The sequence below is a fragment of the Pseudooceanicola sp. HF7 genome (assembly GCF_011806405.1).
Taxonomy (GTDB): domain Bacteria; phylum Pseudomonadota; class Alphaproteobacteria; order Rhodobacterales; family Rhodobacteraceae; genus Pseudooceanicola.
Genome location: NZ_JAATOW010000013.1, coordinates 57,084 through 108,283 on the forward strand (window position 1 = coordinate 57,084; position 51,200 = coordinate 108,283).

Consider the following 51,200-nt stretch of genomic DNA (forward strand, 5'->3'; position numbering starts at 1 on the left):
CTGGCAGGCAAGATCGCGGCGGCGGCGGACTGACCGTCACGGGGCCGGGGGGCTGCGGGCCTCCTGCGCCCGCGCGCCGCAGCATCCCGGCCTTGCCTGACAGGGGTTTTGGGCTTAGATCGCCGGCCATGTTCACCGTTTGCGCGCTTTATCATTTCACCCGTTTCGAGGATCCTGCCGCCCTGCAGGGGCCGCTTCAGGCGCTCTGCGAGCGCGAGGGGATCTGCGGCTCCCTTCTGCTGGCACGGGAAGGGATCAACGGCACCATCGCCGGCCCGAAGGCCGGGATCGAGGCCGTGCTGGCCCATATCCGGTCCCTGCCCGGCTGCGCGGACCTGGAATGGAAACTCTCGAGCGCCGCGGAACGGCCCTTTATCCGGATGAAGGTGCGGCTGAAGAAAGAGATCGTGACCATGGGCCAGCCGGACGTGGATCCGCTGGCCAAGGTCGGTCACTACGTCACGCCCGAGGATTGGAACGACCTGATCCGCAGCCCCGACGTGGCCGTGATCGACACGCGCAACGATTACGAGGTGGCCATCGGCACCTTCGAGGGCGCCGTGGATCCGCAGACCGCCAGCTTCCGCGATTTCCCCGCCTGGTGGGAAGAGAACAAGGACCGCTTCCACAACAAGCGCATCGCCATGTTCTGCACCGGCGGTATCCGCTGCGAGAAATCCACGAACTACCTGATGAGCCAAGGAGTCGAAGAGGTCTACCACCTGAAGGGCGGCATCCTGAAATACCTGGAAGAGGTCCCGGCCGAGTACAGCTCCTGGCAGGGGGAGTGCTTTGTCTTCGATCGCCGCGTCTCCGTCGGGCATGGGCTGGTCGAGGGGCCGCATGAGCTCTGCCATGCCTGCCGCCGCCCGATCCTGCCCGAAGACCGCGCGCGCCCCGAGTACGAGGAAGGCGTCTCCTGCCATCATTGCGTGGAAGAGACCTCTGACGCGGACAAGGCCCGATTCCGGGAGCGGCAGAAGCAGATCGCCCTGGCGAAGGCGCGGGGCGAGCGCCACCTGGCCGATTTCGAGGACTGAGCAAGGGGGTGCGCCCTGGGGGCGCCCCTGCGCGGGTCAGAAGTAACTTCGCACCAGGGAGCTGGTGACCAGCGCCCAGCCATCCGCCACCACGAAGAAGGCCAGCTTGAACGGCAGCGACACGATCGCCGGCGGGACCATCATCATGCCCATGGACATCAGCACGGCGGCGACCACCAGGTCTATGATCAGGAAAGGCAGGTAAAGCAGGAAGCCGATCTGGAAGGCGCGCGCGATCTCCGACAGCATGAAGCTGGGCACCAGCACGGAGAGCGGCGCTTCGGGCCCGGTGGGGATGTCGTTGGAATCCGGGCGCAGGGCGGCCATGGCCTCGAATGTTTCGGGGTCCATGCGGGCGGCCATGAAGACCCGGAAGGGCTCGAGCGCCAGAGGGATCGCCTGATCCGCCTCGATCTGTTCATCGACGAAGGGCTGGATGCCCTGGGACCAGGCCTGCTGAAAGACCGGCTCCATTATGAAATAGGTCAGGAACATCGCCAGGCTGACGATCAGCATGTTGGGCGGGGATTGTTGCAGGCCAAGCGCCTGGCGCAGGATCGACAGGACCGTGACCATGAAGGGGAAACAGGTGATCGTGATCAGGATGCCCGGCGCCAGGCTGAGCACGGTGATCAGCAGGATCAGCTGGATGCCCCGCGCAGAGAGGGATCCGTCATCGCCGATATTGACCGAGACCTCCTGCGCCAGAAGCGGCGCCGGCAAGAGCAACACCAGCGCGAGCAGAAGCACCAGCCCCGCCGGCAAGGCGCGCCGCGTCCCCGTGACCCTGTGTTTTAGGGCCGGCTTCTGCCTGGCCAATGAAACCATGGTCAGAGCTCTCCGCTAAGGTCGCAGACCTCTGTCAGGCGCACGGCAAGCTGTCCGGCCTGCTCGCCCTCCATCTCTTCCAGCTCTCCGCGGGCGATCAGGCGATCGCCGACGTAAAGCTCTACCGGGTCTTCCACGCGACGGTCGAGCGGCAGCACCGAATCCCGGGTCAGCTTCAGAAGGTCGCGGATCAGCGGACGGGCCTTGCCGACAGAGATCGTGATCTCGATCGGGACGACGGTGAAGGGATTGCTGCGCCCGGCGGGTTCGCTCGACTGTTCATCCATTCTGAACTTTCCTTTCTTGTTCGGTGAAGAACCCCTCTACCGCCTGGCGGATTCCGTCGGTCACCGCGGCAAGGTCGATCTCTGTCTCTTCCTCTCCGAACCGCAGGAAGACCTGGCCTTCGGACAGCGTGTCATCGGCGGTGACCGACAGCGGGAAGCCGAAATCCTCTTCCAGCAGCGCTTCGATCACCGGCACGTGGTCCTGGACCACCACGATTTCCACGCGTTGCGCGGCCTTGCGGGTCGCCAGCTCTTCCAGCTGGTCCTTGACCCGCAGCGCCAGGGTTTCGCGGGCCAGTTCGGGCACCACCGTGTCGATCACGTCGTTCAGCAGCGGTCGGATCGCGGCCAGCACATGGGAGTGCGCCTCGTGGTAGGTGAAGGAGAGGTCCTGGAGGTTGCGGGCGAAATCGCTGGTGATATGCCCCTGTTCCTCCTTCATGGCCTTGGCGGCATCGTCCCAACCGGCCTTGTAGCCGTTCTCGAAGGCCTCAAGGCGGATCGTCTCAAGCTCTTCCTCGGACATGGCGGGGGTGGCGGCGGGCGCGCGGCGGGGCGCGCCGAAGTCCTCCAGGATCATGGCGATCTGTTTCACGCGTGCTCCTCCGGAGTGTCTTCAAGCCAGGAGCGCAGGATCTCGAGCGTCTCTTCCTTGCGTTCCTCGATCACGCCCTGGAGCTTGGCGACGGGATCGTCGCTGTCCATGCTGCCGCCCCCGTCGAAATCGGTGATCATCGGGAAGCCGCCGTCGGAATCGCCGCCGAAGCCGGAGCCCATGCCGATATCGGGCAGGGCAAAGGCATCGTCCTCTTCGATCTCGCCATCCAGCGCGGCATCGCCCCCCTCAAGCAGGGGCACATCGGCAGTGGCACTGCGGCCGGCCAGCACCGGGCGGACCACGAAGAGGCCCAGCACCAGCGCCACCAGGGCCAGCACCGCCATCTGGATGATCGACATCACGTTCAGGCCAAGCCCGGCGATCAGACCGGTTTCGGAACTGGTCCCAAGAGGCTCAAGCGGTTCGAATTCCATGGATTTTATGGTGATCCGGTCCCCCCGCTCCGCATCGAAGCCGACGGCCGATTCGACCAGCTCCCGCAGCGCGGCCAGCTCTTCTTCCGAGCGGGTTTCGAGCGCCTCCTGCCCCTCGGCGGTGGTTTCCAACCCGTTGACCAGAACGGCCACGGTCAGGCGACGAATCCCCCCGGCGGCGCGCGTGACCTCTCGATTGACCTCGGAGACCTCGTAGTTCACCCGCTCGCGGGTTTCGCTGTTCTGGGCGGAGGAGGTGCCGTTGCCCTCTGCCTCTCCGTCGGGGAGGTTCGAGGCCACGGTCACATCGCCGCCGTTCTGGTTGCGCGAGCTGTTGCTGGCCTCTTCGGTATCGGTGCTGACCGCCACGCGGCCCTCCGGATCGAAGCGGCGTTCCCGGATCGATTCGCTTTCCGTGACCGTGTCGACGCTGACCTCCACCACCGCGTTGCCGAAGCCCACGCGGGCCTCCAGCAGGCGCTGGACCTTTTCCTTGAGCTCCTGGGCGCGGTCCTGGGCGGTGCCGGCGCCCTCGTCCTCCGGTGCGCCGATCAGTTCGCCCGAATCATCGATCACCGCGACATCATCGGGGTTCAGCCCGGCCACGGCAGAGGCCACGAGGTAGCGCAGCGCCTTGGCCTGCGCCGGAGAGACCTCTCCGCTGGCGGTGAGGGCGATGGAGGCGGTGGGCCGCAGGTCGCGCTGGAAGGGCGAGGCCCCCTGGTGGGCGATATGCACCCGCGCGACGGAGATCTGCGGAGAGGCGGCAATGGTGCGCGCCAGCTCCCCTTCCTTGGCGCGCCAGTAGGCGGCATCGAACATCTGGCTGGTGGTGCCGAAGCCCGACAGCGAATCGAGCAGCTCATAGCCCTGGCTGGAGTTTCTGGGCAGCCCCTCGCTGGCCAGGGTCATGCGCAGCGCATCGCGTGCGCCGCCCTCCACGTAGATGGACCCGCCGCGCACCTCATAGGCCACGCCGCGCTGTTCCAGCGCGCGCACGATCTCACCGGCCTGGCCGTTTTCCAGCCCCGAATAGAGCAGGGACAAGGATGGCTGTGACGCCATGCGTGCCAGGCCAAGCACGGCCGCGAACATGGCAACCGCAGCCAGGATAACCGTGATCCGGCGTCGTGGTTCCAGGTTGGTCCACAGGGTCAAAAACTGTTGCAAACCGTCTCTCCCGTCAGGCCGGCTTCTGCCAGCGACTGTCCCCTTAATTCACCGAACGGGCTTAATAATCGGTTAGTCCATGACCGCTAAAAATGGCCCCATCGACAGAAAATGGTTGGGTCATGTCCGAAGAGCTCGAAGCAGATGAGGAAGCGCCGAAGAAGAAATCCAAGCTGCCCCTGATCCTCGCCCTGGTTGTGGCGCTGGCAGGCGGCGGCGGGGCCTTCTTCGCGATTTATTCCGGGATGATCCTGGGCGGCGACCCGGCAGAGCATGCCGAGGGCGAAGGCAGCGAGGCGCACGAGGAATTCGTGCCCCCCGACGTGGCCTACGTGGCGCTTGAGGGCATGACGATTTCCTTCGGCCCGCCCTCTCAGAACAAGCACCTGCGGTTCATGGCGAACCTGGAGGTGCCGGCCGGACAGGAAGGCAACGTGGAGGCCATCAAGCCTCGCGTGATGGACGTTTTGAACAATTACCTCCGCGCCCTGCGGATGGAGGATTTCGAGGATCCCGGCGCCCTGGTGCGGATTCGCGCGCAGATGCTGCGCCGCATCCAGGTCATCACCGGCCCGCAGGCCGTTCTGGACCTGCTGATCGTCGAATTCGTCGTGAGTTGAAGGGAGAATCTCATGGAACTCATCGCTGATGGATTGCTTGTCGCCGGCGCACTTGGCGCGGTTTTCTACTGTTTCGTGCTGGCCCGGCGGCTGGCGCGGTTCAACGACCTGGAAAACGGGGTGGGCGGCGCGGTTGCCGTGCTGTCCGGCCAGGTAAACGACCTGACGAAGACGCTGAAGCGGGCCCAGGCCACGGCCAGCGAATCAAGCGCCTCTCTGGAAAGCCTGACGGAGCGGGCGGAGGGCGTGGCCAAGCGGCTGGAGCTGCTTGTCGCCTCCATGCACGACCTTCCCGATCCGCAGCACCCCCCCGCGCCGGAGCAAGAGGCTCAGCCCGTCTTCACCCGCCGCACCGGCACGAAATAGGGGCAGATCATGGCCAAGCAGCCACGTGAAGAACGCAAACCCCGGGCAAAGCCGGGAGCGAAACCCGGGGCAAAACCCAACAGGCGCAGGGGCCTGCGCGCCCGGCGTCGCGGCAGCCTGCCGCTGATCGCCGGCTTGCTGCTGACCTCTGCCGTGCTGCGCATCGGACTGCATGGGTCAGAGGTGATGGCGCTCGATTCCGGGCAGGACTCCATGGAAGGCAAAACGGAGATGGCGCCGGCAGAGGCCGCGACCTGTGAACCCGATCCCGATGTCGCCGCCATGCTGGAGGCCTTCGATGCCAGAGAGGCCCGGCTGGCCCAGAGAGAGGCCCAGATCCGCGACCGGATGAACGCCCTGGCCATCGCCGACGAGGAAATCGAGAAGAAGCTCGCCCAGCTCTCAGAGGCCGAAGAGGCGCTGCGCCAGACCCTGGCATTGGCCGACAGCGCCGCAGAGAACGACATCAACCGCCTGGTCGCGGTCTATGAGAACATGAAACCCAAGGATGCCGCCGCCTTGTTCGAACAGATGGATCCGGAGTTTTCCGCCGGTTTCCTGGGCCGGATGCAACCCGCCGCCGCCGCGGCGGTCATGGCCGGCCTGTCGCCCGACCGCGCCTATACGGTCAGCGTGATCCTGGCGGGCCGAAATTCATCTGTTCCAAAGAATTGACCGCTAGCGTGAGCCCGGGGGAACAGCAGTGGACAAGAGGCAGCTGAGATGATCGGTTTTGTTGGTATCGGCGTGATTTTCGTCATGGTTTTCGGCGGCTACATCCTGGCCGGCGGGAAAATGGCGATCATCCTCAAGGCCTTGCCTTTCGAGATGATGATGATCGGCGGTGCCGCCGTCGGCGCCTTCCTGCTGGCCAAAGACATGGCGGCGGTGAAGCACACGGTCAAGGACATCGGCAAGGTCTTCAAGGGGCCCAAGTGGAAGCACGAGGATTACCGCGACCTGCTGTGCCTGCTCTTCGAACTGATCCGCCTGGCACGCCAGAATCCCGTCGCGATCGAGGAACATATCGAGGCGCCGGCGGAATCCAGCATCTTTTCCAAGTACCCGAAAATCCTGACGGATTCAGAGGCGATCGGTCTGATCTGCGATACCATGCGCTCTGCCTCCATGAACTACGACGATCCCCACCAGGTGGAGGAAGTGCTGGAAAAGCGGATGGAGGCGAACCTGCACCATTCCATGCATTCCAGCCACGCCCTGCAGAACGTGGCCGATGCGCTGCCCGCCCTGGGAATCGTTGCCGCCGTGCTGGGGGTGATCAAGACCATGGCCTCCATCGACCAGCCGCCGGAGGTGCTGGGCAAGATGATCGGCGGGGCGCTGGTGGGCACCTTCTTGGGGGTTTTCCTGGCCTATGGCATCGTTGGCCCCTTTGCCGGCCGTCTGAAGACGGTGACCGAAGAGGACGGGCATTTCTACCAGCTCATCCGAGAGGTCCTGGTGGCCAACCTGCACAATCACGCGACCAATATCTGTATCGAGGTCGGGCGGCAGAACACGCCCTCTCACTGCCGTCCCAGCTTTTCGGACCTGGAAGACGCGCTCAAAGAGGTCAAGAGCGGGGCGGCATGATGCACAGGCTGGCGCTACTGTTTCTGGCCCTGATTCCGGGCACCGCCCTGGCCCAGACCGCCGTGCTGCGGTCAGGCGACCACGCGGAATTCACCCGGCTGACCCTGCCCCTGCCCGCCGGCACCAGCTGGACGCTGGACGATGCGCCGGAGGTGCTGACGCTCAGCTTTTCGGAGCCCCTTGAACGGGTGGACCTGGGACAGGCCTTTCGCCGGATCACGCGCGACCGGGTCGCCGATATCCGCCCGGTGCCGGGCCCGGGGCTGGAAATCCTGCTCAACTGCAATTGCGCGGCAGAGGCCGTTCTGTCGCCCAGCAACCTGCTGATCCTGGACATCCGCGACACGCCCCGCCCCGTGCCGGCAGCGCAACCCAGCCCGCCCCCTGCGCCGCCGTCTCCCGAAGCGCCGCTGCCAAGCGCGCTATTGGGCCTGCCCACCGGCGCGAGGCTGAGCTTTGGCACCCCGCAATCCGCCAGCCCTGCCCAGGCGGCCTCTGTCTCTCCGGTCGTTCTGCCCGCCGAGGCGCCAGTTGAACCGGCCGTCGAACCGCCCCAGGCCGCGCCGCGTTTCGAGGCGGTGCCACAGGCGCCCATGGCGGAAACCAGCATGGATTTCAGCAACTTCGCGATGGACGCCATCAACCGTCTGCCCGAGGCCCCGGCCCCCGCGCCGGAGGCAGAGGCGGCCCTGACCCGCGAGCTGGAACAACAGCTGCTGCAATCCATCGGCAGCGCCGCGACCCAGGGCCTGCTGACCCCCAGCGACTCGCTGCGCGAGGCCATGCAGGACCTGCCCCCCGGGCGCTATGACGAGCACAATGAGCTTCGCCCGACCGATCCCGGCGTCTCTTCCACGCCCAGCACGCTGGAGGCCGACAAGGAAGTCGACGTGTCGCGCTATCGGCTGTCCGGATCGCCCTGCACATTGGCCATGCCGCCGCTGACCACCGGGGAGCCCGTTGAAAGCTTCGTGCTGGAACTGGGCAAGCTGCGCTCTGCCCTGACCGGCGAATTCGACCGCGACAACGCGGAGGCCTACATGGCCCTGGGCCAGTTCTACCTGCGCAACGGCTTCGGCGCAGAGGCCATCCGCGCCACCCAATCCGTGCCCTCCAACCCAGAGATCATCGCGGAAATGACTGCCGTGGGCCGAATCCTGGAATACGGGCATGACCGCGCCGACGGTCCCTTTGCCGGCAAGATCTGGTGCGAAGGCGAAGCCTCTGTCTGGGCGGCGCTCACCGGGCCGGAGATCGCGCCGGGTTCCGATTTCGACCGCGCCGCGATCCTGACCACGATCACCGCCCTGCCCGCGCCGCTGAAATCCTACATTGGCCCGCTGCTGGCCGAACGGTTCGTCACCGCGCAGGAGACGGGTATCGCGCGGGATATCCTGCGGATCGTGTCGCGCGACCTGCCGGAGACCACGCCGATGCGCGAATTCGCCACCGCGCAATTGCAGACAGAGGAACAGGGCCAGCCGGATCCCCAGGCCTATGATCCGATCATCGCCCGCAATGACGACCTGTCGCCCGAGGCGCTGATCGATTTCACCGATGCGACCCTGGAGTCCGGCGCCCAGGTCGATCCCGAAACGATCGGCCTGCTGGAAAGCTACCGGATCCAGTACCGCGATGCGCCGCTCTTTGCCCGGCTGCTGCGGTCAGAGATCATGGCGCAGGCCTCTGCCGGGAATTTCGCGGCCTCTTTTGGTCTTTACGCGGAGCAAGGCCAGGTCCTTGACCCCGAGGTTGCCAGCGTCACGGTCGACCAGCTGGCCGGCGACATGGCCCGGAATGCCACTGACGCCAGCTTCACGCGGATCTACTTTGAACATGAGGCCACCATCCAGGAGATGGCGCGCACCGAGACCGCCAATGACGTGGCCGAACGGCTGCTGTCCCTTGGCTTTGCAGAGGCCGCCGCGCAGCTGATCGCGCCGGGTGCGGAGGGCGAGGCCGGACGCCGGCGCAGGCTCCTGCGGACCCGTATCGCCCTGGAAGCCCGCGATCCCATTGGCGCGGAACGCGAATTGCACGGCATGACCGGGCCGGACGTGGATGCCCTGCGGGCCAGCGCCCGGCTGATTTCCGGGGATTTCGCGGGCGCAGAGATCCTGTTCCGCTCTGCCGGAGAGGAAGAAAAGGCTGCCGAGGCCGCCTGGCTGGCGCGCAACTGGCGCGAGGTCCAGAGCTCGGCCCCGGAACCGATCAGCCGCGTGGCCCGGGTGGTCAGCGATCAGCAGGAAACGCCGGTGGTTCTGCCCGCGGCGGGCCCGCCCACGCTGGCCACAAGCCGTGACGTGCTGAGCCAGAGCGGCGAAACCCGCGCGGCCCTGCAGGACATGCTGATGTCCGTCCAGGTGGATACCGCCCTGGACGAATAGGCGGCCATTTTCGAATCCTCAACCATTCACCCGTTACCAAGGATCCATGAGAGCACGCCGAAGCTGCGTGAAAACCCAATCCTGACCGGAGAAGCCGCGTGGGACTGCAATGACCGAATCCGAATCCCGGCCCCTGTTCCAGCCGACGATCCTGCTGGCGCTGGCACTGATGTCGATCATCATCATGATGATCCTGCCCGTGCCCGCCTTCGTGCTGGACGTGGGTCTTGCCGCCAGCTTTGCCCTGGCGATCCTGATCTTCACCGTCACGCTCTTCATCGAGAAACCGCTGGATTTCTCGGCCTTTCCGACGGTGCTGCTGGCCTCTCTCATGCTGCGGCTGTCGCTGAACGTGTCTTCGACCAAGCTGATCATCGGGCAGGGTCATACCGGCACGGCCGCCGCCGGCGACGTGATCCAGGGCTTCGCCGATTTCGTCATGTCCGGGTCGGTCTTCCTGGGGCTGGTGGTCTTCGGCGTGCTGCTGATCGTCAACTTCATGGTCATCACCAAGGGCGCGGCCCGGATGGCCGAGGTGGGCGCGCGTTTTGCGCTGGACGGGATGCCCGGCAAGCAGCTGGCGATCGACAGCGACATGTCCGCCGGGGCCATCAACCACGTCCAAGCCAAGGAGCGGCGCGAACGCGAACAGCTTGAGACGACCTTCTTCGGCTCGCTCGACGGGGCGTCGAAATTCGTCAAGGGCGATGCGGTTGCCGGGCTCTTGATCACCATCCTGAACCTGGTCGTCGGCCTGGCGATGGGGGTCATCGTGCATGGCATGGCCCTGGGCGATGCCTTTGAAACCTATGCGATTCTCACGGTGGGCGACGGGCTGGTCACGCAGATCCCCGCGGTCATCATCTCCATCGCCTCGGCGCTGCTGCTGGCGCGCGGGGGCTCCACCGGGGCCACGGACCTGGCGCTTGTCAGCCAGCTGGGGCGTCACCCGGCGGCGCTGATCACGGTGGCGGTGCTGATGTTCCTCTTCGGCTTCGTCCCCGGCCTGCCCTTCGTCCCCTTCGTCATCGGCGGCGCCACCTTGGCGCTGGCGGGCTACCTGGTGCGCCGCCGCCTGGCCTCTGAAGCCAGGGACAAGGCCGCCGCAGAGACCCCCGCGCCGGAGATGCCCAGCCGGTCCCTGGGGGACACGCTGGACCTGGATGACATCCACGTGGAATTCGCCCCCGACCTGGTGAACATGGTGCTGGATCCCGGCACCGGCCTGGACGCAAGGATCGAGAACATGCGCCTGCATGTCGCCGAAAGCTTCGGGCTGATCCTGCCCGAGATCCGGCTGACCGATGATCCCTCCCTGCCGCCGGGGTCCTATGTCATCCGCATCCAGGGGGTCGAACAGGCCCGCGCCGTGCTGCGCCCGGACCGCGTGCTGGCCCTGACACAGGGCAATTCCGCCGGCCTGCCCCCGGGCGAAGAGGTCAAGGAACCCGTCTACGGCGCGCCGGCCCGCTGGATCGACGAGGTCGCGCAGGAAGGCGCCGCGCTGTCCGGCATGACCCTGGTCACCCCGACAGAGGTCCTGGCCACCCACCTGCTGGAAACGATCAAGCGCAATTTCTCTCGTCTGCTGACGATGAAAAGCCTGCGCCGCGTGCTGGAAGAGATGGTCAACCTCAGCGATGAACGCCGGGCAGAGGCCAACCGCAAGCTGCTGGATGAGCTGATCCCGGAAAAGGTGCCGATGGACCTTCTGCACCAGGTCCTGCGCCTGCTGGTGGCTGAGCAGGTCTCGATCCGGAACATGCCGCTGATCCTGGAATCCGTGGCAGAGATCCGCCCCCATATGCCCCAGCCGGAAGCGATCTGCGAACATGTCCGCCACCGCCTGGGCTTCCAGATCATCTCCGAGCTGCGCAGGGAGGACGGGACCACCCCGCTGATCCAGCTTGCCCCCGGTTGGGAAGAGACCTTTGCCGCCTACCAGCTGGACCGCGACCGGGGCAGCGTGGACATCGCCCTGCCGCCGGAAATCTTCAATCGCCTGGTCACCAACGTGGCCGAAGCGGTCTCCGAAGCCTCGGACAAGGGGATCCATGCGGGCATCGTCACCTCGACCCAGCGGCGGCGCTTCCTGCGCATGGCCCTAAGCGCGCGCGGCATCGTGAACCCGGTGCTGTCCTTCGAAGAGATCGGCATCGATGCGAACCCCTCACTTGTCGCGATGGTGTCGGATGAATGAGCTGCTGGCGCATCTTCTGGACCTGCTGCGCGCCCAGGGTTGGCTGATGGCGGTCATCCTGCTGCGCGTGGGCGCCTTTACCAGCTTCCTGCCCGCCTTCGGAGAGCAATCCGTGCCCACGCGGGTCAAGCTGGTAATCGCCGTCAGCCTTTCGGCCATCGTCCTGTCCGCCCAGCCGGTGCTGCCGCCGCAGCCCGGGTACCGCAGCTTCCTGTCGCTGCTGGCCAGCGAAACCGTGATCGGGCTGATGCTGGGATTGGGATTGCGGTTGTTCGTCATGGGGTTGCAGACGGCCGGGTCGATGATGGCGCAGGCCACCTCTTTGTCGCAGATCCTGGGCGGTGCGGGAGTAGAGCCTCTGCCCGCCATCGGTCATGTGCTGGTCATCGGCGGTCTGGCCCTGGCGATGATCCTGGGCCTGCATGTCCACGCGGTGCTTTACCTGCTGATGTCCTATGACGTGCTGCCCGTTGGCCGGTGGCCGGATGGCGCGGACCTGGCGCAATGGGGCAGCGGGCTGGTTGCGCAAAGCTTCCGACTGGCCTTCAGCCTGGCCGCGCCCTTCATCATCATCTCGCTGATCTACAACCTGACCCTTGGCGTCATCAACCGCGCCATGCCGCAGCTCATGGTGGCCTTCGTTGGCGCGCCGGTCATCACCTTCGGGGGGCTGGCGCTGCTGTTCCTGCTGTCCCGGCAGATCCTCACGGTCTGGTCGGAGCGCATGTTCGCCTTCCTGACGGCGCCGTTCTGAGGGGCGCGCGATGGCAGAGGAAGAAAACTCTGGCGAAAAGCCGCACGAACCAACAGAGCGGAAGCTGCAGAAGGCCCGCCAGAAGGGCGAGGTTCCGCGATCCCAGGATCTGTCCACGGCGGCGGCCTATGGCGGGCTGTGCCTGGCGGGACTGGCGGTGGGGGGCCCCGCGCTGATCCGGCTGGGGGAGGTGCTGATGACCCTGGTCGACCGCCCCGAGGCCCTGGCCCCGCTGTTCTTCGACGGCCCCGGCCAGACCCCGACAGGCGGGCTGATGGGGGCGGTTGGTCTGCCGCTCATCCCGTTTTTCCTGGTGCCGGCGCTTGCGGCCCTGGGTGGGATCATCGCCCAGCAAAGCTTCGTCGTGTCCGGCGATAAGCTGAAATTCAAGGCCAGCCGCATCAACCCGGTGTCCAACGCCAAGCAGAAGTTCGGCCGCAACGGGATCTTCGAGTTCTTCAAGAGCTTCGCCAAGCTGGTGATCTATTCCACCTGCCTGTTCTACTTCGTCTCCGGCAAACTGCCCGAGATGGCCTCGACCCTCTATCTTGGGCCCGGGATCGCCGCCGCGCTGCTGCTGCGGCTCTGCGTGGAATTCCTGTTCATCGTCTTCCTGATCGCGCTGGTCCTTGGCGGGCTGGATTACCTCTGGCAGCGGGCGGAGCACATGCGCAAGAACCGCATGACGGACAAGGAAATCCGCGACGAGGTCAAGGAATCCGAGGGCGATCCCTACATGCGCGGCCAGCGCCGCCAACGCGCCGAACAGATCGCGCGCAGCCAGATGATGGCCGATGTGCCAGAGGCCGACGTGGTCATCGTCAACCCGACCCATTACGCCGTGGCGCTGAAATGGGACCGCACGCGCGGCTCCGCCCCGGTCTGCGTGGCCAAGGGCGTGGACGAGGTGGCCGCCGTCATGCGCGATATCGCCAGCAAGAACGGCGTGCCCCTGCATTCCGATCCGCCGACCGCGCGCAAGCTGCACGCGGAGGTGGAGATCGGGCAGGAGATCGGGCCCGGCGATTACCGCGCGGTGGCCGCCGCGATCCGCTTTGCCGATGAGATGCGGCGCAAGGCGCGGGGTCGGATCTGATGCGCGCAACCGAGGCCCTTGCCCGGCTCACCCCGCTCGCCCAGGCCACGGAGATCCGCTACGAGGCGGACCTGGCCGTGCTGCGCCGCATCACCCGCAACGAAAGCCAGCTGCGTGACAGCCTGTCAGAGCTGGAGGACCAGGCCGCCGCCGGTTTCCTGCGCGCCGTGGGCAGCGAGACGGGCAGCCTTGGGTTCGCCAGCAGCCAGGAACGCGCCTGGCGGGACTGGCTTTCGATGAAACGCGGCGAGCTGCAGCGCAGCCTGGCCCTGTGCCTGGCGGAGAAATCGGAACAGACAGAGGTGCTGCGCCTCAGCATGGGGCGCCGCGACGTGGCCGCGCAGATGGTGAAACGCGCCAGGGCCGAGGCCCGGCAGGACCGGCTGGCCAAGCAGATGGCCGCCCTTCAGGAGATGTCTCTGCTGCACCACAGGAAAAGGCCGCGCTCGTAAGCGCGGCCCTCCTGTTTTCTGCCCTGCGGCCCCTGATTCTCTACCCTGCGGCCCCTTTGCGGGTCAGGAATCCTGCCGGGCGATATCCGTGATCAGCACGTCAGAGACGATCGGCCCCAGAACGCGCGACGCCACGTTGAGAAGCCCGCGCCGCAGCGTATCCAGGTTGTTGGAATTGGTGAAGGCGCCTTCGAAGCCGCCGATATTGGCGTGATCGAACATCACCTGCAGGAAGGAATCCCGCAGCTTGGGTTCGCGGGCATAGACAAACTCGCTGTTGCCCGGCGCGACCTCCAGCGAGATGGAGATCACGACCAGCGCCGAGATCTTGTCACTGGCCACGACCGGCACGATGAACTGGTTGTGCATCTTGATGTATTCCCGCTGGGCGTCGTCCTCCAGCGGGGCGGGTTCGGCATTGGGATCCGGCGCCGCGACCTGCACCGGCGCGGCCTCTCCATCCCCGCAGGGATTGATCTCGGCCATGTCCTGCGGCGCGGGGCGCAGCATGAGGCCGGCACCGGCCCCGGCACCGATGCCAAGGATCACCAGGAGGATGGGCAGAAGTTTCTTCATGGGGCCTCCTTAGAAGGGCAGGATGCGATCGGCGATCTGCTGGCCGATCCGGGGCTGCTGGACATCCGTGATCTGCCCGCGCCCGCCGTAGGACACCCGCGCCGAGGCAATCTTGTCATAGGTGATCTCGTTCTGGCGGGAGATATCCGCGGGCCGAACGAAGCCCGAAACAAGCAATTCGCGCAGTTCGAAGTTCACCCGCACCTCCTGGTTGCCCGAGATCGACAGCACCCCGTTGGGCAGCACGTCGACCACCGTGGCGGCAATGCGCAGGGTCAGTTTCTCATTCCGGCTGACGGAGCCATCGCCGTTGGAGCTGGAGCTGGAATCCAGGCTGACCGCATCATCCAGCGTGGCGTCGCCCGACAGATCGTTGTTGATCCGCTGCGGAATGCCGAAGAATTCGGAAATCCCAAGGCTTTCGGACCCGCTGCGCGAGCGCGAGGTGGAATTGGAAATCTCTGCGCTTTCGTCGATCTCGATCACCACGGTCAGGATGTCGCCGCGCTGAAGGGCGCGCCGGTCCCCCAGAAGGGACGCCCGCGACGCCGTCCAGAGAGAGGCCCCGGGCACCACGCTTCGGCTGCGGGTGTTTTGCGGCAGGCCGGGCGACATCATGGCGTTGTGTTCGCGGGAATTGACCTCTGGCGAGAAGTCCGGGGGTTTGCCCAGGTGATCGCCACAGGCGGTCAGGGCGATGAGTGCGAGCGTGCAGAAGATTGGTTTCATTGAACTTTCACCGTTCCATCAGATTGGATCACGCCGTTGACCACCTGCCGCGAATCCATGTTCATGACCCGCAGCACCTCTCCGGCACCGCCGCGGCCAAGGGCGCGGGCCTCTGCCACGATCATCAGCCCGTTGCGGTCATAGATCAGGCGCACGACCTGGTTGCGGTCGATCAGCGCCGGGGGGCCCAGGTCTCCGGGTCGGATCGGGCGGCCGGCATAGAGCGCCTGCCGGGTTTCCATGCCGACCAGCCCATCCAGCGAGGACAGGGCGCCGGGCACCTCCACGTCGCGCAGCACCAGGTCGTTCACGCCGATCACGGTCTGCGCGCGGATGGTGCGCGCCGCGATGACCGTATCGGCCTGTGCCGCCGGCGCGAGAAGGAGCAGGGACAGGAGAAGCCTGAGCATCAGCGCACCTGTGCGGTCGCTGCGAGCATCTGGTCAGAGGCGGTGATGACCTTCGCGTTCAGCTCGTAGCCGCGCTGTGCCTCGATCAGTTCGGTCACCTCGCGCACCGGATCGACGGAGCTGTCCTCAAGGTAGCCCTGCCGCACCGTGCCCAGGCCATCCAGCCCCGGCGTGGTGACATTGGGCGGGCCGGAGGCCTCTGTCTCCGTGAAGAGGTTCGAGCCGATGGCTTCCAGCCCCTTGGGATTGGCGAAACCGGCAAGCGACAGCTGGCCCAGCAGCTGCGCGTCCGCGGTATCGGCGAAATAGGCGTAGACCTCGCCATTCGCGTTGATGGAGATGGAGCGCGCATCGTCCGGGATGGTGATATCGGGGGCCACGGGGAAACCGTCCGAGGTGACGATCTGCCCCTCTCCGGTGCGTTTCAGCGCCCCGTCGCGGGTATAGGCGGCCAGGCCGTTGGGCAGAGTGACCTCCAGGTAGCCGCGCCCTTCGATGGCCACGTCCAGGTCGCCGCCCGTCTGGGACAGGGACCCCTGCGCCAGGTGCATCGAGACGGCAGAGGGGCGCACGCCCAGGCCAAGCTGGATGCCCGTGGGCAGGACCGTCCCGTCCGAGGCATTGATCGTGCCGGCGCGGACCATCTGCTGGTAATGCAGGTCCGCGAATTCCGCGCGGCGGGCGTTGTAGCCCGTGGTGGACATGTTCGCGAGGTTGTTCGAGATCGTCTCGACCCGCATTTGCTGAGCGGCCATGCCGGTGGCCGCGATCTTGAGGGCGCGCATCTGTTGGCTCCTACTTGATGAGAGTTCTTGCGACGGTGCGGATCCGGTCGTCTTCCCGCTCCAGGAAGGTCTGGCCCAGTTCATAGGCCCGCTGGACCTGGATCATCCGGCCGATCTGGCCGATGGCATCCACGTTCGAGCTTTCGATGAAGCCCTGCACGACCCGCGGGTCGTCGACGGGCTCAACCCCGCCATCGGTGCTGAACATCGTGCCGCCATGGCGTTGCAGGCTCAGCGGATCTGCCGGGCGCACGACACCCAGCTGGCCGATCGGCGCACCGTCCGCCGACAGGGTGCCATCCCCCGCCAGGCCAAGGTTCACCGCATCCGGCGGAATGAAGATCGGCGCCCCCCCGGGATCAAGCACCGGGTGGCCGTCATTGGTCACCAGGTCCCCCGCGGCAGAGGTGGCGAAACTGCCCGCGCGGGTCAGCATCTGCCCCTCGGGGGTTTGGACCTGGAAGAATCCCTCGCCCTCGATGGCGAAATCAAGGCTGCTGCCGGTTTCGGTCAGCGCGCCCTGGCGGAAAGACGTGTTGTGCACACGGGCTGCCGCCATGGAGAGCGACGGACCGTCATCGGTGCCCTGGACAAATTCGGAAAAGATCAGCCCCTCCTGCCGGTAGCCGGTGGTGGCCGCATTCGCGATGTTGTTCGCGATCACGGTCATCTCCCGCATCAGCCCGGATTGCCGGGTAAGGGTCGTGTAGCCTGCGTTGTCCAAGTTTAACCTCCGATGATGTGCGGGATGAGCTGGTTCTGGAAAAAGGCCACGAGCGTCTGGGTCATGAACCCCATGCACAGCCAGAAGACGACGACGATCGCCAGGAGCTTGGGCACGAAGGTCAGGGTCATCTCCTGGATCGAGGTCAGCGCCTGGAACAGGCCCACGACCAGGCCGGCAACGAGGGCCACGGCAAGGATCGGGGTCGAGGTGATGACCGCCACCCAAAGGCCCTGGCGCAGGCTGTCGAAGAAAAGCGCTTCATTCACTGGCCAGGACCCCCGGTTACGTCACGGCTCAAACGGGCATACGCAGGATTTCCTGGTAAGCCTCGACGACCTTGTCCCGGACGGTCACTGCCGTTTCCACGGCAAGCTGCGTCTGGGCCAGGGCCTGGACCAGCGCATGGGGGTCGGCTTCGCCGATCATGGCCGCTTTTGCGGTTTCTTCCCCTTCGTGAAACGTCTGGGCGAAATCCCGGGCGGTCTCTCCCAGGGTTTCGGAAAGGCCCTGGCCGGTTCCCGGTACGGGTTCCATGGCCGGGCGGGCCGCCGCGTATTTCTGCGCGGCGTTCAGGGCACGAATGTCCATTCTGGACCTCCTTATCTACGCAACAGATCAAGCAGCCCCGACGACATCTGTCGGGCCTGGTCAAACATCTTGAGGTTCGCCTCGTAGCTGCGCTGCGCTTCGCGCGCGTCAGCGATTTCGACCACCAGATCGACGTTCGATCCATCGTAGTGGCCAGTTTCATCGGAGAGGGGGTGCGCGGGATCGTAGATCCGCCTCAGCTCGGTCTGGTCGAGTTTCACCCGACCTGTCCGGACCTCACCCTCACCTGCCCCGGCGCCCGCCACGGTTTCGAACGGGACGGTCTTGCGCCGGTATCCGGGTGTATCGGTATTGGCAATGTTTTCAGAGGTATGGCGCAGGCGCTGTGCCTGGGCCCGCAACCCGCTGGAGGACAATGCCATGCTGCTCAGGAAATCACCCATGGCCGGTCACCTCCGGCCCAGGGCGGTACGCATGACGTCCAGCGCGCTCTTGTAGATCGCAAGCGCCTTGTCATGCTGCTGTTTCACCTGAACGGATTTCATCACCTGTTCTTCCAGCGAAACGGAGTTGCCGTTCGGCGAGGACCAGGGATTTTCCTCTTCTTGCAGGCCCAGCTGGTCGGCACGCCCCGCCATGGAGGACTGGCTGCCGTTCAAATGCGCGCTGCGCGTCGCCTTCAGGCCGAAGCCCGGGGCGGATGTATCGATCGTTTCGGAAAAGGAAGCGATGTCCTGCGCCTTGTAGCCAGGCGTATCCGCGTTCGCCATGTTTCCGGCGATCACGGTCTGTCGCACGCTTGCGTGGCGTGCCATGGCATCTGCCATGCGAAAGACTTGCAGTGTCTCGAACACGGGGGCTTCTCCCTCCATTGGCTTCAATCAAGGCTTAACCCCGATTCCTTTAGAAATGGTTGGCACCCAATGAAGGAACCGAGCGATGTCACAGAATGTGCTGCAAGGGGTCCGTGCGGAGCTGGAGATGCTCTCCGCCGTGCGCCACGTAGGCCGGATTGAAGAAGTCGACGCAGAGGTTCTGCGAGTCACCGGGCTAGGCCGCCACGCGCGGCTGGGCGACGTGCTGAAGATCACCCGGTGGGATGGAACCGAGCTGCATGGAGAGGTCATCAAGCTGGATCGCGATGCGCTGACCGTGCTGCCCGATGCGCCCGCCGAAGGGGTGTCCCTTGGGGATCGGGTGGTCCTGCGCGGCCCGCTGCGCATCGCCCCGGACGACAGTTGGATCGGGCGGGTGATCGACCCGCATGGAATGCCGCTGGACGGGCGGCCGATCCTGCCCGGAAAGCACTGGAAAAGCTTGCGAAATGACCCGCCGCCGCCCGCCAGGCGGCAGTCTCTTGGCGCCCGCCTTGGCACGGGGATGGCGGTTCTGAACACGCTCCTTCCCATCGTCGAAGGGCAGCGCGTAGGGCTTTTCGCGGGCTCCGGCGTGGGCAAATCCAGCCTCATGGCGGGGCTGGCGCGCAACATGGAGTCCGACGTGACCGTGATCGCCCTGGTCGGGGAACGCGGACGCGAGCTGCGCGAATTCATCGACAAGACCCTAGGGCCGGAGGGGATGAAACGCGCGGTGGTCATTGCTGCCACCTCTGACCGCTCCGCCCTTGTGCGGCGGCGCTGCGCCTGGACCGCGATGAGCGTGGCGGAGCACTTCCGGGACCGGGGCAAACGGGTGCTGTTCCTGGCCGATTCGATCACCCGTTTCGCAGAGGCCCACAGGGAGGTCGCGGTCGCCGCAGGGGAGCTTCCGGCCCTACGCGGCTATCCGCCCTCCACCGCGCATCAGATCATGCAGCTCTGCGAAAGGGCCGGACCGGGCGTGGTGGATACCGGCACGATCACCGCCGTGCTCTCTGTCCTGGTGGCGGGCTCGGACATGGATGAACCGGTGGCCGATATCCTGCGCGGCGTGCTGGACGGTCATATCGTGATGGATCGACAGATCGCGGAACGGGGGCGGTATCCGGCCATCGACCTGTTGCGCTCTGTCTCGCGCAGCCTGCCCGATGCGGCCACGGAAGAGGAAAACCAGCTTCTGGCAGAGGCGCGTCGGCTGCTCAGCGCCTATGCGCGGTCGGAAATGATGATCCAGGCCGGGCTCTATGCCCATGGCAGCGACCAGGTCCTGGACCAGGCGATCCGGGCGCATCCGGATCTGGATGCTTTCCTGGCAGAGAAAGAGGCCCAGGGGATTCCGAATTCCTTCGACCGGCTCAGGCTGATCCTGCGCCGCGCCGCCGCCGGCGGTTCGCGCGGGCCGGGACAGGGCAAGATGAAGGCTGTCGCCCCCCGCCGCGCCGCGCCCCACGCTGTCGAAGGTCCGAAGAAATAGCAGAACCGCCTCGCTATCGGGCGGGGGATCACCGCCGCCCGTCACCTCCGGCGGCACGCGGCGCCTCAGAAGGGTCGCAGGCTGCGCCCGAATTCGATCGCGCTGGACAGCATCATCTGTGCGACGGCCCCCGCGCTGCTAGCTTGGTATTCCCGGATCTGGGCCTGCATCAGGTAGCGCTGCACGACCTTCTCGCGGATCTCCGCATCAGCTCCCAGCTCTGCCGGGTTAGCGGTGCCGAAGAACCGCTCGGAACGATCCTTGAAGATCTCCAGCTGCTTTTCCAGGTCCAGTCCGGCGAAACTGGTGGGCAGCCCCAAGGCGGTTTCCATGACCTTGCGCAGGGGCGCATCGCCCATGATCTTGTACCAGTTGGTATTGGGCGTGGCCTCGCTGCCGGCGTAGGTCTCAAGCCCGCGATCTGCATTCAGGGCCAGGCGCAGCGAATCGTCCTGAAGCCCCACCGCCACTTCGAATTCCTGTCGGCGGAACTTGTCCGTGATGTCCGTGGCGAAGGTGGAAATCTTGGTGCTGGGGGTGCCCCGGTCGAACCCGAAGGCCGCCGCAAGGTCATAGTAACGAGAATCCGAAAGCTTGTTAGCCAGCGCATCTTCTTCCAGCGTGCCCTCTTCCAGGATCTTCTTCACGAAATAGGTGCTGTTGATATCGTCCTGAAGCCCGAAGGCCCCCAGGGCGACGCGCAGAAGACGCCGGTCTGAAACCAGGTCCTCTGCCGTATCCACCTTGGAGATATTCTCTTCGAAATAGGCGGTGTCACGAGTGATCAGAGGCGATTTGTCGAAGACTGCCTTCTGATTGTCATAGGTCCTTTGCAGGAACATCCAGCCCACTAGACCCGAAGACGGAAGGACCGGAGCGAAGGTCATGACAGCCTCGTGTTCAGCAGCCGTTCCTCGCGCGGGAGGAGCCCGCGCAGGGACTTGAGGCATTGGTAGAACTGGTTGTTCACCACCGCTTCCGTCGCCCCGGCCAGCAGCGCGCGGCTGTCGGGATCGGTCAGGATCTGGCTCAGCTCCTCGATCCGGCGCAGAAGTTGCAGCCGCGCTTCATCGGGGTCCGCATCGCCGGTCAGCACCAGCTGTGCGGCATAGCAGACCCGCCGCACCGGCGTATTCGCCTCTTCGGGGTGGATGGCATCCCGCAGGCGCAGGATATTCACGTTGGGCGTCACGATGGACAGCCGCGACCGCCGGTCGCCGTTCTCGATCACTGCGCCATTGATGAGAACCCGCTCCTTCGGCGAGAGTTTCAGCACCAGGCCGCTCATGTCTTCTCTCCTTCGCTGCGGGCAGGGTCGCTTCGCACGCCCTCGCTTCTCAGCCCCCGCATGATCGCGGAATTGACCTCGACCAGGGCGCGGACACCCGCCTTGCCTGTCAGGACCTTCTGACTGTGAACCTGGGTGAATTCGGCAAGGTAGAAGATCTGTGCCCGCAACTCCTGCGGCAGCGCATTGTCATCCCCGGCCACATCCGCAGCGAGGAGGATCCAGAGCCTCCGGTTTTCGTAGATCGCCCGGGCAAGCTCGGGAAACCCGGTCTTCTGATCCTTCTTTGCGGCGGTGATCAGGCCGCGCGTGACGCGGGCGAATACTTCGTATTCGGTGCCGCGGGGCGTCCTGACGGGGGTCGAAGCCTGGCCGTAGGCGCGCATGGCTTGTGAATGTGCGGTCACGTGGAATCCTTCCAGTCTGCCGTGAGATCGTGGGTAACCTCATCGGGGGCGCGTCATGCGCGCCCCCGACTGTCGTCCTTCCGTTAGCGGAAGAGCGAGAGCAGCGTTTGCGGCGCCTGGTTGGCGATCGACATGGCCTGAACGGCCAGCTGCTGCTGCACTTGCAGCGCCTGCAGGCGGGCCGATGCTTCTTCCATGTTGGCGTCGACCAGGGTGCCGATGCCGGACTTCAGCGAGTTCGTCAGGGAGTCAATGAAGTTCGACTGGGTCTCGATGCGGCCTTCGACGGAACCGAAGGCAGCGGCGGCGTCAATCGCGGTCTGGGTCAGACCTTCGATCATGTTCAGCGCAGAGGTGGCACCGTCTTCCGTGGACACGTCGATCTCGTTCAGCAGTTCCAGGCCACCACCGATGGTGTTGCCTGCATCCGCCGTGACGGAGACCAGGTTCACGGCAACCGTGTCGGTTGCATCCGTCACCGTGGAGGTGAAGGTCAGCGTGTCACCGGAAACGCTGATGTCCAGCACGTCGCTGTCCAGGCCGTTGGCGCCGGCATAGGCGGTCCAGGCGTTCTGCAGGCCCTTGGCCACATCCGCTGCGGTATCGCCGTCACGGGCGACGTAGCGGATGTCGTTGGCTGCCGCTTCCGCCTGGGTGGAGGCTGCCGCCGTCGAGGTCCGGTAATCGGCCTGGGTGAAGGTCGAGTCATCCGCGTCCGTACCGAAGATGTTCAGCGCATAGGCCGTCCCGGCTTCGAAGCCGGTGTTGTCATCACCGATATCGATGGAGCCGGTCTGCGTGGCGTTCAGCGTGACCGCGGAGGTGCCGACGTTGGCGTCGAAGGTACCGCCGGTGGCCGAGATGGCGCTGGCACCCGTACCAAGGTCTTCCTTGCTGACCGCGATGTCAGAGGCCGTGACCCCGGCGCCCGAACGATCAAGCGAGGAAAGGACGCTGGTGGAACCGCTGCCCTCTTCCGTGTCGGTGTTCGACAGCAGGTTCAGGCCGTTGAACTGGGCCGCGCTGACGACGGTGGAGATCTGGTCGCGCAGGGCGGCAATATCCGTCTGGATCTTGTCGCGGTCGACGTTCTCTTCCTGGGCGGCAACGATCTTGCCCTTCATGTCGGTCAGCAGGTCGGTGACCGATTCCGCGGCCTTGCGGGCAACGGCAACGGTGGAACCGCCAAGCGCCAGGCTCTCGGAGATGCCCTTGAAGCCGCGCACGTCGGATTCCATCACCTTGGAGATGGCCCAGACCGCGGAGTTGTCCTTGGAGCTGGCGACCTTCTTGCCGGTGGAGATGTTGCTCTGAACTTCGGTCATCGACTTGTTGACCGCGGTCAGCGTCTGCAGCGCGACCATTGCGCTGTTGTTCGTCAGAATGCTGGACATACTTTGTTCCTTTGATCGAGAGGCGCTTTACGCCCGATGATTTCCCGCCCCCCATCGGGACGGAGTGACTGTCATTCTGACGGGTGCACGGTCAGGGGTTTTCCCATCCGGCGCCATCCGTTTGGATGCAGGAGGAACATTGCAGGGGATCAGCTAATGGAATCCTAAATGCCGGGCGAAGGTTGCCCGGCATTTTAGGAAATTCGTGCAGGTCAGGCCCGCTTCTCAAGCTTGTTGTCGCGCTTCTGGACCAGGGCATTCTTGCGCCCCTGATCGTCGTAGGTCTCCAGCGTGCGGCGGATCTTGCGCAAGGTGGAGAAGCGGTTGGCAACGGACCGGATGCCGCGCAGGGCCCCGTCCAGCAAGGCCTGGTTGCGCAGCACCTTGCCGCGCAGGGGTTGCAGCTGAAGCGCCTCGAGCCCGTCGATCTCGTTCAGGGCGTCGATCAGGGTCTCCTTGCGTTCCAGCAGGTCGGGCAGCGTATCCAGCTGCCCCTTGATGAGCGCCTCGCGCTCCTGTTCCAGCAGCACGTCGAGGTCGTCGATCAGGCGCTGATGCGGGTCTTCCGTCATTTTTCTCTCTCCACGAGTGATTGATAGAGCATTTCCGCCAGGCCGATGCCTCCCGCGTCCACCATTGCATCTGCCTGTTCCCGAATCAGGAAGGAGGAAAACTGTTCCTCCCCCACGCCACCGCCGAAGGTTTCAGAGGTCTCTCCCAGCCCTGCGGTCTTGAGCATCTGCGCAAGGAAAACGGACTCAAGCTCCTGTGCCGCTTGCCATAATTTCTCATGGCGCAGGGGCTGTGCAGGAGGCTGAGGCAGGATGGGGTCGACCATGGGTGACGTCTCCAATTTGATCCAGTTTCCCGAAAATGCAGGAGCACCGGTAAAGAAGCGGTAACCGGTTCTGTCCATAGTCAGGCCATCGCGGAAGAACTCCCGGAGTGCGCCAATGAACATCTCTCACCTTCCCCTGGCCGGGTCTGTTTCCGGCCCAGCGACTGCGCCGGTCGCGAAGGGCGGGAAGACCGGCGAAACGCCCTTTGGTGCGGTTTTCGCCGCCTCCGAAGGGGCAGAGGTCACCCGGAAGGATGGCAGGCACCCCGATGCCCCGGCCCAGGGTCGGAACAAGGCGCCAAAGGCACAATCCGGCAATCAGGCAGAAGATCCATCCGCACAGGAGGCCACGGGCAAGACTGCGAGGCGGCCGGCCAACGGGGCAGCCCAGGTCGTTCCAGAGAACTCGGAGGCTGCAGAAATCCCGGATTTGTCCGGCGTGGACCTGGCCGTCGATGGTGAAGCTGAGATCGATTTCACCGAAGGTGTCGCGCTGCCCGAAGACGACAGCACCCTTCCGGAGGGGCCAGTCGGACAGGAAGGCATCAAGGACGGCGGCAAGGAGAGGACAGTGGAAACCGCAGAGACTGCGCAGCCCCGCAATCGCTCCGACCGCCCCTCAGCCGCACCGGCCCTTCCCTTCGCCGCGACAGCGCAGGCGACGGCAGCCCAGGAACCTGCAGCGGACAAGACGACCCCAGCGGCAGAGGCGAAACCTGCAGCCCCCCGCAATGCAGATCCCGAAGGCACCGCCTTCACCGCCCGGACAGCCGCCCTTTCACTGGCCAGCGCGCGCTCCGGAACGGAGCTTGCAGCGCTCAGCGGCAGCACCTCTGGCCGGTCCATGCCGGCCGGGCTCGGGACGCAGGGTGTGGAAACAATCGCGCTCGCGAAAACCGCCGAACAGACAGTCCCTGCCGGGGCGGAAACGAAAACCGCCCCCGGCGCAGCTCAGGTCGTGCCGGCAAGTCAGAACGCCAGCGACAGGGCGCAAGCCGTCGCGCGACCCGCCGTGCAACAGGCAGATAAGGCCCCATGGCCGCTGACCGCCGAACCGCAAGGCCAAGCAAAGGGAGGCGGGGTCGAAACGCGCACCGGCCTGCCCGGCCCTGAGGCCGGCAAGGGGACCGCGCCGCTTCTTCCCACCGGGCAGGCAGAGGCCTCCGGGCGTCCGGCGCCCCAGGCCGCCGCCCCCGCCACCACGGCACCCGGCCTGACGAACCGCACAGATACGCCAACCGCCCGCACCCGGCCCAACGCCGAACCGGCTGCGGTGCCGCCCACCCCAACGCGGACAGAGGCCGCCCTGCCCGCACCGGCCGCCCAGACAGCGGCTACCCAGACAGCGGCCACCGCTGGTGCGCCTGTAAATCCGGCTGGGCGGGAGGTCTTCGCCACGCGCCAAACAGGCCCCGGCACCGCGCAGCCCCGCGCCACGGATACCGCGATCCCGCCCGCGCAGGCCGATCGGCCCCGCCCGGCCACCAGCCGCGCGGAAACCGCCCGCCCGGGAAACAACCGCTTGGGAAACAACCGCCCGGGAACCGACCCTACGGCGACCAGCCGTTTCGCGCCCCCGACAGCCAGCCAGGCAAGCGCCACGGAGCCCGCGCCCTCCCCGGCGCAGGCCGCCACGCTGCGCGCAACCGCTGCCGCCCCTGCCGCGGGCCAGGCGACCCAGACCACCTTCACCGCAGCGGACAAGACCATACCTCTGGCCGCAGACTCCCCCGCCGCCTCGGATCCCGCGCCGGAGCGTTTCTCTGACCTGCTGCCGCTGACCGATGCGCCGCGCAGTCCCCAGGCGATCACGCGGGCGGACCAGGCCCGCGCGGACCTGGCGCGCCACGTGGCCGCCCAGCTTGCCAATGCCTCCACCCGCCTTGCAGAGGGCCAGACGGAACTGCGCCTGAACCCCGAAGAGCTTGGGCGCGTGACCCTGCGGCTGACCACCGAAGACAGCCACGTGATGCTGCATGTCACGGCGGAACGTCCCGAGACATCCGACCTCATGCGCCGCCACCTTGGGATGCTGGAACAAAGCTACCGCGCACTTGGGTATGAGCGGATCGAGATCTCGATCAACGGCGGACGCACGGATGCGCAAGGGCGCCAAGGCGGCGACGGTGCGCAGACCGGCGCCGGCCCCGCGCTGAGCACAGCTGAACAGCCGGCAGACCCGGCAACCCCGCTCAAGCCGCCCCCCGGCATCCCTTCCGGCGACCGCGTCGACATCCGCCTTTGACCTGACAGGAGTCCTTCCATGGCTATCGTGACCCAAGCCACCGCGGCCCAGGGCGCCGCCCAGACCGCCGCAACCGCGCGCGCCGCCTCTGCCGATGCGCCCCCCAAAGCGGTGATCTCTTCCGATTTCGAGACGTTCCTGCAGATGCTCTCGACCCAATTGCGCAACCAGGACCCGATGAACCCGGTGGAATCCTCGGATTACGCCGTGCAGCTTGCCACCTTCTCCTCTGTCGAACAGCAGGTGCTGACGAACAACCTGCTTGAGGGGCTGACCGGGAAGCTCGTCTCTTCCGGGATGTCGGACCTTGCCGGCTGGGTCGGGATGGAGGCGCGCTCGACCGCGCCGGCCTGGTTCGATGGCGATCCGATCTCCATCTCGCCCAACCCGCTGACCGCCGCCGATACCGCCATCCTGAAGGTCCGCAATGCCGCCGGGACAGAGGTCTTCTCCGGCGAGGTTCCGATCTCGGACACCGGCGTGCTTTGGGATGGCAAGAACAACGCCGGGGCCAGCCTGCCCCATGGCAGCTATACCTTCGAGCTTGAGAATTATCAGCAGGGCGATCTGCTCTCCGTGGATCCGGTGGAAAGCTACACCCGGATCACGGAGGCAAGGATCGTGGATGGCAAGACCATGCTGGTGACGGAAGCCGGGGACCTGCTGCCGACTGACCTCGTGTCCGGGCTCAGGCAGGCGCAACCCGCGACAGCGGGCTAGGCCCCCGCCCCACGACCGCCTCCCCCATGGGGCCCGGCTGCGGCGATGATCGGCGGGGCCCACGAACATTGCGCCGCTGGCCGTGGATGCTGGACGGACGCCCACGCGGTCAATAGGAAGGACGCATGATATGGCAGTACAGGCGATCATGCAGACCCGGACGGAGCCATTGAGCGCCCCCCGTCACGGGACAGAGGCCGCGGCGCTTGCGCCCCTGCTTTCCCGCCTTGGCCTGTCCCCGGATCCGGAGACCTGGCAAAGGCTGGGCGGCGGGCGCAGTAACATGAGCTGGCGTGTGGCCGGCCCCGGCGGCGACCACGTGGTCAAGCTGTATCGCCCGGAAACGGCCAGCGCGGTCTTCCCCAATGATCCCCATGCAGAAGCCCGTGCGCTCAAGGCGCTGCACGGCACCGGCCTGGCGCCGGAGCTGCTGTTCCAGGCCGACAGCCCGCTGGGGCCCTGCGTGGTCTACCGCCACCTTTCCGGCTCGGCCGGCGCGCCGGATCCGGCAGAGGCCGGGCGCCTGCTGCGCCACCTGCACGCCATGCCCGCCCCCCCGGGCCTGCGCATCGGACCCGATGGCAGCCAGGCCCTGCGCGCAGAGATCCGCCAGCAGGCAAAGGGGCTGCGCAGCCGCGACGGCCGCGCGCTTGGCGATCTTCTGCTTGAGGGGATCGCGGTGCCGGATCTGACGGCCTCGGGTGAAGTTGCGCTGATCCACGGCGATCCGGTGCCCGGCAACATGGTCGCCACCCCCAGCGGACTCTGCCTGATCGACTGGCAATGCCCGGCGGCGGGCGATCCGGCGGTGGATATCGCCACCTTCCTGTCACCCGGCATGAACCTGATCTATCGCGGCCGCACCCTGACCCTGTCCGAACGCCTTGCCTTCCTTGAGGCTTACGGCAGTACGCGGGCACGGTCGCGGTTCGCGGTGCTTGAACCGCTGTTTCACGCCCGCATGGCCACCTATTGCCTCAGCCGGGCCGCGGCGGGCTCTGCGCTGGACCGAGATGCGGCGCTGCTGGAACTTCAGGCCCTTGCCCGAAAGAGCGGCACCGCCCCGATCGAGGTCTAAGGCCCGCCCGTCTAGAGAAGCTCGAAAAGCCCGACGACCAGCGCGCCCAGCACCAGGCCGCCAAGCCCCCAAACCCAGCCCGGCACGCCCTGCCGGGTCGGTTCCGCGTGCTTGCTCTTGCTGTCCATCTGGGCGACCAGGGCATTTTCCATCAGCTGCGGCAGGCGCGGGCCGAAACGGGCCATGACGCGGGCCGTGTTGCCAAGATCCCGTGCCAGGGCCAGCGGACCGATGTTCTTGCTGATGTAATCCTGGACCACCGGCTGGGCGACCTGCCAGATGTTGATATGCGGATCGAGCGAGCGCGCGACCCCCTCGACCACCACCATGGTCCGTTGCAGCAGGATCAGCTCCGTCCGGGTTTCCATGCCGAAGCGCTCGGTCACCTCGAAGAGGTAGGACAGCAGCCGCCCCATGGAAATCCGGGTCGCATCCATGCCGAAGATCGGCTCACCCACGGCACGCAGCGCGCGGGCGAATTCCTCCACGTCGCGGTCGGCGGGCACATAGCCGGCTTCGAAATGCACCTCTGCCACGCGCTGGTAATCGCGGCGGATGAACCCATAGAGGATCTCTGCATAGACCCGCCGGGTGTATTCATCGATATGGCCCATGATGCCGAAGTCATAGGCAATGATATCGCCGTCCGCGCCGACCTTCAGGTTGCCCTGGTGCATGTCGGCGTGGAAGAACCCGTCGCGCAGCGCATGGTTCAGGAACAGGGTCAGCACCCGTTCGCCAAGCGCCACCCGGTCATGGCCCGCGGCATCCAGCGCGACGTTGTCGCCCAGCGAATTGCCCTCGACCCAATCCATGGTCATCACCCGGCGGCCGGTCTGCATCCAGTGGATCGTTGGCAGGCGGAAGCCGCCGTCGATCTCCGTATTGGCCTCGAACTGGGAGGCCGAGGCCGCCTCAAGCCGCAGGTCCAGTTCTGCCCGCACCACGCCGTCGAAATGTTCCACCACGTCCATGGGGCGCAGGCGGCGGGAGGCAGGCGACAGTTTCTGGATCAGGCTGGCGGCCAGGTAGAAGGCATCCACGTCCTTGCGGAAGGCCCGTTCGATGCCGGGCCGCAGGATCTTGACCGCGACCTGCTTGCCGTTCTCGCGCAGCCGCGCCTTGTGGACCTGCGCGATGGAGGCCGCGGCCACGGGGGCGGAGAATTCCGAATAGACAGCGTCCAGCGGCTCGCCCAGCTCCGTCTCGATGGCGCGGCGGGCGGCGTCCTGGCTGAAGGGGGGCAGCTTGTCCTGCAGCACGCGCAGTTCAAGCGCCAGCTCCGGGCCGACAAGATCCGGCCGGGTGGACAGGATCTGGCCGAACTTGATGTAGGCCGGGCCAAGCGCGGTCAGCGCGCGGGTGGCGGGCGGCATGGAGGGATCGCCCTTCAGCCCCAGCCACTGGAAGGGCCAGCCCACGATGCGGGCGCCCGCGCGCAGCAGCGGCGGGGCGTCATAGGCATCCAGGATGACCTTCATCGCGCCGGTCCGTTCCAGCGTGGCGCCGGTGGCAATCAGGCGCCAGAAATTATGGGGTCCACGCATGTGTTCAGATCTTCCAGCCGGAATGAAGCGCCGCGATACCCAGGGTCAGGTTGCGGTATTTTGCGTTCTCGAAGCCCGCAGTGCGGATCATCGACAGGAAGGTCTCCTGGTCGGGGAACTTGCGGATCGATTCCACCAGGTACTGGTAACTGTCGCGATCCCCGGCGATCATCTGCCCCATGACGGGAATGCAGTTGAAGCTGTAGCGGTCATAGGCCCATTGCAGCGCCGGCGTCGGGATCTGGCTGAATTCCAGAACCATCAGGCGGCCGCCGGGTTTCAGCACGCGGTAGGCCTCGGCCAGGGCGTCCTGCGGGCGGGTGACGTTCCGGATCCCGAAGGAGATCGTGTAGACGTCAAAAGTGTTGTCCTTGAAGGGCAGCGCCATGGCATCGCCCACCACCCAGTCCAGGCTGTCCGCCATGGAGGCAGCATCGGCCCGCTGACGGCCCGCGACCAGCATGGGCTCTGTCAGGTCCAGCACCGTGGCATGACCGTGGCCGGCACGCTTGAGGAAGCGGAAAGAGATATCGCCGGTGCCGCCCGCGACATCCAGCAGGGTCTGGCCCGGGCGCGGCGCCAGCCAGTCCATCATCGCATCCTTCCAGAGGCGGTGGATGCCCAGGGACATGGCGTCGTTCATCACGTCGTATTTCGAGGCAACGGAGTTGAAGACCCCCTGGACCCGTCCGGCCTTCTCGGCCTCCGGGATCTCGGTGAATCCGAAATGGGTGGTTTTTTCGTCCATGGATCTGCTCCCGGCCTTGCACCTGCTGCTCTTCCCTTCCTTATAGGGCGGGCAACGGCGGCTGCAATGCGGCGATGGGTCGGGGCAGGCCTGTCAGCGCGGGGCCGCGGGGTGCCGGGACAGCGCTGTGTGGCCGGTCCGGGCGCCGGGGGGCCTTGCCCCCCACGGGCAATGACCCCTCGATGGGGTCTGCGGCCGTTCCCCGCCCTGTCATGGCACCGGCGCGCGTCACACGCAGACGTGACAGGAAAAACGTGACGGGGCAGGCGTGACAGGGCAGGCCGGATGCCCCACATGCAGAGGCTCGGGGACGAGAACAGGGACGGAAACGGAAAGTGAAGACATATGCCTGAATTGCCGGAAGTGGAAACCGTCAGGTCCGGGCTGGCGCCCGCGATGGAAGGGGCCGTGATCACCCAGGCCCGGGTGAACCGCCCCGATCTGCGCTGGCCCTTCCCCGACCGCATGGCCGAACGGCTGGAAGGGCGGCAGGTGCTGCAATTGCGGCGGCGGTCGAAATACATCCTGGCGGACCTGGAGGGCGGCGAAAGCCTGCTGGTGCACCTGGGCATGTCGGGCCGCATGACGGTCTCCGGCGATCCGCTGGGCCGGTTCCACCATGAGCACCCCGCGGCGGTGAAACACGATCATGTCGTGCTGGACATGTCCAACGGCGCCCGGGTGACCTTCAACGACCCCCGCCGCTTCGGCGCCATGGACCTGCTGCCCACCGAGGGGGCAGAGCGCCACCCCCTGCTTGCCGGCCTCGGGCCGGAGCCGCTGGGCAATGCCTTTTCCGGCGCCTACCTGGCGGAGAAGCTGAAGACCAAGCGCACGCCGATCAAGGCGGCGCTGCTGGATCAGCGTGTCGTGGCGGGGCTGGGCAACATCTATGTCTGCGAAACGCTCTACCGGGCGCGTATTTCTCCGGCACGGCGCTGTGACCGGATTGCATCATCCCGGCTGGCCGCCCTGGCCCCGGTGATCCGCGACGTGTTGCAGGATGCCATTGCCGCCGGCGGCTCCACGCTACGGGATTTTCGCCGTGCGGACGGGGAATTGGGCTACTTCCAGCATGTCTTCGATGTCTACGACCGCGAAGGCCAGCCCTGCCGCACGGCAGGCTGTGACGCGACGGTAAGGCGAATCGTGCAGTCCGGACGGTCCAGTTTCTACTGTCCGCAATGCCAAAGATAACTTGAACCACATAGGCAAGATGGTAGGGAATCACTCCCAGACCAACCGGAGGGCAGCCATCTCATGGCCTTTGAGACCATCGTCGTCGAGACGGATGACCACATCGCGCAGGTACGACTGAACCGGCCCGATGCGATGAACGCGATCAACGATCAGATGCTGAGCGAGCTGGCGGAGGCACTCACCGCCGCCCAGAAGGACCCCAAGGTCCGCTGCATCGTGATCAGCGGAACAGAGAAATTCTTCGCCGCCGGTGTCGACGTGCGCCAGATGGCCGAGAAAAGCTTCACCGATGTCTTCGCGGGAGAGATGTTCGGCGGTGACGTCGATGCCATCGCCCGCATCCGCAAGCCGATCATCGCCGCTGTGTCCGGCTATGCGCTGGGCGGCGGCTGCGAACTGGCGATGATGTGCGATTTCATCATCGCCTCGGATACCGCCAAGTTCGGGCAACCGGAAATCAACCTTGGTGTCATGGCGGGCCTTGGCGGCACCCAGCGGCTGACCCGCGCCGTGGGCAAGGCCAAGGCGATGGACATGAACCTGACCGGCCGCTTCATGGACGCGGCAGAGGCAGAGCGCTCCGGGCTGGTGTCCCGCGTGGTGCCCGCCAAGAAGCTCCAGGAAGAGGCGATGACCGCCGCCGGCAAGATCGCAGAGAAAAGCATGATCTCCGTCATGGCGGTCAAGGAAGCGGTCGACCGCGCCCAGGAAACGCCCCTGGCAGAGGGGATGCTTTTCGAACGGCGGCTGTTCTTCTCCCTCTTTGCGACAGAGGATCAGAAGGAAGGCATGACCGCCTTCATCGAGAAGCGCGAACCCCAGTTCCGCGACCGCTGAGACAAGTCCGCGACTAAACCTGGAGTTGCATCAGCCCAGGGCGCCCGGCCGCCTTGGGCTGAACCATTCCGGGTCCAGCCCCTCCGGCACCGGTCCGCCCGCGATCAGCGCCCCGGCCAGCGCGGCCAGCGCCGGAGAGCACTGGATCCCGCAGCCCCCCTGCCCCGCCAGCCAGAAGAATCCCTTCGCCCTGTCGTCGAATCCGCAGACCGGCACCCCATCCGCCACGAAGCTGCGCAGCCCGGCCCAGGTGCTCAGCAGCCTGCGCGCCGGCAGGTCGGCGGGCAGATCGAAGGCCGCGCGCAGACGATCCAGGCAAAGCGCCACGTCCAGCGGGTCGGGTTTCACGTCCCCGGGCAGGCTCAGCACCGAATCCGCAGGAGAGGCCATCAGCCGCCCGGCCTCCGGTTTCAGGTAGAATCGCCCCTCCACGTCCGCGACCATGGGCAATTCCTCGGGGGTCACGCCCTCGGGAGGCTCCAGGAACAGCCCCGTGCGGCGCAGCGACTCAAGCCCCAGAGGGGCGGCCCCGGCCAGCGCGCCAAGCTGTTCGGCCCAGGCCCCGGCGGCATTCACCACCACAGGTGCCGCGAATCGACCCGCCGCGGTCTCCAGCTGCCACAGGCCGGAGTGCCGCTGCAGGGCGAAGACCTCGGCGTTGCAGATCAGCTCCGAGCCGTCATGGCGCAGCTTTTCGCGGTGCAGCGTCATGAGCCCCGGCAGATCGATATCGCGGGCCTCTGCCTCGTAAAGGCCACCAACCGCATAGCCCGGCCGCAGCAGGGGCATGCGCAGGCGGATTTCTTCCGCCTCCAGGGTCACGGCGCGCTTGTGGGCCAGCATCTCTTCGGCCCGCTCGGCCAGGGCCTCTCTCTGGTCTTCCCGCGCGATCATGATCAGTCCCCGCGCGCGCAGCAGCGGCGTTTTCGGGCCAAAGCCATGATCTTGTTTGAAAAATGCCAGAGAAGCCTGAGTCAGCGCCTGGATCTCCGGCGGCCCCAGCGAGGAGATAAGGATCGCGGCAGAGCGTCCGGTGGCGTGATAGCCGGGCAGGTTCTCTCGTTCCAGCACCGCCACCCTGGCAGTCCCGGACAGGGCGCTGGCCACCGAAATCCCGCTGATTCCAGCCCCGATCACGATGATGTCGAACTGCCGCGACGCCCGCCCTCCTCTTTACCGGCCCCGGCTTATCCCCTTGCCTGCAATCCGCTTGGGCGCAGTCGGGTGGTTCTTGCGGGGGATCGGCATCCTTCTGCGGATGCGCCCCCCTCCGGTGCCGGTGTCCCTGGGTAAGCCTATAGAGCGCCCAACTATACGTAAACATACATAGTGACCCACTTACATGACGGAGCGGAAATTGGCGCGATTCCGTAAAAGCCCCTTGCCCCCGGAGCGATTCCAAGGGAAAGACGCTGAAACCGCTGCGTGCGGGGGAATTCGGTGGGTCTGCCCCTCCTGTCCAGGGTTTCGGGACAGAGATCAGGCTCGCATATCCAAAGAATCCCCTGTGGGTGTTGACTTGATGATGAGTCGGGCCTAAAGACGCGGCTTCAGAATAACTCCGAACCCGAAACATGGGACGATACGAACATGGCTAACTCGCCTCAGTCGAAGAAACGTGCCCGTCAGGCGGAACGCCGCCTTGACGTCAACAAGGCACGCCGTTCGCGTATCCGCACCTTCCTGCGCAAGGTGGAAGAGGCGATCGCAACGGGTGATAAATCCGCCGCTCAAGATGCACTTCGCAATGCTCAGCCCGAGCTGATGCGCGGTGTGACCAAGGGCGTCTACCACAAGAACACGGTTGCCCGGAAAATGTCCCGCCTGTCTTCGCGGGTCAAAGCTATCGGCTAATTCCGGTCAAGCTGTTGACGTAAAAGGCGCTGCTTCGGCAGCGCCTTTTTTCGTGCGCAGGTTGCAATGTCACAGCACTCCGATTCCTTTGCCGACGGCACTGAGTCAAGCGCTTTGAATTGTTGTATCAGCCCGTCGAAGGTTGCTAGCTTCGGACCTGCGAGTCACTTCGCCTTGGGGGGGACATCGCGGCACCATCCGGTACCGCAGGCCTAATCCAGCTCCAGCCGTCAGGTTGGGGCCAGAAAAGCTGTTCACGATGTCCAGGATCATAGGTTGGACACAACGCTAGCGCGAGCTTCGGTCAGGAAGCCCGTGGCGTTATGTTTGACAGGCACGGCACCCGGTTCACCCGCGCTGCCGCACGCCCGGACGCACGGCCGGGTGATATGGGTCCTTGTTCCCAAGGCACGACAACCGCCTGCGCCGGGGCTAATCGGCGGACGGAACCCGCGCCGGGGTCAATCGGCGCATGGGGGGGTAAGAGCTGATGAGGGGCAAAGAGAAGAACATGGACACGGACTACTGGGGCGAACTGAAGAACAACCTGCGAAAATCGGTGGGGGAGCATAACTTCACCGCCTGGATCGCTCCTCTTGAACTCGACAAGGTCAAGGATGGCGTGGCCACGCTCAAGGCGCCCACGAATTATGCCGGCATCTATGTCGAACGGAATTTCGGGGATCAGATCCTCAACGAATTCGCCGCGCTCAAGGGCAATGTCCGTCGCCTGGTGTTCTGCGTGGAAAAACCCGGTGCGCAGGATCGTGCCGCCCCGGTCGACGGCCAGGAGGGCATGGCGCCTTCCACGGCAGCTGCCAGCCTGTCCCGGGCCGCCGCGCCCCGCGCCCAGGGACGCAGCAGCGGCTCCTTCTCGCAGGATGAGGACATGCGCGCCAAGCTGGAGCGCATGCTGCAACCCGCGCCCCTGGACCCCAATTGCACCTTCGACAGCTTCGTCGTCGGCAAGCCCAACGAACTGGCCCATGCGGCCGCCCGCCGTGTCGCCCGCGGTGGCAAGCCCGAGTTCAATCCGCTGTTCCTCTACGGGGGCGTGGGCTTGGGTAAGACGCACCTCATGCACGCGATCGCCTGGGAGCTTCAGACCAGCAATCCGCACCTGAACATCGTCTACCTCTCGGCAGAGCAGTTCATGTACCGCTTCGTCCAGGCGCTGCGTGACAAGAAGATGATGGATTTCAAATCCCTCTTCCGCAACGTCGACGTGCTGATGGTCGATGACGTCCAGTTCATCGCCGGCAAGGAATCAACGCAGGAAGAATTCTTCCACACCTTCAACGCGCTGATCGACCACAACAAGCAGATCATCCTTTCCGGTGACTGCGCCCCGAACGAGATCAAGAACCTGCCGGTCCGCATCTCTTCGCGCCTGGCCTCCGGCCTGGTGGTCGACCTGCACCCGACCGACTACGAGCTGCGCCTGGGCATCCTGCAATCCAAGGTCGATGCCTTCCGCGTCAACCACCCAGAGATTTCCGTCGCCGATGGCGTGCTGGAATTCCTGGCCCACCGCATCTCCACCAACGTCCGCGTGCTGGAAGGCGCGCTGACCCGGCTGTTCGCCTTTGCCTCCCTGGTCGGTCGCAAGATCACCATGGAACTGACCCAGGATTGCCTGGCCGACGTGCTGCGCGCCTCGGATCGCAAGATCTCGATCGAGGAAATCCAGCGCTGCGTGGCAGAGCATTACAACATTCGCCTCAGCGACATGATCGGCCCCAAGAGGGTGCGCAGCTTCGCCCGCCCGCGCCAGATCGCCATGTTCCTGTGCAAGCGCATGACCTCGCGCTCCCTGCCGGAGATTGGCAAGCGTTTCGGCGGCCGCGACCACACCACCGTGATGCATGCGGTCAAGCGGATCGACGACCTGATGGCCCAGGACGCGCAGATCGCCGACGACCTGGAGCTTCTGCGCCGCACGCTGGAAGCCTGAGCGCAGCCCGCCCCACGGCAAAAGAACGGCCCCGGATCCGCAAGGACCGGGGCCTTTTTCGTTTCCGCGTCAGGGATCCCCGGACCCCGGCACGCCAAAGGGCGCGTCGATGCGCAGGCGCCCGCTGCCGGCCCGTGACGGGGCCGGGCGCGGGCCGGGATAGGTCGAATCACTACCCGCTGCGGCCTCGGCCACCCAGGTGCGGTCCACCGTTTCGCCCCGTGCCAGCCCATCGGCCATGAAGCGCGCCACCAGCGGCGCGGCCATGCTGGTGCCGTTCAGCCGCAGGTAGGAGCCGCTGCGACTTCCCGCCGCGATCACCCCGGGCAGGGCCGGGCTGTCATCGCTGCGCGCGGCGGCGTCGGGCCCCTTGCGGTCGGCGCTGCGCGCGCCCCGCGTCGGCGTGATCGGCCCGGCGGCGGAGTAATCGGGCAGCAGTCCGTTGCGCTCCGTCAGCCCGGCCACCACCACCGGGCGCGCACCTGTGGCAAAACCGCTCAGCGTGCCCGCCCGCCGCACCGGGCAGTCGGTCTCCGCCGGGTCCACCGCCAGCGGTGCGCCCAGCGCATCGAAGCGGCGATAGCAGCTGTTGTCGAAATAGGCCTGCCGCCCGCCGCCCCGGTAGCCGGGCGGGCTTTCCTCGCGCAGCACCCAGACCTGCACCGGGGCCGGGCTGCTGCCGCCCAGCGCCGCATGGATCTGCCATTGCCCCGCCGGGGCCAGCGCCACCGCGGAATCAAGGGCCGCGGTCGGATGCAGACTCAGCCCAATCTGCCCCCGCACCGTGGGCGAGGGATGCCAGCCATAGGCCAGCCGCGCGACCTCGCGCCCCCTTGCATCCACCAGAACCGCGCCGGAGCCGGGACGCGCCTGCACCGGCGGGCTTTCCGGGCCACCGGGCGGGCGCACCCGCAACGTCAGCGCCTCTGCCTCCCGCTCGGTCTGGTAGGGCAGCCAGAACTGCACGTGGCTGGCGGTGCGATCATCGGGCCGGGCCATCAGGCGCAGCTCTTCCTGCGGCGCGCTCAGCGTGGCATGGACCTGCGCCAGGTTGCCATTGCCCGCCGGCAGCACCACGCGCAGCGCGGGATGCCGATCCAGGCGATCCTCGATCAGCCGGGCGATCAGGCTGGTACCGTCATGGGGCCCGCCGAAATTGCCGTAGCTGAAGTTCAGCACCATGGGCACCGGCTCCCCGTCGGGCAGACGGTAGCGCCGCGCGTGGTGCAACAGCCGGTCCACCGCCAGGCCCAGCACCGGCTCAAGCGACCGCCCGGTCACGTCCCGCGTGACAGAGGCCGGCAGCATCGCGCAAAGGATCGGGCGTTCCCGCGCAGAGCCGTCCGGCGGATAGCCCGCCGCCAGCGAACAGACATGGGTGCCATGCGACCGCCGCTGGCTGACGGGCTCCAGCCCCTCTCCGGTCATGCGGATCACCCCCGCCGCGCGGTAGAATCCCTCTTCGTCCAGCAATCCGTGGCGGCTGTGGCGGCGCAGCAGCTTGTCGATCCGCCGCCGCTTCAGCACATGGCCATAGCTGCCCCGCTTGCGCGCATCCGGGGCGCTTTCCATGACATAGGCCAGTTCCACCCGGCTTTCGGCGGGCCCGCTGCGGAACAGCTCATGGGCAATCGCGATCCCGTCGTCGATCACGCCCATCAGCACCGTTTCCTGCGGCAGGACGATCTGATCGTCCTCTTCCAGCGGCGCGGCCTGCTGCACGTGTTCGCCGGCTATCGCCGCGCCAAGCTGGATCGCGCTGACCCCCAGCCCGTTGCCGGGGCGGTTCATCTCTTCCAATACCGGGCCACGGGCAAAGACGGTGACCACCCGGCCCGGCTGCACCACAAGGTCCGGCGCATGGACCTCTGGCAGGATCATCCCCGGCGCCATCTCGGGAAAGGCCGCCTCAACACGCGCCTGCAACTCCGCCAGGCTCACCTCCAGCGCCAGCAGGGCCGACCACCAGGGATCCTCTGGCAGATGCGCGTCGGGGCGGCTCAGGCGGAAGGCGGCCACCGGGTCCGCGCCCTGGGGTGGCAGGTCGATCCATCGCAATGTCATGGCTCAGCCCCCCGCGCCGTGGCCGGGCAGATCCGCCCATTCCGCCACCGCCTTGTCCCAGAGCCAGGCCAGCACGGCAGAGCCCTCTGCCCCCCGTGGCGCCTTGCCCCGCCCGACCCGCGCCCAGGGGTGATGCCGCTCCCCGGAATGGCGCGGCTGACTGTCCTCGGCGGCGTCGTAAAGCATGTGCCAGTCGAAATCCTGCGCGCCGTCGAAATTGCCCCCCAGGAAGCGCCCATGGCTGCGGGTGCGCACCCCGGGATCGCAGCGCTCGGCGATGAAATCCGCCAGCGTCAGCCCCATCAGCGCCCCGGCGGCGCTGTCTGCGGGGAAATGCCCCCCCGCCACGGTCCGGTTCACCGCCACCCGGGCCGCCTGCCGCATCAGCATCTCGGCCCAGACGGGATCCTGGTACTGCGGCGTCTTCGCGGCGCGTTGCAGCTTCACCAGAAGCCGCGCCAGCAGGAAGGCCTCGGTCGCATGGCCGCTGGGCAGGGTGCCATGAGTCGGCGTCAGGATCATCGGCTGCACCTGGGGCGAAAACTCGATCGGGCGCTTGCCGGCCAGGGTATATTTCACCTTCTGCACCGCGACAGAGGCAAACTGCCCCGCAGTTGCCAGAAGCTCCATCGTGTAGGGGGTGCGCGCCGGGTCCATGAACCCGATGGAGGCAAAGAAGGCAAAGGGCGGCGACAATTGCGCCAGGATCTCCGGCCCCCGGTCCGGGCGCAGATCCGCATAGGCCGCCAAGTAGCGCATCTGCTCCTTGAAGGTGTCGATATCGGGCAGGCTGACCGAAACCAGCGGCTCCAGCGACAGGCTTGGCGCCTCCGGCCCAGGGCCGCGATGCTCTGCGTGATCAGACTCCTCGCCGGGGTTGTCGCCCGCGTTGTCGCCAGCGTCCTCTTCGTAGCGATGCCCCCCTGAGCCGCCCTCTGGCAGCACCAGGTCCGTCTGCCACAGGTGCACGGCGGGCCGGTCCTGGTCCAGGGTGGCGGAAAAGGTCACGCGCCCGGCAAGCTCTGCGAAATAAAGCCGCGCGCGCACCTCTGCGGCCAGGCGCGGGATGCCGGCAGGATCGGCGGGCGGAGCCGGTCGGATGGCCGGATCATAGTTCAGCGGCGCCCCCGCGATCCCGTCGCGATTGGTGATCAGCGCCTCTGCCGTGCCCGGCCCCCCGGCGCCCCCGCCGAAAGCGGAAAAGGCTGAAAACGCCGAAAAGGCGGAGAACGCGGAGAAAGCCGAGAAGGCGGAAAAGGCAGAGAAGGCCGAAAAGGCGGATTCAGGCGAACCGCCGCTTTGATAGGTCATGGAAGGCTCCTGTGTTGAAAGCTGTCTGGTGAGAATCGCCGGCCGCTCGCACCGGCCCCGATGCACCGGCCCCAAGCCTACAAGCCCGGGACCGGCCTGCCGTCAGTTGGGAATACCCGCCGCCCTCAGGGCCTCCGCGATCTCTTGTCCAATCGGGTAATCCGCCGCCGGAGAGGTGCGCAGCCAGGTATCGACCCGGAAGCCGGGCTGAAGCGTCAGCAGCTCCTGCGCGGCATCGCGGGCCTCCGGCTGGCGCTCCATCCGTGTCAGGGCAATGATCTTGCCCCGCAGGGTAGAGGTATGGCTGCGGTTCATACGCAGGCTCTGCTGGCTCAATTCCAGGGCGCGGGGGTAATCCTGTGCCGCGATGCAGGCCCCGGCGGCCAGCGCCAGGAAGAAGAAGCGATGCGGATCCAGCGGGGCCAGGTGCAGCGCGCGTTCCGCATCCGCCCGCGCCGCCGCGCCCCGGCCCTGGTAGCCATAGAGCATGCCGCGCAGGATCCGGGCGTTGGCATCGTTGGGATTGATCTCGAGCGCGGCGTCGTAGCACAGCACCGCCTCGTCCAGGCGCCGCCAGAGGTTGGTCAGCACGATCCCCTCGCTGGTCAGCGCCAGGGTGTTTTCCGGGTCCAGCTCCAGCGCCCGGCGGGCACAGTCCAGCGCCGCGCGGGCGGCCCCTTCGGGATCGTCCGACCAGCCCTGCTGAAGCCGCAGCACATGCCAGCGCGCCAGCCAGGCCAGCGGCGTGGGCTGGTCCGGGGCGCGGTCGATAAGAATGCGCAACACGCGCTCGGCGGTCATGAAATCGCCCAGCGTCAGCCGGTGCATCAGCCCGATGGCCGCGAACAGCAGGCTCTGGCTGCGCAGGTCCGGCAGGGCATGGCGGCGCAGCTCCTGCAGGCTGCTCAGCACGATCGCCTTGCGGATCTGCCCGGCCACCTGCATCACCACCTCCGGCGCGCTGATCATCGCCTCTGCCCGGCATTCCAGCCGATCCGCCCAGAGAACCGCGTCATTGCGCGGATCCGCCAGCTCCAGCATCAGCACCACCTGCTCCCCGGCGACAGAGATCCGACCCGACAGCACGAAATCCGCCGCCAGCGCCTCGCGGATGCCTGCCAGGCTGCTGTCACGGTTGGCGAAACGCGCGGTGGACAGGCGGGAGATCACGTTCAGCTCGCGGGAGCGCGACAGGTGGGCGATCAGGTCATCGGCCAGCATGTCCCCCAGCGCGGCCTCTGCGCCGGCGGCCACCTGCGGCCGGGCCGGGCGCGGCGGCAAAATGGCGATCGTCGGCACCAAGGCAGCCTCCTGCCCCAGTTCCGGACGCACCCGCGCCTCCGATCCCGCCGGCAACAGCGCAAAGACACGCACCGCGGGCTCTCCGGGCAGGGCCATTTCTCCGCGATCCGCGAAGATCCCGTCCAGGGGCTCCACCGCGGCCTCGCGCACCTCCACGGTGACCAGGATGCCCGGCGCGGTCATGGCGGCGGCCAGGCGGGCGGCGCGCGGGTCGGCCTCGGGCGGACCCATGTCCATGGCGATGCGCAGGCCCGGCACCCGGTCGAAGACGGAGCGCACCTCCCTGAACGCCTGATCCGCAGCCTCTGCCAGGGCCAGGACCCCCTCTCCGGGGCGCGCCTCAAGGATGGTCAGGCCGCGGGTCTCCAGCCAGCCGGCCAGGCGCCGCGCCAGCTCCGGCTCCGCCCCCGGCGGGGGCAGGATGCGCAGAAGCGGCTGGGCGCGGGCCGCGAAGGCTCCGGCAGGCAGGCGCCCCTCCGGAATGTCATTTGGCAGCTCATCGGGCCTGTCATCCCCCTGCGGCGGAACCGGCCCGGCACGCAGCAGGTAGCCGCGCTTGGGAAAGGTCCGCAGCTGGCTGCGATCCCGATCCCCCACGGCGCGGCGGATTTCCGTAATGCATTGCACCAGGCTGTCATCGGTGACGTTCACATCCGGCCAGACCTCTGCGATCAGGTCGTCCTTGCTGACCATGCGGCCCAGGTTGCGCGCCAGCACCGCCAGGACCTGGATGCTCTGCGGGCGCAGGTGAACCGGCGCGCCCTGCGCATCCACGAGCTCTCCGGTGGCAGGCAGATACCACAGCGCACCGATCCGCAGCGCGCCCCTGCTCCCCATTCCCGAGTGCACGTGCTGATGTCCCATCAGGACATGTCCTCCCCCCGGCGTCATGCCGCCCGAATACCACCTTAGCGTGAGTCGGAGTTTCCAAGTCAACCATTTAGGGTTTTCGCGCCTTCTCCTGCACGCCCCCGCCCCTGCACGGCCCCGCCCCTGCACGCCCCCGTCAGCGCCCCCTCAACGGCATCCGCCCCGCCCCGCGCCGCGCCCTCCCCCGGCTTTCGGAAGGCCTTCGCTTTTCTTCGGGACGGTTTCGCCGGGCCTTCAGGACTTCGGCCATCAGCGGACGCACCCTGAAGCGGCTGGCTCATCCAGCCTCACCCACCACCGCCCCTCATCAAGGAAAGCTCCCATGTCCACCTATCGCATCTCCCTCGGCCGCCCCGGAAATCCCCCCGGCGTCTACAACTTCGCCCAGACCGTCGTCGCACCCAGCCCGGACATCGCCATCGGCCGCGCCTACGAGGCCTGGATTGCTGACACCGCCCCGCCGACCCCCCCGGTTCCGCCCCTGTCCCAGTGCACCGTGAGCGTGCGCCGGATCGGCCAGACCGAAGTGCTGGCCAATGTCGCCTCCACCTCCGCGCAGGAAGAATTCGCCAATGCGCTGGAAGACAAGGTCGGCCAGTTCCTGGGCTCCCGCCTGGATGGCACCTTCCAGACCGTCGCCTATCCCTCGGGCTTCAACTACGGCATCACCTATGGCTCCAACGCCTATTGGAACGCCGCCACCCTGCAGGATTTCGACACGCTGCTTGGCACCTCCTCCAGCGGCCAGCTCGAACTGGTCGGCGGGCGCTTCTCCACGTTCTATTCCCAGATCCTGGGGGCCGTCGCCTTCGACTTCTCCAGCGCCGACCAGCAGGTGATCAACGAACAGGACACCGCGGCCTCGGCCCAGATCGCCTCCATCCTGAGGGAATTCGAAAATGCCGGCGGCACCTATAGCAGCCCGCTGCCCTTCGGCGGCAAGCTGCAGGACGTCTTCAACCAGCTGACAGAGCAATACGGCGCCGTGGACAAGCTGCCCGATACGTTGAACGCCCTGCGCAATGCCATCGCCTCCTACAAGTCCATGGCCGGGGCCAGCTATGCCCTGCACAACCGCTACTACCAGGCCACGGCCCGGCTGAGCGCGGCCCGCGCCAACGTGCTGGCCCCCTCGGAAACCAACGGCGGGCAAGAGGTCAGCGCCAACACCTATTACGTCGGCTACACGCCCAACAAGCTGCCCACGGCGAACCAGCTGCTGGCCGACCTCGGCAATGACGGCAGCTCCGTCAAGATCCAGATGACGCTGTCGGACTTCACCTCCACCACGACCAAGCTCAGCGTCAGCGGCAGTGCCGGGCTGACCATCCCGATCATGGATGTCTTCCGCCTCGATCTCGCCGCCTCGGCCTCCTATGACCTGTCGACCTTCACCTCCCAGTCCTCCACCGTGACGGTGGAAATGACCTTCAAGGGCGTGACCACGGCCGCCGCGATCCCCTCGCCGCTCTCCACCGACAATGCCACCGGCTGGTACGCGGAAGAGATCCTGTCCGAAGTCGCCTCGAAAAGCGGCAAGGACGCAACCGGCTACCAGCTGATCGGATCGGAGTTCAAAATCGATCAGCTCTTCGGCCCGGGCAAGGCCTTCTCCCGGCTCAAGACCTTCGTCGTCTCCCAGCAGCCCGAGGTGGTCATGACCTTCGAGGCGGCAGAGGAAAGCCGGATCACCTCCGATCTCAAGGTCGGGGCCAAGCTCTCCCTCGATCTCTTCGGGATCTTCTCCCTGGGATCAGCCAGCGCCGATTACGAGGTCCACAAGGTCGACACCTCCTCCCGGCAGGGCGCCGTGATCGTCACCTTCTCCGCGCCCAAGCCCAGCGGCTCCACGCCCCTGGAACAGCAGAAGGCCTATGTCATGGGCGGCGTCCCCAGCTACCCGCCGGTGAACGTCTGACCCAGGCATTCCGGATCCGGCACTCCCCCAAGGACTGACCCCGGATCCGGACAGCGGTGGCCCCGAAGCGCTTGCGTGGGCCACCGCCCCAGCGGGCTCCGCTGCCCCATCCGGCGAAGCCCCACGCCCGGCCCTTCCCCCGAAGGTGCCGGGCGCTTCCTTCTGCCAGGCCAGTCTCCCTTCTGCCAGACCAGTCTCCGCCGCCCCATCAAGGGCCGCGCGAAGCCTCGGCTGCCTGCAGCCGCCGCCCCCACTCCGCCCAATGCACGCCCATCCGGCCTTTTGCCTCACGTCCAACTTCTTCTTGCCCGAAAACTCCCGCCGGAGGCCCCCACCCGCCACGCGCACCCAGGCCGGCCAATTCCAGCACCCCCCACCGTGCGCCGCCTTAACCCCGCCCGATACCGACCTGCGCACCGACGCAATACCGACGCAATACCGACGTGATACCGACGCGATACCGACGCGATACAGACGTGGCCCAAACCGGCGAAGACCCCCGTTAACCAGCCACTTGCCCCCGATTCGGGGCAGAAGGCCCACCGAGGGCCCCGCACGGCCCGGCAGGATCCCCTTAACCCGACGGGACGGCGGGCGGGGCGAGGCGCCCGCCAGGGCGCCAGCGCCGCTCCCGTCCACCCCCCGATCCCCGCCCATGTTGCCCCTGGCAGGGGCAGAGGGACCGCCCGATTGTGGCCCCTGCGCCGCGTTCCGCCCAACCATCCACCCGCCGGCCTCCAAATTCGCAAAAACCCATTGTATCGCGTGTGAAAACAGGTAGCTTTCCGGTCCCGGTGCATCGCATTCCGGGGCCGCGACAGGATCGTACAGGGACGAGTGACATGAAATTCAGCATCGAACGCGCCGCGCTTCTCAAGGCCGTCTCACAGGCCCAATCCGTGGTCGAGCGCCGCAACACGATCCCGATCCTGGCCAATGTCCTGATCGAAGCCGAAGGCGCCGACGTGCAGTTCCGCGCCACCGACCTCGACATCGAGGTGGTCGACAAGGCCCCCGCCATGGTCGAACGCGCCGGGGCCACCACGGTCTCTGCCGTGGTTCTCCATGAAATCGTTCGCAAATTGCCCGATGGCGCCATGGTCACCCTGTCCGAGGATTCCGGCGCAGGCCGCCTGACGGTCCAGGCCGGCCGGTCGAACTTCAACCTGGCCACCCTGCCGAAAGAAGACTTCCCGGTCATGGCCAGCTCCGAGTATGCCTCCAATTTCTCGGCCCCCGCGCCGGTTCTGCGGCGGCTCTTCGACAAGTCGAAGTTCGCCATTTCGACCGAGGAAACAAGGTATTACCTGAACGGCGTCTACATGCATGTCGCCGAATCCGAAGAGGGGCGCATGCTGCGCTGCGTGGCCACCGACGGCCACCGCCTGGCCCGGATCGACGCAAAGCTGCCCGAGGGCGCAGAGGAAATGCCCGGCGTCATCGTGCCCCGCAAGACCGTGGGCGAGCTGCGCAAGCTGCTGGACGATGACGACCTGGTCGTCGATGTCTCCGTCTCCGAATCCAAGGTGCGCTTCGCCACGCCGCAGATCACCCTGACCTCCAAGGTCATCGACGGCACCTTCCCGGATTATTCCCGTGTGATTCCAACGAATAACACCCGCCGCCTGGAAGTGGACGCCGCCGAATTCGCCAAGGCCGTCGACCGGGTCGCCACCGTCAGCTCCGAACGCTCCCGCGCCGTGAAGCTGTCGCTGGACGAAGACCGGCTGGTGCTCTCCGTCAACGCCCCCGACAGCGGCGCGGCAGAGGAAGAGCTGGCCGTGGCCTATGCCGACGAGCACCTCGATATCGGCTTCAACGCCAAGTACCTGCTTGAGATCGCCTCCCAGGTGGACCGGGAAAACGCGGTCTTCCTGTTCAACTCCTCTGGCGATCCAACCCTGATGCGCGAAGGCAATGACCTGAGCGCCGTCTACGTGGTCATGCCGATGCGCGTTTAACGCGGCGCTTTTGCGGCAGGTGAAATTTTCGACAGGAAAATGAAAGGGTTCGGTGGTGGGTAAGCTTTGTCTGACCCGGCTGGACCTGTCGCATTTCCGCTCCTGGCGGCGCGGAGAGATCCGCGCTGACGGCCGGCCCGTGGCGGTCTACGGCCCCAATGGCGCCGGCAAGACCAACGTGCTTGAGGCCGTCTCGCTCTTCTCGCCCGGACGCGGCCTGCGCCGTGCCGCGGCAGAAGAGATGGTCCGCCGCCCGGAGGCCCTGGGCTGGAAATTGTCCGGCATTCTCAAGTCCCTGCACCAGGTCCACGAGGTCGAGATGCAGGCGGAGCCCGGCCAGAGCCGCGCCCTGCGCATCGATGACAAGGCCGCCGCCCAGGTCGCCCTGGGCCGCATCGCCCGGGTGCTCTGGCTGGTGCCGTCCATGGATCGCCTCTGGATCGAGGGCGCAGAGGGGCGCCGGCGCTTCCTGGACCGCATGGTGCTCAGCTTCCTGCCCGGTCATGCAGAGGCGACGCTGGCCTATGAAAAGGCCATGCGCGAACGCAATCGCTTGCTGAAGGACCAGGTGCGCGACCGCCACTGGTACGCCGCGCTGGAACGCCAGATGGCCGAAGCCGGCGCCACGATCACCGCCAACCGCACCGCCGCGCTGGCCCTGATCGCAGAGGCCACGGACCAGGCCGAAACCGCCTTTCCCGCGCCGGCGCTGTCCCTGACCCATGCCGAAGGCGAGCTGCCAGAAGAGGGGCAGGACCTGCTGCTGGCCCTGCAGGACAGCCGGGCGCGCGACATGGCCGCCGGGCGCACCCTGATCGGCCCGCACCGCGTTGACATGGAGGCCTTCTGGACCCTCAAGGGCATCGCCGCCCGCGATGCCTCCACCGGGGAGCAGAAGGCGCTGCTGATCTCGCTGATCCTGGCCAATGCCCGCGGCCTTGCGCGCGATTTCGGGGCACCCCCGATCCTGCTGCTGGACGAGGTCGCGGCCCATCTTGACACCTCGCGACGCGCCGCGCTCTATGACGAGGTCTGCGCGCTCGGGGCGCAGGCCTGGATGACAGGCACCGGGCCGGAGCTTTTCGCGGAGCTCGGCGAGCGGGCGCAATACCTGGAAGTCACTGAAGAGGCTGGCGAAAGCCAGGCCAACGAAAGGACGGCCCCATGACTCCGCAGCGGGTGACCCTGATTACGCTTGGCGTGGCCGATCTTGACCGCGCCCGGACCTTCTACACCGACCTGGGCTGGATCCCGGTGGAGGAACAGCCCGGCGTGGTCTTCTACCAGCTCGACGGCATGGCCCTGGGCCTGTTCGGCGCAGAGGCCCTCGCAGAGGACCAGGGACGCCCCGGCGCAGAGCTGGGCACGGGCGCGATGACCCTGGCGCAGAACTTCCCGGATCGTGAGTCCGTGGACGACGCTTTCGAAATGGCCCTGACCGCCGGCGCAGAGCCGCTGAAAACCCCCGAAGAGGTCTTCTGGGGCGGCTATTCTGGCTATTTCGCGGATCCCGACGGCCATGTCTGGGAACTGGCCCACAACCCCTTCTGGACGCTGGATGACACGGGCCGGCTGACCATCCCGACGGAGAGCTGAAGTGACCATCACCGCCGGCGAAATGGCGCTCTATGCCGGAGCGCTAGTGATCCTGTTCATGACCCCCGGCCCGGTCTGGCTGGCGTTGACCGGGCGCACGCTTGCCGGTGGCTTCCGCGCCGCCCTGCCGCTGGCACTTGGCGTGGCATGCGGCGATGTGTTGTGGTCCCTGCTGGCGATCCTGGGACTGAGCTGGGTGGTCGACCAGATGGACCAGGTGCTCTTCGCCATCCGCCTGCTGGGCACGGCGATGTTCCTGTGGATGGGGATCTCCATCCTGCGCAACGCGGACAAGTCAATCTCGGCCGACAGCCGCCTGACCCGGCCCGGCGCGGCGGCGGGCTTTGCCGCCGGGGTAGCCGCCATCATCGGCAATCCAAAGGCGATCCTGTTCTACCTCGGCATCCTGCCCGGCTTCATCGACGTGGCCCATGTGACGCGCCCGGATATCGCCGCGATCCTGCTGATCTCCATGGCGATCCCCTTCCTGGGCAACATGGTCTTTGCCGCTTTCGTGGACCGGGCGCGGCGGCTCCTGTCCTCCGGCACGGCGCTGCGGCGGACCAATATCGTGGCCGGCTGCCTGATGATCCTGGTGGGCTTTGTCCTGCCCTTCACCTAGGCGCCGGATGCCCCCCGGGGCAGCCCCCCGGCCGGAGCCTGCCAAAGCCGCGAAAAATCATGTCATCGGCGTGACATTCCCCCCGTAAAAGCCTAGATTGGCGAAGGAATTTCCAAAGGGGAAACGCATGGCTGAGGCTCAACCGAGCACGCCGGAATACGACGCCGGTTCTATCAAGGTTCTCAAAGGCTTGGACGCAGTCCGCAAGCGTCCCGGCATGTACATCGGTGATACCGACGACGGCTCCGGTCTGCATCACATGATCTACGAGGCCGTGGACAACGGCATCGATGAGGCGCTGGCAGGCCACGCGGACTTCGTTCGCGTCGTGATCCATGCGGATAACTCCGTCTCCGTGCGCGACAACGGGCGCGGGATTCCCACCAGCATCCACCCCGAAGAGGGGGTCTCGGCGGCAGAGGTCATCATGACCCAGCTGCACGCGGGCGGTAAGTTCGACCAGAACTCCTACAAGGTGTCGGGCGGTCTGCACGGCGTCGGGATCTCCGTGGTGAACGCGCTGTCGGACTGGCTTGAGCTGCGCATCTGGCGTGACGGCAAGGAGCACTACGTGCGCTTCGAGGACAGCGTCACGGTGCGTCCGCTGGAAGTGGTCGGCGATGCCGGCGACGAAAAGGGCACGGAAGTGCGCTTCCTCTCCTCCACGCAGACCTTCTCCAACCTGGAATATGATTTCGCGACGCTGGAAAAGCGGCTGCGCGAACTGGCCTTCCTGAACTCCGGCGTGCGCATCGTCCTTGAGGATCACCGCCCCGCCGAAGCCCTGAAGACAGAGCTGTTCTACGAAGGCGGCGTGAAGGAATTCGTGCGTTACCTCGATCGCTCCAAGTCCTCGATCATGACCGATCCGGTCTATATCACCGGCGAAAAGGACGGCATCGGGGTCGAGGTCGCGATGTGGTGGAACGACAGCTACAACGAGATGGTGCTGCCCTTCACCAACAACATCCCGCAGCGCGACGGGGGCACGCACATGGCGGGCTTCCGTGCCGCGCTGACCCGGACGATGACCAAGTATTCCCAGGAAAGCGGCATCGCCAAGCGCGAGAAAGTCAGCTTCACCGGCGACGACGCCCGTGAGGGACTGACCTGCGTGCTCTCCGTCAAGGTGCCCGATCCCAAGTTCAGCTCCCAGACCAAGGACAAGCTGGTCTCTTCCGAGGTGCGGCCCGTGGTCGAGAACCTGGTGGGCGAGAAGCTGAGCGAGTGGTTCGAGGAAAACCCCAACGAAGCCCGCACGATCATCAGCAAGATCGTCGAGGCCGCGCAGGCCCGCGAAGCCGCCCGCAAGGCGCGTGAGCTGACCCGACGCAAGACCGCGATGGACGTGAACTTCCTGGCCGGCAAGCTCAAGGATTGCTCCTCCAAGGATCCTTCCGAAACCGAAGTCTTCATCGTCGAGGGTGACTCTGCCGGTGGCTCTGCCCAGACGGGCCGGGACCGGCGCACCCAGGCGATCCTGCCGCTGAAGGGCAAGATCCTGAACGTGGAACGGGCGCGCTTCGACCGGATGCTGTCCAGCCAGGAGATCGGCAACCTTGTCATGGCGCTTGGCACCGGCATCGGCCGGGACGAGTTCAACATCGACAAGCTGCGCTATCACAAGATCGTCCTGATGACCGACGCCGACGTTGACGGCGCGCACATCCGGACCCTGCTGCTGACCTTCTTCTACCGGCAGATGCCGGCGCTGATCGAAGGCGGCTACCTCTATATCGCCCAGCCGCCGCTCTACAAGGCGACCCGCGGCAAGTCCGAGGTCTACCTGAAGGACCAGACGGCGATGGACGATTACCTGATCGAACAGGGGACCGATGCCACGGTGCTGAAGCTGGGCAACGGTGTCGAACTGGCCGGAGAGGACCTGAAGCGCGTGGTTGTGGAAGCCCGCCAGCTCAAGCGCGTCATTGATGCCTTCCCCACCCATTACCCCCGTCACATCCTGGAACAGGCCGCCGTGGCCGGAGCCTTCGTGCCCGGTGCCGTGGATTCGGATCTGCAGGGCGTCGCGGACAAGGTCGCGGCCCGCCTGGACCTGATCGCGCTGGAATACGAACGCGGCTGGCAGGGCCGGATCACCCAGGATCACGGCATCCGCCTGGCCCGCATCCTGCGCGGCGTGGAAGAGGTGCGCACCCTGGACGGCCCGATGCTGCGCTCCGGTGAGGCCCGCAAGACCGGCTCCTTCACCAAGTCCCTGCAAGAGGTCTACAACACCCCGGCCACCCTGATCCGCAAGGACCGCAGCCAGCTGATCTACGGCCCGCTGCAATTGCTCTCTGCCATCCTGCAGGAGGGTGAGAAAGGCCTGGCGATCCAGCGTTACAAGGGCCTGGGCGAAATGAACCCCGACCAGCTGTGGGAAACCACGCTGGACCCGGATGCCCGCACCCTGCTGCAAGTCCGGGTAGAGGACGTGGCCGAAGCCGATGACCTGTTCACCAAGCTGATGGGGGATGTGGTCGAACCGCGGCGCGAGTTCATCCAGACCAATGCCCTGAGTGTCGAAAACCTCGATTTCTAAGGCGGTACTGGCAGGTTATGGCCGCTTTTGCGCCACCCTCTGGACAGGGGGTGGCGCTTTCGTCTTGGATACAACCGGAACAAGATAGCGAAGCACAACATCCCATGCGATACAGGATCCCCCTTCCCACACTGCGGCCGCTTTCGGCCGGGCTCTTTCTTCTGCTGGTGGCCTGCGGCACGACCTACACGGTCCCGCAGGTTTCCAGCCGGAACAGCCAGGCCGCCAATGCGATCTTCACCGAAGAGCAGCGCAGCGGCTCTGCCAGCCTGAACCCCGGTCAGCCGACCCAGTCGGACATGGCCCGGTTCCGCCGCGTTGTGGCCCGCGTCGAACCCGTCGGAGAGGCCTTCTGCCGCGCAGAGATCGGCAACAGCCGCACCTGCGATGTCACGGTGACGATCGACAAGGACATGGCTCAGCCCAACGCCTACCAGACCTATTCCGGCACCCGTCCGATCATCGCCTTCTCGCGCCCGATGCTGGCCGAGGTGCGCAATGACGATGAGCTGGCCTTTATCCTGGGCCATGAGATGGGCCACCACATCGCGGCGCACGTCGACAAGCAGGGCCAGCAGGCCCTGGCCGGCGCGCTGCTAGGCGGAATCGCCGTGGCGGCCCTGGGCGGTGATCCCAACGATGCGATGTCCGGCGCGATGGTGGGCAGCATGGTCGGCTCCCATTCCTACTCGCAACGCTATGAGCTTGAGGCGGACGTGGTGGGCACCCAGATCACTCGGCAGGCCGGTTACAACCCGGTGACCGGAGCACGGTTCTTTGCCCGGCCCAAGCCGCAGCAAAGCTCCGGCCAGCTCAGCTTCTGGGGCACCCATCCGCCGGATCGCCAGCGCCTGGCCACGGTTCTGGAAACCGTGGATGAGCTGGACGCCAACGGCGGGCAACTGAACCCGGCACGGTAAATCAGGCGCTGCGGCGGGGCCGGGGGGG

Annotated in this window: 51 protein-coding genes (1 of these 51 only partly in view); 26 read left to right on the forward strand and 25 right to left on the reverse strand. The window is 66.3% G+C overall.

Annotation, left to right across the window (positions count from 1 at the left end):
- Positions 1–33: the 3' portion of an NADPH-dependent FMN reductase gene (locus tag HCZ97_RS09720; protein WP_167688513.1), read on the forward strand. The gene continues 519 nt to the left of window position 1, outside the view; 33 of the gene's 552 nt are visible here — the last part of the coding sequence; the start codon falls outside the window, past its left edge; its stop codon occupies positions 31–33.
- 95 nt (positions 34–128) lie between these two features.
- Positions 129–1,040, forward strand: coding sequence for a rhodanese-related sulfurtransferase (locus HCZ97_RS09725; protein WP_167688514.1), 912 nt, complete (start codon positions 129–131; stop codon positions 1,038–1,040).
- Positions 1,041–1,076: 36 nt separating this feature from the next.
- On the opposite strand, the gene fliP is transcribed toward HCZ97_RS09725, so the two are convergent.
- From fliP to fliF, 4 genes are all read right to left on the reverse strand, one after another.
- Entirely contained in the window at positions 1,077–1,790 is a 714-nt protein-coding gene (gene fliP, locus HCZ97_RS09730; protein WP_368484347.1) for a flagellar type III secretion system pore protein FliP, read from the reverse strand.
- An 80-nt stretch (positions 1,791–1,870) separates the two neighbouring features.
- Positions 1,871–2,155 carry a FliM/FliN family flagellar motor switch protein gene (locus HCZ97_RS09735; RefSeq protein ID WP_167688516.1) on the reverse strand — a complete coding sequence of 95 codons (285 nt, stop codon included), beginning with the start codon at positions 2,153–2,155 and terminating at the stop codon, positions 1,871–1,873.
- The gene (locus tag HCZ97_RS09740) at positions 2,148–2,750 is read right to left on the reverse strand and encodes an ABC transporter ATP-binding protein (protein WP_368484348.1); all 603 of its coding nucleotides are present in this window, start codon (positions 2,748–2,750) and stop codon (positions 2,148–2,150) included. The genes HCZ97_RS09735 and HCZ97_RS09740 overlap by 8 nt, the downstream gene beginning before the upstream one ends.
- Positions 2,747–4,357, reverse strand: coding sequence for a flagellar basal-body MS-ring/collar protein FliF (fliF, locus tag HCZ97_RS09745; protein ID WP_167688517.1), 1,611 nt, complete (start codon positions 4,355–4,357; stop codon positions 2,747–2,749). The genes HCZ97_RS09740 and fliF overlap by 4 nt, the downstream gene beginning before the upstream one ends.
- A gap of 122 nt (positions 4,358–4,479) precedes the next feature.
- On the opposite strand from fliF, the gene fliL reads away from it, so the two are divergent.
- The 9 genes from fliL (at position 4,480) to HCZ97_RS09790 (ending at position 13,825) form a co-directional block, all read left to right on the forward strand.
- Complete coding sequence (gene fliL, locus HCZ97_RS09750; protein WP_167688562.1) at positions 4,480–4,977, forward strand: flagellar basal body-associated protein FliL; 498 nt, start codon at positions 4,480–4,482, stop codon at positions 4,975–4,977.
- A 12-nt stretch (positions 4,978–4,989) separates the two neighbouring features.
- Positions 4,990–5,343: a hypothetical protein gene (locus tag HCZ97_RS09755; RefSeq protein WP_167688518.1), complete on the forward strand. Its 354-nt coding sequence runs from the start codon at positions 4,990–4,992 to the stop codon at positions 5,341–5,343.
- Positions 5,344–5,352: 9 nt separating this feature from the next.
- Complete coding sequence (locus tag HCZ97_RS09760) at positions 5,353–6,018, forward strand: MotE family protein (RefSeq protein ID WP_175581690.1); 666 nt, start codon at positions 5,353–5,355, stop codon at positions 6,016–6,018.
- Positions 6,019–6,066: 48 nt separating this feature from the next.
- Positions 6,067–6,936, forward strand: a complete 870-nt coding sequence (gene motA / locus HCZ97_RS09765; protein ID WP_167688519.1) for a flagellar motor stator protein MotA — start codon at positions 6,067–6,069, stop codon at positions 6,934–6,936.
- A complete protein-coding gene (locus HCZ97_RS09770; RefSeq protein WP_167688520.1) occupies positions 6,933–9,323 on the forward strand; it encodes a hypothetical protein in 2,391 nt (796 codons plus the stop codon). Before motA ends, HCZ97_RS09770 begins: the two co-directional genes overlap by 4 nt.
- A gap of 109 nt (positions 9,324–9,432) precedes the next feature.
- Positions 9,433–11,523: a flagellar biosynthesis protein FlhA gene (gene flhA / locus HCZ97_RS09775; RefSeq protein WP_167688521.1), complete on the forward strand. Its 2,091-nt coding sequence runs from the start codon at positions 9,433–9,435 to the stop codon at positions 11,521–11,523.
- Positions 11,516–12,277: a flagellar biosynthetic protein FliR gene (locus HCZ97_RS09780; protein WP_167688522.1), complete on the forward strand. Its 762-nt coding sequence runs from the start codon at positions 11,516–11,518 to the stop codon at positions 12,275–12,277. Before flhA ends, HCZ97_RS09780 begins: the two co-directional genes overlap by 8 nt.
- Positions 12,278–12,287: 10 nt before the next feature.
- Entirely contained in the window at positions 12,288–13,373 is a 1,086-nt protein-coding gene (locus HCZ97_RS09785; RefSeq protein WP_167688523.1) for a flagellar biosynthesis protein FlhB, read from the forward strand.
- A complete protein-coding gene (locus HCZ97_RS09790; RefSeq protein WP_167688524.1) occupies positions 13,373–13,825 on the forward strand; it encodes a hypothetical protein in 453 nt (150 codons plus the stop codon). Before HCZ97_RS09785 ends, HCZ97_RS09790 begins: the two co-directional genes overlap by 1 nt.
- Before the next feature lie 63 nt (positions 13,826–13,888).
- On the opposite strand, the gene HCZ97_RS09795 is transcribed toward HCZ97_RS09790, so the two are convergent.
- Genes HCZ97_RS09795 through HCZ97_RS09835 form a run of 9 tightly spaced genes read right to left on the reverse strand, consistent with a single transcriptional unit; the run spans position 13,889 to position 18,455 of the window.
- Positions 13,889–14,401 (reverse strand): flagellar basal body-associated FliL family protein, encoded by a 513-nt coding sequence (locus HCZ97_RS09795; RefSeq protein ID WP_167688525.1) that lies wholly within the window; start codon positions 14,399–14,401, stop codon positions 13,889–13,891.
- A gap of 9 nt (positions 14,402–14,410) precedes the next feature.
- The gene (gene flgH, locus HCZ97_RS09800; protein ID WP_167688526.1) at positions 14,411–15,130 is read right to left on the reverse strand and encodes a flagellar basal body L-ring protein FlgH; all 720 of its coding nucleotides are present in this window, start codon (positions 15,128–15,130) and stop codon (positions 14,411–14,413) included.
- On the reverse strand, positions 15,127–15,540 hold the full coding sequence (flgA, locus tag HCZ97_RS09805; RefSeq protein WP_167688527.1) for a flagellar basal body P-ring formation chaperone FlgA: 414 nt from the start codon (positions 15,538–15,540) through the stop codon (positions 15,127–15,129). The genes flgH and flgA overlap by 4 nt, the downstream gene beginning before the upstream one ends.
- Entirely contained in the window at positions 15,540–16,325 is a 786-nt protein-coding gene (flgG, locus tag HCZ97_RS09810) for a flagellar basal-body rod protein FlgG (RefSeq protein ID WP_167688528.1), read from the reverse strand. Before flgG ends, flgA begins: the two co-directional genes overlap by 1 nt.
- A 10-nt stretch (positions 16,326–16,335) precedes the next feature.
- The gene (locus HCZ97_RS09815; RefSeq protein ID WP_167688529.1) at positions 16,336–17,049 is read right to left on the reverse strand and encodes a flagellar hook-basal body complex protein; all 714 of its coding nucleotides are present in this window, start codon (positions 17,047–17,049) and stop codon (positions 16,336–16,338) included.
- 2 nt (positions 17,050–17,051) lie between these two features.
- The gene (gene fliQ / locus HCZ97_RS09820) at positions 17,052–17,318 is read right to left on the reverse strand and encodes a flagellar biosynthesis protein FliQ (RefSeq protein ID WP_167688530.1); all 267 of its coding nucleotides are present in this window, start codon (positions 17,316–17,318) and stop codon (positions 17,052–17,054) included.
- A 28-nt stretch (positions 17,319–17,346) separates the two neighbouring features.
- Complete coding sequence (fliE, locus tag HCZ97_RS09825; RefSeq protein WP_167688531.1) at positions 17,347–17,640, reverse strand: flagellar hook-basal body complex protein FliE; 294 nt, start codon at positions 17,638–17,640, stop codon at positions 17,347–17,349.
- Positions 17,641–17,651: 11 nt separating this feature from the next.
- On the reverse strand, positions 17,652–18,044 hold the full coding sequence (flgC, locus tag HCZ97_RS09830) for a flagellar basal body rod protein FlgC (protein WP_167688532.1): 393 nt from the start codon (positions 18,042–18,044) through the stop codon (positions 17,652–17,654).
- A gap of 6 nt (positions 18,045–18,050) precedes the next feature.
- On the reverse strand, positions 18,051–18,455 hold the full coding sequence (locus tag HCZ97_RS09835) for a FlgB family protein (protein ID WP_368484349.1): 405 nt from the start codon (positions 18,453–18,455) through the stop codon (positions 18,051–18,053).
- Between the two features lie 85 nt (positions 18,456–18,540).
- Between HCZ97_RS09835 and HCZ97_RS09840 the strand changes: the two genes are divergently transcribed.
- Entirely contained in the window at positions 18,541–19,953 is a 1,413-nt protein-coding gene (locus HCZ97_RS09840) for a FliI/YscN family ATPase (protein ID WP_167688534.1), read from the forward strand.
- Positions 19,954–20,018: 65 nt separating this feature from the next.
- Here HCZ97_RS09840 and HCZ97_RS09845 read toward each other — a convergent pair whose 3' ends face one another.
- The 6 genes from HCZ97_RS09845 to HCZ97_RS09870 form a co-directional block, all read right to left on the reverse strand.
- Positions 20,019–20,840 carry a DUF1217 domain-containing protein gene (locus tag HCZ97_RS09845; protein WP_167688535.1) on the reverse strand — a complete coding sequence of 274 codons (822 nt, stop codon included), beginning with the start codon at positions 20,838–20,840 and terminating at the stop codon, positions 20,019–20,021.
- Complete coding sequence (gene flbT / locus HCZ97_RS09850; RefSeq protein WP_167688536.1) at positions 20,837–21,241, reverse strand: flagellar biosynthesis repressor FlbT; 405 nt, start codon at positions 21,239–21,241, stop codon at positions 20,837–20,839. The genes HCZ97_RS09845 and flbT overlap by 4 nt, the downstream gene beginning before the upstream one ends.
- Positions 21,238–21,648: a flagellar biosynthesis regulator FlaF gene (gene flaF, locus HCZ97_RS09855; protein ID WP_368484350.1), complete on the reverse strand. Its 411-nt coding sequence runs from the start codon at positions 21,646–21,648 to the stop codon at positions 21,238–21,240. The genes flbT and flaF overlap by 4 nt, the downstream gene beginning before the upstream one ends.
- Positions 21,649–21,731: 83 nt before the next feature.
- Entirely contained in the window at positions 21,732–23,042 is a 1,311-nt protein-coding gene (locus HCZ97_RS09860; protein ID WP_167688537.1) for a flagellin, read from the reverse strand.
- Between the two features lie 212 nt (positions 23,043–23,254).
- A complete protein-coding gene (locus HCZ97_RS09865) occupies positions 23,255–23,614 on the reverse strand; it encodes a flagellar export chaperone FlgN (protein ID WP_167688538.1) in 360 nt (119 codons plus the stop codon).
- Complete coding sequence (locus HCZ97_RS09870; RefSeq protein WP_368484351.1) at positions 23,611–24,003, reverse strand: rod-binding protein; 393 nt, start codon at positions 24,001–24,003, stop codon at positions 23,611–23,613. The genes HCZ97_RS09865 and HCZ97_RS09870 overlap by 4 nt, the downstream gene beginning before the upstream one ends.
- Here HCZ97_RS09870 and HCZ97_RS09875 point away from each other — a divergent pair.
- The 3 genes from HCZ97_RS09875 to HCZ97_RS09885 all read left to right on the forward strand — a co-directional run bounded on the left by HCZ97_RS09875 (position 23,996) and on the right by HCZ97_RS09885 (position 27,923).
- Positions 23,996–26,125 (forward strand): flagellar hook-length control protein FliK, encoded by a 2,130-nt coding sequence (locus HCZ97_RS09875; RefSeq protein ID WP_167688539.1) that lies wholly within the window; start codon positions 23,996–23,998, stop codon positions 26,123–26,125. The two genes, HCZ97_RS09870 and HCZ97_RS09875, sit on opposite strands and share 8 nt — an antisense overlap.
- An 18-nt stretch (positions 26,126–26,143) precedes the next feature.
- The gene (locus tag HCZ97_RS09880; RefSeq protein ID WP_167688540.1) at positions 26,144–26,845 is read left to right on the forward strand and encodes a flagellar hook capping FlgD N-terminal domain-containing protein; all 702 of its coding nucleotides are present in this window, start codon (positions 26,144–26,146) and stop codon (positions 26,843–26,845) included.
- 130 nt (positions 26,846–26,975) lie between these two features.
- Positions 26,976–27,923, forward strand: coding sequence for a phosphotransferase family protein (locus tag HCZ97_RS09885; protein WP_167688541.1), 948 nt, complete (start codon positions 26,976–26,978; stop codon positions 27,921–27,923).
- Between the two features lie 11 nt (positions 27,924–27,934).
- Here HCZ97_RS09885 and ubiB read toward each other — a convergent pair whose 3' ends face one another.
- On the reverse strand, positions 27,935–29,470 hold the full coding sequence (gene ubiB, locus HCZ97_RS09890; protein WP_167688542.1) for a 2-polyprenylphenol 6-hydroxylase: 1,536 nt from the start codon (positions 29,468–29,470) through the stop codon (positions 27,935–27,937).
- Positions 29,471–29,474: 4 nt separating this feature from the next.
- Positions 29,475–30,218, reverse strand: coding sequence for a bifunctional demethylmenaquinone methyltransferase/2-methoxy-6-polyprenyl-1,4-benzoquinol methylase UbiE (ubiE, locus tag HCZ97_RS09895; protein ID WP_167688543.1), 744 nt, complete (start codon positions 30,216–30,218; stop codon positions 29,475–29,477).
- A gap of 345 nt (positions 30,219–30,563) precedes the next feature.
- Here ubiE and mutM point away from each other — a divergent pair, with 345 nt between their 5' ends.
- Entirely contained in the window at positions 30,564–31,415 is an 852-nt protein-coding gene (gene mutM / locus HCZ97_RS09900) for a bifunctional DNA-formamidopyrimidine glycosylase/DNA-(apurinic or apyrimidinic site) lyase (RefSeq protein WP_167688544.1), read from the forward strand.
- Between the two features lie 63 nt (positions 31,416–31,478).
- Positions 31,479–32,255, forward strand: coding sequence for an enoyl-CoA hydratase (locus HCZ97_RS09905; protein WP_167688545.1), 777 nt, complete (start codon positions 31,479–31,481; stop codon positions 32,253–32,255).
- Between the two features lie 30 nt (positions 32,256–32,285).
- Here HCZ97_RS09905 and HCZ97_RS09910 read toward each other — a convergent pair whose 3' ends face one another.
- Complete coding sequence (locus tag HCZ97_RS09910) at positions 32,286–33,392, reverse strand: FAD-dependent oxidoreductase (RefSeq protein WP_167688546.1); 1,107 nt, start codon at positions 33,390–33,392, stop codon at positions 32,286–32,288.
- Between the two features lie 453 nt (positions 33,393–33,845).
- On the opposite strand from HCZ97_RS09910, the gene rpsT reads away from it, so the two are divergent.
- Together rpsT and dnaA are read left to right on the forward strand one after the other, a co-directional pair.
- Positions 33,846–34,109: a 30S ribosomal protein S20 gene (gene rpsT / locus HCZ97_RS09915; RefSeq protein ID WP_167688547.1), complete on the forward strand. Its 264-nt coding sequence runs from the start codon at positions 33,846–33,848 to the stop codon at positions 34,107–34,109.
- A gap of 511 nt (positions 34,110–34,620) precedes the next feature.
- Positions 34,621–36,063: a chromosomal replication initiator protein DnaA gene (dnaA, locus tag HCZ97_RS09920; protein ID WP_167688548.1), complete on the forward strand. Its 1,443-nt coding sequence runs from the start codon at positions 34,621–34,623 to the stop codon at positions 36,061–36,063.
- Between the two features lie 69 nt (positions 36,064–36,132).
- Here the strand turns inward: dnaA and HCZ97_RS09925 are convergent, their stop codons facing one another.
- The 3 genes from HCZ97_RS09925 to HCZ97_RS09940 all read right to left on the reverse strand — a co-directional run bounded on the left by HCZ97_RS09925 (position 36,133) and on the right by HCZ97_RS09940 (position 41,577).
- Positions 36,133–38,127 (reverse strand): hypothetical protein, encoded by a 1,995-nt coding sequence (locus HCZ97_RS09925; RefSeq protein WP_167688549.1) that lies wholly within the window; start codon positions 38,125–38,127, stop codon positions 36,133–36,135.
- Positions 38,128–38,130: 3 nt separating this feature from the next.
- Complete coding sequence (locus HCZ97_RS09930) at positions 38,131–39,438, reverse strand: phosphatase PAP2 family protein (RefSeq protein ID WP_175581691.1); 1,308 nt, start codon at positions 39,436–39,438, stop codon at positions 38,131–38,133.
- A 102-nt stretch (positions 39,439–39,540) separates the two neighbouring features.
- Positions 39,541–41,577 carry a winged helix-turn-helix domain-containing protein gene (locus HCZ97_RS09940; RefSeq protein ID WP_217701758.1) on the reverse strand — a complete coding sequence of 679 codons (2,037 nt, stop codon included), beginning with the start codon at positions 41,575–41,577 and terminating at the stop codon, positions 39,541–39,543.
- 355 nt (positions 41,578–41,932) lie between these two features.
- Between HCZ97_RS09940 and HCZ97_RS20725 the strand changes: the two genes are divergently transcribed.
- The 7 genes from HCZ97_RS20725 to HCZ97_RS09975 all read left to right on the forward strand — a co-directional run bounded on the left by HCZ97_RS20725 (position 41,933) and on the right by HCZ97_RS09975 (position 51,172).
- Positions 41,933–43,528: a hypothetical protein gene (locus tag HCZ97_RS20725; protein ID WP_167688552.1), complete on the forward strand. Its 1,596-nt coding sequence runs from the start codon at positions 41,933–41,935 to the stop codon at positions 43,526–43,528.
- Positions 43,529–44,370: 842 nt separating this feature from the next.
- A complete protein-coding gene (gene dnaN / locus HCZ97_RS09950; RefSeq protein ID WP_167688553.1) occupies positions 44,371–45,489 on the forward strand; it encodes a DNA polymerase III subunit beta in 1,119 nt (372 codons plus the stop codon).
- A gap of 55 nt (positions 45,490–45,544) precedes the next feature.
- Complete coding sequence (recF, locus tag HCZ97_RS09955; RefSeq protein ID WP_167688554.1) at positions 45,545–46,657, forward strand: DNA replication/repair protein RecF; 1,113 nt, start codon at positions 45,545–45,547, stop codon at positions 46,655–46,657.
- Positions 46,654–47,085 (forward strand): VOC family protein, encoded by a 432-nt coding sequence (locus HCZ97_RS09960; RefSeq protein WP_167688555.1) that lies wholly within the window; start codon positions 46,654–46,656, stop codon positions 47,083–47,085. The genes recF and HCZ97_RS09960 overlap by 4 nt, the downstream gene beginning before the upstream one ends.
- Position 47,086: 1 nt before the next feature.
- Positions 47,087–47,707, forward strand: a complete 621-nt coding sequence (locus HCZ97_RS09965) for a LysE family translocator (protein ID WP_167688556.1) — start codon at positions 47,087–47,089, stop codon at positions 47,705–47,707.
- A gap of 127 nt (positions 47,708–47,834) precedes the next feature.
- On the forward strand, positions 47,835–50,252 hold the full coding sequence (gene gyrB / locus HCZ97_RS09970; protein ID WP_167688557.1) for a DNA topoisomerase (ATP-hydrolyzing) subunit B: 2,418 nt from the start codon (positions 47,835–47,837) through the stop codon (positions 50,250–50,252).
- Positions 50,253–50,356: 104 nt separating this feature from the next.
- The gene (locus HCZ97_RS09975) at positions 50,357–51,172 is read left to right on the forward strand and encodes a M48 family metalloprotease (protein WP_167688558.1); all 816 of its coding nucleotides are present in this window, start codon (positions 50,357–50,359) and stop codon (positions 51,170–51,172) included.
- Positions 51,173–51,200 lie beyond the last annotated feature (28 nt).

Coding starts and splice junctions, on each gene's coding strand:
- ubiE (WP_167688543.1), bottom strand. CDS start 30,218: ATGGACGAAAAAACCACCCATTTCGGATTCACCGAGATCCCGGAGGCC.
- flgA (WP_167688527.1), bottom strand. CDS start 15,540: ATGCTCAGGCTTCTCCTGTCCCTGCTCCTTCTCGCGCCGGCGGCACAG.
- dnaA (WP_167688548.1), top strand. CDS start 34,621: ATGGACACGGACTACTGGGGCGAACTGAAGAACAACCTGCGAAAATCG.
- flbT (WP_167688536.1), bottom strand. CDS start 21,241: ATGAGCGGCCTGGTGCTGAAACTCTCGCCGAAGGAGCGGGTTCTCATC.
- flhA (WP_167688521.1), top strand. CDS start 9,433: ATGACCGAATCCGAATCCCGGCCCCTGTTCCAGCCGACGATCCTGCTG.
- HCZ97_RS09795 (WP_167688525.1), bottom strand. CDS start 14,401: ATGAAGAAACTTCTGCCCATCCTCCTGGTGATCCTTGGCATCGGTGCC.
- ubiB (WP_167688542.1), bottom strand. CDS start 29,470: ATGCGTGGACCCCATAATTTCTGGCGCCTGATTGCCACCGGCGCCACG.
- HCZ97_RS09780 (WP_167688522.1), top strand. CDS start 11,516: ATGAATGAGCTGCTGGCGCATCTTCTGGACCTGCTGCGCGCCCAGGGT.
- HCZ97_RS09735 (WP_167688516.1), bottom strand. CDS start 2,155: ATGGATGAACAGTCGAGCGAACCCGCCGGGCGCAGCAATCCCTTCACC.
- rpsT (WP_167688547.1), top strand. CDS start 33,846: ATGGCTAACTCGCCTCAGTCGAAGAAACGTGCCCGTCAGGCGGAACGC.
- HCZ97_RS09960 (WP_167688555.1), top strand. CDS start 46,654: ATGACTCCGCAGCGGGTGACCCTGATTACGCTTGGCGTGGCCGATCTT.
- fliE (WP_167688531.1), bottom strand. CDS start 17,640: ATGGACATTCGTGCCCTGAACGCCGCGCAGAAATACGCGGCGGCCCGC.
- flgH (WP_167688526.1), bottom strand. CDS start 15,130: ATGAAACCAATCTTCTGCACGCTCGCACTCATCGCCCTGACCGCCTGT.
- HCZ97_RS09725 (WP_167688514.1), top strand. CDS start 129: ATGTTCACCGTTTGCGCGCTTTATCATTTCACCCGTTTCGAGGATCCT.
- HCZ97_RS20725 (WP_167688552.1), top strand. CDS start 41,933: ATGTCCACCTATCGCATCTCCCTCGGCCGCCCCGGAAATCCCCCCGGC.
- HCZ97_RS09870 (WP_368484351.1), bottom strand. CDS start 24,003: ATGTTCATTGGCGCACTCCGGGAGTTCTTCCGCGATGGCCTGACTATG.
- HCZ97_RS09865 (WP_167688538.1), bottom strand. CDS start 23,614: ATGACGGAAGACCCGCATCAGCGCCTGATCGACGACCTCGACGTGCTG.
- flgC (WP_167688532.1), bottom strand. CDS start 18,044: ATGGGTGATTTCCTGAGCAGCATGGCATTGTCCTCCAGCGGGTTGCGG.
- HCZ97_RS09930 (WP_175581691.1), bottom strand. CDS start 39,438: ATGACCTATCAAAGCGGCGGTTCGCCTGAATCCGCCTTTTCGGCCTTC.
- HCZ97_RS09940 (WP_217701758.1), bottom strand. CDS start 41,577: ATGGGGAGCAGGGGCGCGCTGCGGATCGGTGCGCTGTGGTATCTGCCT.
- HCZ97_RS09885 (WP_167688541.1), top strand. CDS start 26,976: ATGGCAGTACAGGCGATCATGCAGACCCGGACGGAGCCATTGAGCGCC.
- HCZ97_RS09875 (WP_167688539.1), top strand. CDS start 23,996: ATGAACATCTCTCACCTTCCCCTGGCCGGGTCTGTTTCCGGCCCAGCG.
- gyrB (WP_167688557.1), top strand. CDS start 47,835: ATGGCTGAGGCTCAACCGAGCACGCCGGAATACGACGCCGGTTCTATC.
- HCZ97_RS09770 (WP_167688520.1), top strand. CDS start 6,933: ATGATGCACAGGCTGGCGCTACTGTTTCTGGCCCTGATTCCGGGCACC.
- HCZ97_RS09845 (WP_167688535.1), bottom strand. CDS start 20,840: ATGACCTTCGCTCCGGTCCTTCCGTCTTCGGGTCTAGTGGGCTGGATG.
- HCZ97_RS09760 (WP_175581690.1), top strand. CDS start 5,353: ATGGCCAAGCAGCCACGTGAAGAACGCAAACCCCGGGCAAAGCCGGGA.
- HCZ97_RS09785 (WP_167688523.1), top strand. CDS start 12,288: ATGGCAGAGGAAGAAAACTCTGGCGAAAAGCCGCACGAACCAACAGAG.
- HCZ97_RS09925 (WP_167688549.1), bottom strand. CDS start 38,127: ATGACATTGCGATGGATCGACCTGCCACCCCAGGGCGCGGACCCGGTG.
- HCZ97_RS09975 (WP_167688558.1), top strand. CDS start 50,357: ATGCGATACAGGATCCCCCTTCCCACACTGCGGCCGCTTTCGGCCGGG.
- fliL (WP_167688562.1), top strand. CDS start 4,480: ATGTCCGAAGAGCTCGAAGCAGATGAGGAAGCGCCGAAGAAGAAATCC.
- HCZ97_RS09840 (WP_167688534.1), top strand. CDS start 18,541: ATGTCACAGAATGTGCTGCAAGGGGTCCGTGCGGAGCTGGAGATGCTC.
- dnaN (WP_167688553.1), top strand. CDS start 44,371: ATGAAATTCAGCATCGAACGCGCCGCGCTTCTCAAGGCCGTCTCACAG.
- HCZ97_RS09790 (WP_167688524.1), top strand. CDS start 13,373: ATGCGCGCAACCGAGGCCCTTGCCCGGCTCACCCCGCTCGCCCAGGCC.
- HCZ97_RS09860 (WP_167688537.1), bottom strand. CDS start 23,042: ATGTCCAGCATTCTGACGAACAACAGCGCAATGGTCGCGCTGCAGACG.
- HCZ97_RS09755 (WP_167688518.1), top strand. CDS start 4,990: ATGGAACTCATCGCTGATGGATTGCTTGTCGCCGGCGCACTTGGCGCG.
- motA (WP_167688519.1), top strand. CDS start 6,067: ATGATCGGTTTTGTTGGTATCGGCGTGATTTTCGTCATGGTTTTCGGC.
- flgG (WP_167688528.1), bottom strand. CDS start 16,325: ATGCGCGCCCTCAAGATCGCGGCCACCGGCATGGCCGCTCAGCAAATG.
- HCZ97_RS09880 (WP_167688540.1), top strand. CDS start 26,144: ATGGCTATCGTGACCCAAGCCACCGCGGCCCAGGGCGCCGCCCAGACC.
- HCZ97_RS09905 (WP_167688545.1), top strand. CDS start 31,479: ATGGCCTTTGAGACCATCGTCGTCGAGACGGATGACCACATCGCGCAG.
- mutM (WP_167688544.1), top strand. CDS start 30,564: ATGCCTGAATTGCCGGAAGTGGAAACCGTCAGGTCCGGGCTGGCGCCC.